The 56590-nt window shown below is 64.7% G+C and carries 56 protein-coding genes and 2 tRNA genes (2 of these 58 cut by a window edge); 37 read left to right on the forward strand and 21 right to left on the reverse strand.

What is annotated here, in order from left to right:
* Positions 1 to 1243 carry the final stretch of a proline dehydrogenase family protein gene (locus tag ACX3O0_RS13080; protein ID WP_459107989.1) on the forward strand. The gene continues 2255 nt to the left of window position 1, outside the view, so 1243 of the gene's 3498 nt are visible here — the last part of the coding sequence; its start codon lies off the left edge, out of view; it ends in the stop codon at positions 1241 to 1243.
* 4 nt (positions 1244 to 1247) lie between these two features.
* Here the strand turns inward: ACX3O0_RS13080 and ACX3O0_RS13085 are convergent, their stop codons facing one another.
* From ACX3O0_RS13085 to ACX3O0_RS13095, 3 genes are all read right to left on the reverse strand, one after another.
* Entirely contained in the window at positions 1248 to 2261 is a 1014-nt protein-coding gene (locus ACX3O0_RS13085) for an isopenicillin N synthase family dioxygenase (RefSeq protein ID WP_459107990.1), read from the reverse strand.
* A gap of 211 nt (positions 2262 to 2472) precedes the next feature.
* A complete protein-coding gene (locus tag ACX3O0_RS13090) occupies positions 2473 to 2985 on the reverse strand; it encodes a hypothetical protein (protein ID WP_459107991.1) in 513 nt (170 codons plus the stop codon).
* Positions 2982 to 3536, reverse strand: a complete 555-nt coding sequence (locus ACX3O0_RS13095) for an RNA polymerase sigma factor (RefSeq protein WP_459107992.1) — start codon at positions 3534 to 3536, stop codon at positions 2982 to 2984. Before ACX3O0_RS13095 ends, ACX3O0_RS13090 begins: the two co-directional genes overlap by 4 nt.
* Positions 3537 to 4218: 682 nt before the next feature.
* Here ACX3O0_RS13095 and ACX3O0_RS13100 point away from each other — a divergent pair.
* The 3 genes from ACX3O0_RS13100 to ACX3O0_RS13110 all read left to right on the forward strand — a co-directional run bounded on the left by ACX3O0_RS13100 (position 4219) and on the right by ACX3O0_RS13110 (position 5045).
* Positions 4219 to 4479, forward strand: coding sequence for a hypothetical protein (locus ACX3O0_RS13100; RefSeq protein WP_459107993.1), 261 nt, complete (start codon positions 4219 to 4221; stop codon positions 4477 to 4479).
* 35 nt (positions 4480 to 4514) lie between these two features.
* Positions 4515 to 4634 (forward strand): hypothetical protein, encoded by a 120-nt coding sequence (locus ACX3O0_RS13105; RefSeq protein ID WP_459107994.1) that lies wholly within the window; start codon positions 4515 to 4517, stop codon positions 4632 to 4634.
* 63 nt (positions 4635 to 4697) lie between these two features.
* Complete coding sequence (locus ACX3O0_RS13110) at positions 4698 to 5045, forward strand: cupin domain-containing protein (protein WP_459107995.1); 348 nt, start codon at positions 4698 to 4700, stop codon at positions 5043 to 5045.
* A 21-nt stretch (positions 5046 to 5066) separates the two neighbouring features.
* Here the strand turns inward: ACX3O0_RS13110 and ACX3O0_RS13115 are convergent, their stop codons facing one another.
* Positions 5067 to 5774 carry a GTP pyrophosphokinase gene (locus ACX3O0_RS13115; protein ID WP_459108482.1) on the reverse strand — a complete coding sequence of 236 codons (708 nt, stop codon included), beginning with the start codon at positions 5772 to 5774 and terminating at the stop codon, positions 5067 to 5069.
* Between the two features lie 108 nt (positions 5775 to 5882).
* Here ACX3O0_RS13115 and ACX3O0_RS13120 point away from each other — a divergent pair, with 108 nt between their 5' ends.
* On the forward strand, positions 5883 to 6716 hold the full coding sequence (locus tag ACX3O0_RS13120; RefSeq protein WP_459107996.1) for an alpha/beta fold hydrolase: 834 nt from the start codon (positions 5883 to 5885) through the stop codon (positions 6714 to 6716).
* A gap of 105 nt (positions 6717 to 6821) precedes the next feature.
* Here ACX3O0_RS13120 and ACX3O0_RS13125 read toward each other — a convergent pair whose 3' ends face one another.
* Positions 6822 to 8291: a helix-turn-helix domain-containing protein gene (locus tag ACX3O0_RS13125; protein WP_459107997.1), complete on the reverse strand. Its 1470-nt coding sequence runs from the start codon at positions 8289 to 8291 to the stop codon at positions 6822 to 6824.
* 130 nt (positions 8292 to 8421) lie between these two features.
* On the opposite strand from ACX3O0_RS13125, the gene aceA reads away from it, so the two are divergent.
* Together aceA and aceB are read left to right on the forward strand one after the other, a co-directional pair.
* Complete coding sequence (gene aceA / locus ACX3O0_RS13130) at positions 8422 to 9741, forward strand: isocitrate lyase (RefSeq protein ID WP_459107998.1); 1320 nt, start codon at positions 8422 to 8424, stop codon at positions 9739 to 9741.
* A 119-nt stretch (positions 9742 to 9860) separates the two neighbouring features.
* A complete protein-coding gene (aceB, locus tag ACX3O0_RS13135) occupies positions 9861 to 11471 on the forward strand; it encodes a malate synthase A (RefSeq protein WP_459107999.1) in 1611 nt (536 codons plus the stop codon).
* Positions 11472 to 11589: 118 nt separating this feature from the next.
* On the opposite strand, the gene ACX3O0_RS13140 is transcribed toward aceB, so the two are convergent.
* From ACX3O0_RS13140 to ACX3O0_RS13155, 4 genes are all read right to left on the reverse strand, one after another.
* Positions 11590 to 11943 carry a GntR family transcriptional regulator gene (locus ACX3O0_RS13140; RefSeq protein WP_459089567.1) on the reverse strand — a complete coding sequence of 118 codons (354 nt, stop codon included), beginning with the start codon at positions 11941 to 11943 and terminating at the stop codon, positions 11590 to 11592.
* Complete coding sequence (locus ACX3O0_RS13145) at positions 11943 to 12863, reverse strand: hypothetical protein (protein WP_459108000.1); 921 nt, start codon at positions 12861 to 12863, stop codon at positions 11943 to 11945. Before ACX3O0_RS13145 ends, ACX3O0_RS13140 begins: the two co-directional genes overlap by 1 nt.
* Positions 12860 to 13768 carry a hypothetical protein gene (locus ACX3O0_RS13150; protein WP_459089571.1) on the reverse strand — a complete coding sequence of 303 codons (909 nt, stop codon included), beginning with the start codon at positions 13766 to 13768 and terminating at the stop codon, positions 12860 to 12862. Before ACX3O0_RS13150 ends, ACX3O0_RS13145 begins: the two co-directional genes overlap by 4 nt.
* A gap of 189 nt (positions 13769 to 13957) precedes the next feature.
* On the reverse strand, positions 13958 to 14395 hold the full coding sequence (locus tag ACX3O0_RS13155) for an Lrp/AsnC family transcriptional regulator (protein WP_459089573.1): 438 nt from the start codon (positions 14393 to 14395) through the stop codon (positions 13958 to 13960).
* Between the two features lie 103 nt (positions 14396 to 14498).
* Here ACX3O0_RS13155 and ddaH point away from each other — a divergent pair, with 103 nt between their 5' ends.
* The 5 genes from ddaH (at position 14499) to ACX3O0_RS13180 (ending at position 18562) form a co-directional block, all read left to right on the forward strand.
* The gene (gene ddaH / locus ACX3O0_RS13160) at positions 14499 to 15335 is read left to right on the forward strand and encodes a dimethylargininase (RefSeq protein WP_459089575.1); all 837 of its coding nucleotides are present in this window, start codon (positions 14499 to 14501) and stop codon (positions 15333 to 15335) included.
* Complete coding sequence (gene rocD / locus ACX3O0_RS13165; protein ID WP_459108001.1) at positions 15308 to 16537, forward strand: ornithine--oxo-acid transaminase; 1230 nt, start codon at positions 15308 to 15310, stop codon at positions 16535 to 16537. Before ddaH ends, rocD begins: the two co-directional genes overlap by 28 nt.
* Positions 16538 to 16670: 133 nt before the next feature.
* Positions 16671 to 16943, forward strand: coding sequence for a ribbon-helix-helix domain-containing protein (locus ACX3O0_RS13170; protein WP_459108002.1), 273 nt, complete (start codon positions 16671 to 16673; stop codon positions 16941 to 16943).
* Positions 16944 to 17354 (forward strand): type II toxin-antitoxin system VapC family toxin, encoded by a 411-nt coding sequence (locus ACX3O0_RS13175; protein WP_459108003.1) that lies wholly within the window; start codon positions 16944 to 16946, stop codon positions 17352 to 17354.
* A gap of 92 nt (positions 17355 to 17446) precedes the next feature.
* A complete protein-coding gene (locus ACX3O0_RS13180) occupies positions 17447 to 18562 on the forward strand; it encodes a carboxylate-amine ligase (RefSeq protein ID WP_459108004.1) in 1116 nt (371 codons plus the stop codon).
* On the opposite strand, the gene ACX3O0_RS13185 is transcribed toward ACX3O0_RS13180, so the two are convergent.
* Complete coding sequence (locus ACX3O0_RS13185) at positions 18527 to 19768, reverse strand: alpha-hydroxy acid oxidase (protein WP_459108005.1); 1242 nt, start codon at positions 19766 to 19768, stop codon at positions 18527 to 18529. The two genes, ACX3O0_RS13180 and ACX3O0_RS13185, sit on opposite strands and share 36 nt — an antisense overlap.
* Before the next feature lie 108 nt (positions 19769 to 19876).
* Here ACX3O0_RS13185 and ACX3O0_RS13190 point away from each other — a divergent pair, with 108 nt between their 5' ends.
* The gene (locus ACX3O0_RS13190) at positions 19877 to 20749 is read left to right on the forward strand and encodes an alpha/beta hydrolase (RefSeq protein ID WP_459108006.1); all 873 of its coding nucleotides are present in this window, start codon (positions 19877 to 19879) and stop codon (positions 20747 to 20749) included.
* A gap of 4 nt (positions 20750 to 20753) precedes the next feature.
* Here ACX3O0_RS13190 and ACX3O0_RS13195 read toward each other — a convergent pair whose 3' ends face one another.
* Positions 20754 to 22073, reverse strand: coding sequence for an MFS transporter (locus ACX3O0_RS13195; protein WP_459108007.1), 1320 nt, complete (start codon positions 22071 to 22073; stop codon positions 20754 to 20756).
* Entirely contained in the window at positions 22070 to 22483 is a 414-nt protein-coding gene (locus tag ACX3O0_RS13200) for a MarR family winged helix-turn-helix transcriptional regulator (RefSeq protein WP_459089591.1), read from the reverse strand. The genes ACX3O0_RS13195 and ACX3O0_RS13200 overlap by 4 nt, the downstream gene beginning before the upstream one ends.
* Positions 22484 to 22554: 71 nt before the next feature.
* On the opposite strand from ACX3O0_RS13200, the gene ACX3O0_RS13205 reads away from it, so the two are divergent.
* Genes ACX3O0_RS13205 through ACX3O0_RS13225 form a run of 5 tightly spaced genes read left to right on the forward strand, consistent with a single transcriptional unit; the run spans position 22555 to position 27053 of the window.
* Positions 22555 to 23232 (forward strand): trimeric intracellular cation channel family protein, encoded by a 678-nt coding sequence (locus tag ACX3O0_RS13205; protein ID WP_459089593.1) that lies wholly within the window; start codon positions 22555 to 22557, stop codon positions 23230 to 23232.
* Positions 23233 to 23265: 33 nt separating this feature from the next.
* A complete protein-coding gene (locus ACX3O0_RS13210; protein ID WP_459108008.1) occupies positions 23266 to 24315 on the forward strand; it encodes a lipoate--protein ligase family protein in 1050 nt (349 codons plus the stop codon).
* The gene (locus ACX3O0_RS13215) at positions 24294 to 25379 is read left to right on the forward strand and encodes a FecCD family ABC transporter permease (protein WP_459108009.1); all 1086 of its coding nucleotides are present in this window, start codon (positions 24294 to 24296) and stop codon (positions 25377 to 25379) included. The genes ACX3O0_RS13210 and ACX3O0_RS13215 overlap by 22 nt, the downstream gene beginning before the upstream one ends.
* On the forward strand, positions 25376 to 26170 hold the full coding sequence (locus tag ACX3O0_RS13220) for a heme ABC transporter ATP-binding protein (protein ID WP_459108483.1): 795 nt from the start codon (positions 25376 to 25378) through the stop codon (positions 26168 to 26170). The genes ACX3O0_RS13215 and ACX3O0_RS13220 overlap by 4 nt, the downstream gene beginning before the upstream one ends.
* Positions 26171 to 26186: 16 nt before the next feature.
* Positions 26187 to 27053: a DNA-methyltransferase gene (locus tag ACX3O0_RS13225; protein ID WP_459108010.1), complete on the forward strand. Its 867-nt coding sequence runs from the start codon at positions 26187 to 26189 to the stop codon at positions 27051 to 27053.
* A gap of 2 nt (positions 27054 to 27055) precedes the next feature.
* On the opposite strand, the gene ACX3O0_RS13230 is transcribed toward ACX3O0_RS13225, so the two are convergent.
* From ACX3O0_RS13230 to ACX3O0_RS13250, 5 genes are all read right to left on the reverse strand, one after another.
* Positions 27056 to 28081: a LacI family DNA-binding transcriptional regulator gene (locus tag ACX3O0_RS13230; RefSeq protein WP_459108011.1), complete on the reverse strand. Its 1026-nt coding sequence runs from the start codon at positions 28079 to 28081 to the stop codon at positions 27056 to 27058.
* A 29-nt stretch (positions 28082 to 28110) separates the two neighbouring features.
* Entirely contained in the window at positions 28111 to 29511 is a 1401-nt protein-coding gene (locus tag ACX3O0_RS13235) for a GH1 family beta-glucosidase (protein ID WP_459108012.1), read from the reverse strand.
* Entirely contained in the window at positions 29508 to 30380 is an 873-nt protein-coding gene (locus tag ACX3O0_RS13240) for a carbohydrate ABC transporter permease (RefSeq protein WP_459108013.1), read from the reverse strand. The genes ACX3O0_RS13235 and ACX3O0_RS13240 overlap by 4 nt, the downstream gene beginning before the upstream one ends.
* Positions 30377 to 31333, reverse strand: a complete 957-nt coding sequence (locus tag ACX3O0_RS13245; protein ID WP_459108014.1) for a carbohydrate ABC transporter permease — start codon at positions 31331 to 31333, stop codon at positions 30377 to 30379. Before ACX3O0_RS13245 ends, ACX3O0_RS13240 begins: the two co-directional genes overlap by 4 nt.
* A 129-nt stretch (positions 31334 to 31462) precedes the next feature.
* Complete coding sequence (locus tag ACX3O0_RS13250; RefSeq protein WP_459108015.1) at positions 31463 to 32731, reverse strand: ABC transporter substrate-binding protein; 1269 nt, start codon at positions 32729 to 32731, stop codon at positions 31463 to 31465.
* A gap of 223 nt (positions 32732 to 32954) precedes the next feature.
* Here ACX3O0_RS13250 and ACX3O0_RS13255 point away from each other — a divergent pair, with 223 nt between their 5' ends.
* Positions 32955 to 33788: a M15 family metallopeptidase gene (locus tag ACX3O0_RS13255; RefSeq protein ID WP_459108016.1), complete on the forward strand. Its 834-nt coding sequence runs from the start codon at positions 32955 to 32957 to the stop codon at positions 33786 to 33788.
* A gap of 63 nt (positions 33789 to 33851) precedes the next feature.
* On the opposite strand, the gene pgm is transcribed toward ACX3O0_RS13255, so the two are convergent.
* Positions 33852 to 35537, reverse strand: a complete 1686-nt coding sequence (pgm, locus tag ACX3O0_RS13260; RefSeq protein ID WP_459108017.1) for a phosphoglucomutase (alpha-D-glucose-1,6-bisphosphate-dependent) — start codon at positions 35535 to 35537, stop codon at positions 33852 to 33854.
* Positions 35538 to 35571: 34 nt separating this feature from the next.
* Here pgm and pheA point away from each other — a divergent pair, with 34 nt between their 5' ends.
* Positions 35572 to 36522, forward strand: a complete 951-nt coding sequence (pheA, locus tag ACX3O0_RS13265; protein WP_459108018.1) for a prephenate dehydratase — start codon at positions 35572 to 35574, stop codon at positions 36520 to 36522.
* Positions 36523 to 36527: 5 nt separating this feature from the next.
* Here pheA and ACX3O0_RS13270 read toward each other — a convergent pair whose 3' ends face one another.
* A complete protein-coding gene (locus tag ACX3O0_RS13270) occupies positions 36528 to 37502 on the reverse strand; it encodes a diacylglycerol/lipid kinase family protein (RefSeq protein ID WP_459089617.1) in 975 nt (324 codons plus the stop codon).
* Between the two features lie 71 nt (positions 37503 to 37573).
* On the opposite strand from ACX3O0_RS13270, the gene serS reads away from it, so the two are divergent.
* Together serS and ACX3O0_RS13280 are read left to right on the forward strand one after the other, a co-directional pair.
* Complete coding sequence (gene serS, locus ACX3O0_RS13275; protein ID WP_459108019.1) at positions 37574 to 38842, forward strand: serine--tRNA ligase; 1269 nt, start codon at positions 37574 to 37576, stop codon at positions 38840 to 38842.
* A gap of 8 nt (positions 38843 to 38850) precedes the next feature.
* The gene (locus tag ACX3O0_RS13280) at positions 38851 to 39684 is read left to right on the forward strand and encodes an HAD hydrolase family protein (RefSeq protein WP_459108020.1); all 834 of its coding nucleotides are present in this window, start codon (positions 38851 to 38853) and stop codon (positions 39682 to 39684) included.
* A gap of 17 nt (positions 39685 to 39701) precedes the next feature.
* Here ACX3O0_RS13280 and ACX3O0_RS13285 read toward each other — a convergent pair whose 3' ends face one another.
* Positions 39702 to 40526 (reverse strand): 3-keto-disaccharide hydrolase, encoded by an 825-nt coding sequence (locus ACX3O0_RS13285; protein ID WP_459108021.1) that lies wholly within the window; start codon positions 40524 to 40526, stop codon positions 39702 to 39704.
* Positions 40527 to 40784: 258 nt separating this feature from the next.
* Between ACX3O0_RS13285 and ACX3O0_RS13290 the strand changes: the two genes are divergently transcribed.
* Complete coding sequence (locus tag ACX3O0_RS13290) at positions 40785 to 41648, forward strand: TolB family protein (protein ID WP_459108022.1); 864 nt, start codon at positions 40785 to 40787, stop codon at positions 41646 to 41648.
* A 27-nt stretch (positions 41649 to 41675) separates the two neighbouring features.
* On the opposite strand, the gene ACX3O0_RS13295 is transcribed toward ACX3O0_RS13290, so the two are convergent.
* Positions 41676 to 42875: an ROK family protein gene (locus tag ACX3O0_RS13295; protein WP_459108023.1), complete on the reverse strand. Its 1200-nt coding sequence runs from the start codon at positions 42873 to 42875 to the stop codon at positions 41676 to 41678.
* A 183-nt stretch (positions 42876 to 43058) separates the two neighbouring features.
* Here ACX3O0_RS13295 and ACX3O0_RS13300 point away from each other — a divergent pair, with 183 nt between their 5' ends.
* From ACX3O0_RS13300 to ACX3O0_RS13365, 14 genes are all read left to right on the forward strand, one after another.
* The gene (locus ACX3O0_RS13300; RefSeq protein ID WP_459108024.1) at positions 43059 to 44402 is read left to right on the forward strand and encodes an ABC transporter substrate-binding protein; all 1344 of its coding nucleotides are present in this window, start codon (positions 43059 to 43061) and stop codon (positions 44400 to 44402) included.
* Positions 44403 to 44450: 48 nt separating this feature from the next.
* Complete coding sequence (locus ACX3O0_RS13305; RefSeq protein WP_459108025.1) at positions 44451 to 45404, forward strand: carbohydrate ABC transporter permease; 954 nt, start codon at positions 44451 to 44453, stop codon at positions 45402 to 45404.
* Positions 45404 to 46192, forward strand: a complete 789-nt coding sequence (locus tag ACX3O0_RS13310) for a carbohydrate ABC transporter permease (protein WP_459108026.1) — start codon at positions 45404 to 45406, stop codon at positions 46190 to 46192. The genes ACX3O0_RS13305 and ACX3O0_RS13310 overlap by 1 nt, the downstream gene beginning before the upstream one ends.
* 174 nt (positions 46193 to 46366) lie before the next feature.
* The gene (locus ACX3O0_RS13315) at positions 46367 to 47356 is read left to right on the forward strand and encodes a Gfo/Idh/MocA family protein (protein ID WP_459108027.1); all 990 of its coding nucleotides are present in this window, start codon (positions 46367 to 46369) and stop codon (positions 47354 to 47356) included.
* Positions 47353 to 47817 carry a heme-degrading domain-containing protein gene (locus ACX3O0_RS13320; RefSeq protein WP_459108028.1) on the forward strand — a complete coding sequence of 155 codons (465 nt, stop codon included), beginning with the start codon at positions 47353 to 47355 and terminating at the stop codon, positions 47815 to 47817. The genes ACX3O0_RS13315 and ACX3O0_RS13320 overlap by 4 nt, the downstream gene beginning before the upstream one ends.
* A 41-nt stretch (positions 47818 to 47858) precedes the next feature.
* Positions 47859 to 48968 carry a Gfo/Idh/MocA family protein gene (locus tag ACX3O0_RS13325; RefSeq protein ID WP_459108029.1) on the forward strand — a complete coding sequence of 370 codons (1110 nt, stop codon included), beginning with the start codon at positions 47859 to 47861 and terminating at the stop codon, positions 48966 to 48968.
* A gap of 131 nt (positions 48969 to 49099) precedes the next feature.
* A tRNA-Ser gene (locus ACX3O0_RS13330) sits at positions 49100 to 49184 on the forward strand.
* Positions 49185 to 49242: 58 nt separating this feature from the next.
* On the forward strand, positions 49243 to 50481 hold the full coding sequence (locus ACX3O0_RS13335) for an LCP family protein (protein ID WP_459108030.1): 1239 nt from the start codon (positions 49243 to 49245) through the stop codon (positions 50479 to 50481).
* 132 nt (positions 50482 to 50613) lie between these two features.
* Positions 50614 to 51870, forward strand: coding sequence for an LCP family protein (locus ACX3O0_RS13340; protein ID WP_459108031.1), 1257 nt, complete (start codon positions 50614 to 50616; stop codon positions 51868 to 51870).
* 60 nt (positions 51871 to 51930) lie between these two features.
* A tRNA-Ser gene (locus ACX3O0_RS13345) sits at positions 51931 to 52019 on the forward strand.
* Positions 52020 to 52508: 489 nt separating this feature from the next.
* Positions 52509 to 53819 carry an ABC transporter substrate-binding protein gene (locus ACX3O0_RS13350; RefSeq protein WP_459089628.1) on the forward strand — a complete coding sequence of 437 codons (1311 nt, stop codon included), beginning with the start codon at positions 52509 to 52511 and terminating at the stop codon, positions 53817 to 53819.
* Between the two features lie 72 nt (positions 53820 to 53891).
* Complete coding sequence (locus tag ACX3O0_RS13355) at positions 53892 to 54779, forward strand: carbohydrate ABC transporter permease (protein WP_459089630.1); 888 nt, start codon at positions 53892 to 53894, stop codon at positions 54777 to 54779.
* Complete coding sequence (locus ACX3O0_RS13360) at positions 54776 to 55615, forward strand: carbohydrate ABC transporter permease (RefSeq protein ID WP_459089632.1); 840 nt, start codon at positions 54776 to 54778, stop codon at positions 55613 to 55615. The genes ACX3O0_RS13355 and ACX3O0_RS13360 overlap by 4 nt, the downstream gene beginning before the upstream one ends.
* A 40-nt stretch (positions 55616 to 55655) precedes the next feature.
* Positions 55656 to 56590 carry the 5' portion of a LacI family DNA-binding transcriptional regulator gene (locus tag ACX3O0_RS13365; RefSeq protein ID WP_459089634.1) on the forward strand. Its footprint extends 112 nt past the window's final position, so only the first 935 of its 1047 coding nucleotides appear in the window; it begins with the start codon at positions 55656 to 55658; its stop codon lies beyond the right edge, outside the window.

The raw sequence follows: 56590 nt of genomic DNA on the forward strand, positions 1-56590 counted from the left end.
CGGGCAGGCGCCGCTGGCGAGCAAGCTGGTCATCCTGGCCGGGTCGGTGTTGAAGTCGGAACAGTTCCGGCGCCAGTTGACGGATGCCGTGACCTCCATCAAGGCCGGCCAGCCTCAGGACCCGACAACCTCCGTCGGGCCACTCCTCGAGCCGCCGACCGGTACCACGCTGGAAGCCTTGACCACACTCGCCGAGGGTGAGAGTTGGCTGATCGAACCGAAGCCGCTGGATGACAGCCTGCTCTGGTCGCCCGGCGTGAAGGACGGTATCGCCAGGGGATCGGCTTTCCACCTCACCCCGCCGGCCGCCCCCGTCCTCGGGATCATGCACGCCGACACGCTGGACGAAGCCATCGAACTGCAGAACGACACCGACTTCGGGCTTGCCGCGGGCATCCACTCTCTCGACCCGGCGGAGATCGCCACCTGGGTCGATGCCGTGCAGGCCGGCAACCTGTTCGTCAACCGTCCGACCACGGGTGCGCTGGTTCAGCGGCAGCCGGTGGGCGGCTGGCAGGCGTCCCAGGCGGGCCCCGGAGCGAAGGCAGGCGGCCCGAACTACCTGCTGGCGCTCGGCGAATGGGAGCCCATCTTCGCGGACCCGAAACCGTCCGTGAAGATCACCGGAGTCGACGACAACGTGCTCGCGGTGGTTGAAGCCGCGCAGCCGAGCCTCGAGTACCTCGAGTTCGACCGGATCCGTGCCGGAGCGGTCAGCGACCAGCGCGCCTGGGACGCCATTTACTCGCAGAGCACCGACCCGGCCGGTCTGGGGTTCGAGCGCAACGTGCTGCGCTACGTGCCGGTTCCGGTCACGATTCGCCTCGCCGAGGGGGAGCCGCTCGCCCAGCTGATCCGGCTGATCGCGGCCGCGACCAGGGCGGGTGCGCCGGTGGCTGTCAGCTCGGCCGTGCCGTTGCCTGCCGGCCTGATCGCCCTGTTCGGGCGGGAGTTCTCGCCGGCCACAGTCGGCAGCGTTGTGGTGGAGTCGGATGTTCGGTGGCAGGCGCGAGCGCTGCAGGGGGACCTGGCGACCGATCGCATCCGCCTGATCGGTTCAGCGGATGCCCACCACGCCCTGGCCGTGGAGCTGGACGCCTACCCCGACGTTGCCATCTACGGCGGCCCGGTCACCACCTCGGGCAGGCTCGAGCTGCTGCCGTTCCTGCGGGAGCAGGTGATCAGCATGACGGCGCACCGCTACGGCAACCCCGACCCGCAGATCGCCTCGATCGACCTGTAGCGGGTTACTTCACCAGTTCCGGGTGGTGGATGGCTGCGACATCCGGATGCGCGCGCAGCCTGCTCTTCAAGGCGTTCTTCCCGTAGGTGTCGAAGAGCGGCTGGCCCGCAGCGTCCAGCGTCACGCCGTTCGCCTGCGCCTGCAGTTCAGGCGGAAGGGTCAGCGTCGGAATCATCTCGTCGAGCGCCGGCGCATAGAAGAAGGGCACGGAGATGCGGTCGTCGCCGGCCTTCGGTGACACCACGCGGTGGTTGGTCGCCTTCAGGTAGCCACCCGTAGCCACCTCGAGCAGCTCGCCGATGTTGACCACGAATGCGCCGTTCAGCGGGGGAGCGTCGATCCACTCGCCGTCCTTCTCCACCTGAAGGCCAGCCTTGCCGTCTTCCACGTAGAGCAGGGTCAATACGCCGAAGTCCTTGTGGGCGCCGACCCCCTGCTGCGGTTCGGGGTCGTCCTTGCCGGGGTACCGGACGATCTTGATCAGGGTGGACGGGCGCTCCTTGAAGGCCTCGTCGAAGAAGGTCGGCTCGGCACCGAGCGACTGCGCCCAGGCCTGCATCAGCTTGAGGCTGACCGCGTTCAGCTGGTCCTGCCAGCGGGTGACGACATCGCGGAGGTGAGGGAGCGCATCCGGCCACTGGTTGGGGCCCTCGAGCACCCAGTAATCGGGGGTGTCCGGCTCCTTGGGGATGGCCTCGCGCTCCGGGCCGATGTCGATCTGCTCGCGCCAGTCGGTCTTGCCGAGGGTGAGCTCGCCGCCGATGCGGGTGTAGCCGCGGAAGTGCGGGCTCTTCAGGTTCTCGATGCTCATCTTCTCCTCCACGGGAAGGTTGAAGAAGTCCCGCGCCGTGGTGATCGCGTCGTCGAGCAGTTCCTGCGGAACGCCGTGCCCGGTCAGGTAGAAGAAGCCGTACTCGTGGGTCGCTTCGCGCAGCTCGGTGCGGAAGGCATCCGCTTCCATCGCCCCCTCGTCCAGTCGTGACAGGTCGAGAACGGGGAGGCGCATTTCGGAGGGCATGCTCTAGGTGTATCAGCCCAGATTGTGTGTTCTGCGAATGTTACGGCGTGGAAATATTGATGCTCAACTCACGGCAATGTGGCTACTTCCACCAATGCATGGCAATCTGAGCACCAACCGCCGACGACTGATTGCCGTCGCGACGGTAGGTGCCCGCCGCCTGTGTTCCCAAGCACTCTCGGCGGCGGGCACCGTCTTAATCGCAGAACGGCTATTGCGGCACTGCGAGGCCGAGTGACAGACACTGCTCCTTGGCGGGCCTCTTCGATGGAAAGACTGCGATGCGACTGTCACGAAGTTCGCATGCGACCAATTCCGGTATCGAGAAGGTCTGCCCAGGTTGTCTCTCTGCGGGTTCTGCTTCAAAGGTTCCTATGCGCCAGCCGGCGGCGCACATGTCGATGGCGAGGGCCGTTCGATCGTCCACTGGTGTGACGACTTCTGCAGCTTCGTTGGCGGGCAAGTAGACGGACGAAAAGTACTCCGAGTTCAAGTCGGGGCTTCGGTAGCAGTCCACCATATTCATCTGCGCCGGCGTTGCCTGGCTGACCACTATTGCACCTGCAGTAGTTCCGAGTGCAAGAATCCCGATGGTCCCGAAAGCTGCAATTCGATGCAATCGCGTCTTTCGCTGCCTCCTGCCGTCGATGGTTAGAAGAACGTCGCTCAGCATGAGGCGTAGCTCCTCGGCGGCGGGAAGGCTGGTAACTCCCTGGCCTTTCATTGTGTCCCTCTCAATACTTTGAGTTCATTTCGCAGGCGGAGCCGGAGGCGGGAAAGTCTGTTCCGAACAACTCCCGTAGTTGCGCCGAGTGCACGAGCCGCTTCGTCGTATGTAAAGCCGTCGAGGATGCAAAGCTCGTACACGAGTCGGTCGATCTCGGAGAGCTTCTCAACGGCAGAGGCAAGCAGGCTCATGAGTTCAGTAGTTTCGATCTGATCCGTAACGGATGGCGCCCTGGACTTAGCCCATTCATCGACAAGCGGTCTTTCGTGCCGTTGCCGACGGTTCGAACTCCGACCTCGATTGAAAGCCTTGAATCGGCAGGTGACAAGTAACCAGGGCAGGGTGGAGCTGCCGACAAGAGGTATGTCAGGCAACTTCTCCCAAGCAGCAACGAATGTTTCCTGTACCGAGTCCTCAACTTCCTCGCGGGACTGCAGCAATCGGGCTGCATATGCGTAGATCGCCGCAACATGGCGTTCGTACAACTGCGCGAAAGCCCTAGTGTCACCGAGCCTGATTAGGGCGAGGAGGTCACCGTCGTCGACCAAGTCAGGCGGGTCTCCTGACCCAGGAATAGAACTGCCCGAGATTTGTCGCTCCATAACCAATTAATGTCACAGCACGGCAAATCGTCTCAGGTTCAGCGGAAAGTCCTTGACGAAAGGTCAAGGCAGGTTCAAGACGAGGCAAGTTCGGCGACCGCCGAAGCATTAATGCCAAGCAGCGTCGACGTAAACGGGCACTCCATGGCGGAATCCTCGTTTGGCGTCCAAGCCACGTATGTTCTGACGCAGATATTCTCCTATCCGAATTTTGGCGGGAGAATGTTGCAGTTCACGTCAACGACATTCTGTACTGGAGCCACTTACGCGGTATCGGATCTAGGCACACACGGATGGAATGACGACATCGACTCGTTTAAGAGCTACGGACCGTGTGCCACGGCCCTGTATGAGGACGTTTGGTTTGGCGGCTCCGTCTATGGCTATTACGTGTCCAGCTCGAACGTCGGAATAATGCAGAATGAGGCATCTTCGCTACGGATCAACTAGGCGCGGATGGCCCCTTGCCATATAGGCGGTGCTGACCAAGAGTGCTACTCGAGCCGTGGGTCGCGATATGCACTCTTGGTCGACCCCGTCGCTGGTCTGCGGAAAGTGCTTTCACGATGGTTCATATGACAGCCGTTAGGTCGTATATGGAGTCGGATACGTTTCGTAGACTTACACAATGGCCGTGACGACGATCAGAGTGGAGACAACACTTCGAGATCGCCTCAACACGATCGCCCGACAGCAGGGCGTTTCGGTTTCCCGAGCGATCGAGGGCATGGTCGCTGACCGCGAGAAGGCAGAGCGGTTCCGACGGTTGCGCGAAGACATGGCCAACCTGAGCGAGAGTGAGCGTGACGACTACCAGGCGGAAATCGCCGCGTGGGATTCAGCGTTGCCGGATTGCCTGGGCTCCGACGAGTCAATCACGTGCAATTGACCGGTCGGCCGGGACTGCCGTCCACGAGCTGGGCGATGACGGAACAACCGCGAACCATCGCACGGGAGCGGATCGCACGCGTGGTCGGGGTGGTCGACGATTCCTGTCTCGCCGAGGTTCGCCTCTATCTGCGGGACTACATGGGGACCGGATGATGAGTGCGTGCCATCGGCATCCGCGTCGTTGACGCCGCCGCCGCTGGGGTGTGGAATCGAATCATGGCAGACATCCGAACGATCGACATCGCCGAAGTCATCGCCGCGAGTCGCGGCGCCGGCCGCTTCGAGGGCAAGCGCCACGGCTCACCCGTGTCGTTCTTCTACGTCACCAGCGAACCGGGCAAAGGCGCGAGCAAGCACCGGCATCCCTACATCGAGACGTTCGTCATCATCGACGGCGACATCGACGTCACGGTGGACGGAACGACCGAGCGGATGCACGGCGGCACCATCGCGATCATCCCGGCGAACGCCTGGCACGAGTTCACTAACATGGGGGAGCGCCGGGCGCTGATGGTGAACATCCACCCGGTAGATGAGATGGTTCAGGAGAACTGGGGCGATTAGAAGCTGGGTCGAGTAGATCGGCTACGCGAGTTTCGGCATCCCGAGGAAGGCGCGAAGCACGCTTTCGGAGACTCCTTGCACGTCCGAGTGTGGCGTCAGGGATGGGTCCCCGTCGAGGGTGCGTACCTCGTCGTGGAGGCGCTCCATCTCGACATCCAGCCGGTTCGCCACCTCGGCGGCCTGCCGCAGGTCATCGAGTAGACGTTCGGGCACCTCGCGGTCGTACTTGTAGTAGATCTTGTGCTCGAGGCTCGCCCAGAAATCCATGGCGATGGTGCGGATCTGCACCTCCACCCGCACCTGCTCCACGCGGTCTGACATGAAAACTGGAACCTCGACGACGAGGTGCAGGCTCTTGTAGCCGTTCGGCTTGGGGTTTGCGATGTAGTCGACCTCGCGGATCACCGTGAGGTCCTGCTGCTGCGCCAGCATGTCGCGAATCCGGTAGGTGTCGGAGATGAAACTGCAGGTGACGCGGATGCCGGCAATGTCCATCACATCGTCACGGATGCCCTCGAGGTCGAGGGTCGCACCCTTGCGCACGGCCTTCTTCAGGATGCTCTCCGGCGATTTCAGCCTCGAGTTGACGTGCTCGATCGGGCTGTAGTCGTGGATGCGGGTGAACTCCTCCTTGAGGATGTTGATCTTGGTCGTCACCTCGTCGAGACCGAACTTGTAGGACATCATGAACCGCGTCAGCCGGCTTCTCAGCTCGGTCAGGTCGTCCATCTCGCTCACTCTCGGATTCTGTCAGACGAGTCTGGAGGAAGACCGTTCACAGCCCACAATGAGGCGTCGGGTCGAAGATGGTCGAGAAATCCACAAGGAGGGAACACGATGGCATTCATCACCGTCGGCCAGGAGAACTCGACCGACATCGAATTGTTCTACGAGGATCACGGCTCCGGCCAGCCGGTGGTGCTCATCCACGGGTATCCGCTGAACGGTCGGTCCTGGGAGAAACAGGAGGCAGTGCTGCTGGATGCCGGATTCCGCGTCATCGCCTACGACCGACGGGGCTTTGGGCAGTCGAGCCAGCCGACAATCGGGTACGACTACGACACTTTCGCCGCTGACCTGAAGGTCATCATGGACACCCTCGACCTGCAGGGCGCCGTGCTGATCGGGTTCTCGATGGGCACGGGTGAGGTGGCGCGTTACCTGAGCAGCTACGGGTCTGAACGGGTAGCCAAGGCTGCGTTCCTCGGCTCGCTCGAGCCGTACCTGCTGCAGGCGGACGACAACCCCGCTGGCGTCCCGCAGGCCGTGTTCGATGAGATCAGCCAGTCGGCGATCGCCGATCGCTACGACTGGTTCGACAACTTCTTCATCAACTTCTACAACACGGATGAGACGCTCGACTCGCGACTCAGCGATGCCGCCCTGCGTGGCAGCTGGACGGTGGCGGCCGGCGCATCCTGGTACGCCTCGTCGGCCGTGGTGCCGACCTGGCTGACCGACTTCCGCGAGGATATTCCGAAGATCGACGTGCCGACGCTGATCATGCACGGAACGGCTGACCGCATCCTGCCGATCGACTCGACCGGGCGGCCGTTCTCCAAGCTGATGCCGACCGCCGACTACGTCGAACTCGAGGGCGCGCCGCACGGCATGCTGTGGACGCACGCCCACGAGGTGAACGCCGCGCTGCTGCGCTTCCTCGCGAAGTAGGACTTCTGTGGGTTGAGTAGGTCGCTCAGCGACCGTATGGAAACCAGCGGCGAGGTTTCGATACGCGTGCTCCTGCGTCGCGCGCTACTCAACCCACAGCGATTCTCAGCGAGCGGATGCCGGCGCGTGGCGCTCCAGGAACTGGTAGACCTCGGTCTGGTCGACACCGGTGAACGTGCCGGCCGGGGCCGCCGCCAACAGTGACGACTGCAGGCGCGGGCTCGGGAACGACTGCGCCGCCCACTTGTCTTCCAGTTCCTGCGGGGCCCGCCGGCAGCATCCGGGGTCTGGGCAACTCGACACCCTGCGGTTGGCGGTGTCCCTCCCACGGAACCACTTGGCGTGCACGAACGGCGTGCCGAGGCTCACCGAGAACGCGCCCTGGGCGGTCGACTGGATGCTCGAGGTGCACCAATAGGTTCCGGCCGGCTTGTCGGTGTACTGGTGGTACGGGCTGAACCGGTCGTGGGCATCGAACACCTGCCTGGCACTCCACTGGCGGCAGACGAGTTGGCCTTCGATAGCGCCCAAGGCATCCGTCGGGAATGCCGCATTGTCGTTCTCGTAGGCCTTGGAGATCGCGCCCGATTCGTGCACCTTGAGAAAGTGGACCGGGAGTCCCAGGTGCTGCGTGGCCAGGTTGGTAAAGCGGTGGGCGGCCGTCTCGTAGCTGACGGCGAACGCGTCGCGCAGATCCTCGACCGACAGTTCCTTCTTCTCCTTCGCCTTCACGAGGAACTCCACCGCGCCCTTCTCCGGGATCATCAGCGCGGCGGCCAGGTAGTTGGTCTCCACCCGCTGGCGCAGGAAACTGGCGTAGTCGGTAGGCTCCTTGGTGCCGAGCACATGGCTGGCCAGCGCCTGCAGCAGCGCCGTTCGGGGGTCGCCGCCGGCATCCATCTTCAGGTAGATGCGCCCGTGGGCGAAGTCGCTCACCGAGCGGGTCGATCCGGGCAGGTCGCTGACGTAGTGCAACGAGAAGCCGAGGTGGGTGGCGAGGTCGGATGCCACGCGCTGCGACAACGGACCTCCCGTGTGCCCGACCGCCGCCAGCAACTGGCGGGCGTGCGCCTCAAGCTCCGGGAAGTAGTTGCCCTGCCTGCGCATCTCGTGGCGAAGCTCGGTGTTGACGCGCCTGGCCTCCTCCGGGGTGGCCGCGCGCTCGCGGTAGAGGCGCTCGAGTTCACGGTGCAGGCCGAGGATCGTCTCGATCGCCTCATCGCTGAGCGACTTCCTGACCGGGAGGGTGGGGAGCCCCAGCGAGCTGAACAAGGGGCCGCGCTGGGCGCGCTCGAGGGCGATCTCCAACGCGGAGCGCCGACTCGGCGGCTCGTTGGTCAGCAGGTCGTCGAGAGTGACCCCGAGCGCCTTCGACAGGGTCTGCAGGTCGCTGATGCGCGGTTCGCGCTTGCCGTTCTCGAGCACGCTCACCTGCGAGGCGGCGCGGCCGATGGCGGCACCCAGGTCGTCGAGGGTCATTCCCCGACTGGTGCGCAGGTCGCGGATACGTCGGCCGATGGTGAGGGAGTCGAGCATCTCTTCATCGTGGCCGCGGGGGAGTGGTGAGTGGGGCATCCGCTCAGCCTCGCATGAATGGTTCTTCCGCGGAATAGAAGAATGCCGAAAATTCTGCCGAACTTTCTCGCGAAGGAGCCGCTTTCTTGCAACAGGCTGGCTGAACCACCACGAACAAGGAGACACCCTCATGAGCACCTCCCACCGCCCAGGCGACCAACTGCAGACCGCGTCAGAACTCGAAACCGAGTGGAAGACGGATGCCCGCTGGAGCGGCATCACCCGCGACTACGCCGCCGAAGACGTCATCGCCCTCCGCGGTCGTGTCCGTGAGGAACGCACCCTCGCCCGCCGCGGCGCAGAGAAACTGTGGGAGCTCATCAACGGCCCGGAAGACCAGTGGGTGCACGCGCTCGGCGCGCTGACCGGAAACCAGGCCGTGCAGCAGGTGCGCGCCGGACTGAAAGCCATCTACCTCTCCGGCTGGCAGGTTGCCGCCGACGCGAACCTGAGCGGGCAGACCTACCCGGACCAGAGCCTGTACCCGGCCAACTCGGTTCCCGCGGTCGTGCGCCGGATCAACAACGCGCTGCTGCGCGCCGACCAGATTGCCTTCGAAGAAGGTGGGGTCTCGACAGGCTCGACCAGCGAAATCGACTGGCTCGCCCCCATCGTCGCCGACGCGGAGGCCGGCTTCGGTGGTCCGCTCAACGCCTACGAGCTCATGCTCTCCATGATCGAGGCGGGGGCGGCCGGCGTGCACTGGGAGGACCAGCTGGCATCCGAGAAGAAGTGTGGCCACATGGGAGGCAAGGTGCTCGTGCCGACCGGCCAGCACATCCGCACCCTGAACGCGGCGAGGCTGGCGGCGGATGTTGCCGGCGTCCCGTCGATCATCATCGCGCGCACCGACTCGCTCGCCGCCACCCTGCTCACCAGCGACATCGACGAGCGCGACCAGCCGTTCATCACCGGGGAGCGCACGGCGGAAGGCTTCTACAACACGCGGCCCGGCATCGAGACGGTGCTCGCCCGTGGGCACGCCTACGCGCCATACGCCGACCTGCTGTGGGTCGAGTCGTCTGAGCCCGACCTGGAGCTGGCGCGCACCTTCGCCGAGAGCATCCACCGGGAGTTCCCCGGCAAGAAGCTGGCGTACAACTGCTCGCCGTCGTTCAACTGGAAGAGCCACCTCGATGACGCCCAGATCGCGTCGTTCCAGCGTGAGCTCGCCTCGATGGGCTACTCGTTCCAGTTCATCACCCTGGCCGGGTTCCACTCGCTGAACCACTCGATGTTCGAGCTGGCGAGGGACTACAGCCAGCGCCAGATGAGCGCGTACGTCGAGCTGCAGGAGGCCGAATTCGCCTCCGAGGCCGACGGCTACACGGCTACGCGCCACCAGCGCGAGGTCGGCACCGGCTACTTCGACCGGATCGCCACCGCCCTCAACCCCGGCAGCCAGACCCTGGCCCTCGTCGGCTCCACCGAGTCGCAGCAGTTCCACTAAACACACTTCACCCCTGCGGGTTGAGTAGCGCGCGAGCGCAGCGAGCACGCGTATCGAAACCTCACTGACAGCAGCCGGTCTCGGCGCACTCAACCCACGGATATTCAAGGAGAACGACCATGAACACCAGAATCGAGATCGCGGGCCCCATGCGCGATCGGTACGACGAAATCCTGACCGACGAGGCACTGAACTTCCTTGCCGAGCTACACGCCCGCTTCAGTGGCCGCCGTCACGACCAGCTGGCCGCCCGGATGCAGCGCCGCTTCGACCTCGGGAACGGGCGCGACCTGCGTTTCCTGCCCGAGACATCCGCCATCCGTGAGGATGCCACCTGGCAGGTCGCCGGAGCCGGCCCGGGCCTCGAAGACCGCCGGGTCGAGATCACCGGACCGACCGACCCGAAGATGGCGATCAACGCCCTCAACTCGGGCGCGAATGTCTGGCTCGCCGACCAGGAGGACGCCACCAGCCCGACCTGGGGCAACGTCATCGGCGGGCAGTTGAGCCTGTTCGACGCGGTGCGCGGCCAGCTCTCCTTCACCAGCCTGGAGGGCAAGCGCTACGAGGTGAAGGACGAGACGCCCACCATCGTGATGCGGCCGCGCGGCTGGCACCTGGTCGAGAAGCACCTGCGCTTCACCGACCGCACCGGGACCACGATGGCGGCGTCCGGAAGCCTGGTCGACTTCGGCCTCTACTTCTTCCACAACGCGAAGCAGCTCATCGCGGCCGGGCGCGGGCCCTACTTCTACCTGCCCAAGCTGGAGTCGCATCGCGAGGCGCGCCTGTGGGACGACGTGTTCACGCTCTCCGAGGAGTACCTCGGTATCGACCACGGCACCATCCGTGCCACCGTTCTGATTGAGACGATCTCCGCAGCGTTCGAGATGGACGAGATCCTCTACGAGCTGCGGGACCACTGCGCCGGGCTGAACGCCGGCCGCTGGGACTACATCTTCTCTATCATCAAGAATTACCGCGGCCGTGGCCAGTGGTACGTGATGCCCGACCGCAAGCAGATCACGATGACGGTTCCGTTCATGCGGGCGTACACCGAACTGCTGGTCAGCACCTGCCACAAGCGTGGCGCCCACGCCATCGGCGGGATGAGCGCATTCATCCCCAACCGTCGCGACCCGGAGGTCACTGCGCGCGCCCTCGAGCAGGTCTCCGCAGACAAGCGCCGGGAGGCGACCGACGGATTCGACGGCACCTGGGTCGCGCACCCCGACCTGATCCCGACTGCCCGGGCCGAGTTCGACGCGGTGCTCGGTGACAAGCCGAACCAGGTCGACCGGCTGCGCGACGACGTGCACGTCACCCGGGACCAGTTGGTCGACATCCGCTCGATTGGCGGGACAGTGACGGATGCCGGCGTGCGCGACAACGTCTCCATCGGCATCCGCTACATCGAGTCGTGGCTGCGTGGTGTCGGTGCTGCCGCGATCGACAACCTCATGGAGGACGCCGCGACCGCCGAGATCAGCCGTTCACAGATCTGGCAGTGGATCCACCAGGACACCGTCACCGAGGAGGGCACCACCATCTCGCGCGAGTTCGTCGAGGGGATCATCGCATCACTCGACCTGCCGCGTGGCGACGGCGATCGGTTCGACGATGCGATCGAGGTGTTCCGTACAGTCGCACTGCAGGAGGAGTACCCGACCTTCCTCACCCTGTGCGCCTACACGCAGTACCTGGTGGAGGAGCCCGTCCCTGCCGGTTGAGTAGGCGCGCAGCGCCGTATCGAAACCAGGGAGACCAACCCCACGAGCCGGTTTCGGCGCGAGGAGTCAGCCGTTACAGGCTCTCCCCCGCCGAAATCCGCTCGCCCGCGCACGCGTCTCAGTCGCGCAGGGCCGCCCGCACGTACACGATCGCGGCATCCGCCCCCACACCCAGTTGGCGGATGCGATCGGCGTACGCCCGGGCGGCCTCCTGTGCACCGCGCTGGGCGGCGTCCCCCTGCGCAGCGACGAACGAGCCATTGCGGCCCCTCGTCTCGATGAGGCCAACCGCCTCCAGCTCGCGATAGGTGCGGGCAACCGTGTTGGCGGCGAGCCCGAGGTCCTCGGCAAGGCGCCGAACCGTCGGCAGTTTCGCCCCGGCTGCGAGGGTGCCGTCCCCAATCTGCTCGACCAGCTGCACGCGCAACTGTTCGAAGGGTGGCACTGCCGATTTCGGGTCGATGACCAGCATCAGGCATCTGCCCCCACCGGGTTGTCCGCCTCGGCCGCCAGCTCCGGCCACAGTCGACGCAGGAAGTGGCGCTGGGTCTTCGCCGCGCGGGCGGCCCATAGCGCGATGAAGGTGCAAATCAGAAGCGTGGCGAAGACGCCGAAAGAGATGCTGTTGGGTTCCTCGACTCCCGCTGACATGATCCCCAGCGCCGAGCCGGTAAGTCCCAGCGCGTATGCGCTCAGGACCAGCGGCGCGTAGCGCAGATCCCGCAGGACCTGAAAACGAAAAGCGTCATCCCAGACGAGCTCATCGAGCGACCCGATCGGGCGCCCCTTCGCGACTATTCTCCTGGCGGCCACCTCGAAGACGACAAGTGAGGTCACGGCCATCGCGGCGAGGATCACCCCACAGATGAACATCGACTGGCTGGACACCGATGTCCAGCGGAGTTCATTTCCGACGAGTGAAAGTGGGATGGCAGCAACGGCGAACACGACGGGCAGTCGCGCCGTCCATCGGTCGAGCGGTGCCAGGTAGTCGTCGAGAGCGACTGCCGTCGCCCTCGCAAGCCGCTCGTGATCGCCGACTCGAGGGCGTGCGGAAAACAGTGCCGCGATGGCCGTGGCAATGGCCGCACCAGTGAACATCCCCCCAAACAATGTCCAGAGGATCAGGTGCTCCGGCAGGGACTGAAGTGCGGGGGTGACTGCGGTCGCCGAAGCTGCGATACCGACCACTCCGCCCAGCAGATAGCTCCGCCGTTGGTTCACCATCCGCCGGCGAAGGGCTTCGCCCAGTTGAGCGGGAAGGGTGAGGCCGAGGGAATTCTCGAATCGCAATACCGCCCGCTCCTGCGCATGGGGCAGTGAGTTCCCAAGGAGGAGTGCCGCGGTAACAGCGGCGTAGGCTCCGACGATCCACCAGAGGGTGTCGGTCACAGCCCGGCCCCGGTTGCCAGCTCGGGCCAGAGGCGCCGCAGGAAGCGTCGCTTCACGGCCAATGCGCTCACCAGCATGCCAACGGCGATCACGAGCGTGACGATGGCGAGGCAGAGAGAAGCGATCGCAAATCCGACGCGGGCGCTGTCGTCCGGTGAGACGAGCAGCGGGTTGAGGGCCATGAGCAGGACGTAATAGCCGAGGAAGGTCGGAGCGCTCACGAGCTCTCGGATGGTGATGGCGCGAACCGCGTCTTCCCAGACGAGGTCTTCTGGCGACGTCACATGATTGCCCATCGCGACCACCCGGCGTCCCACCAGCTCGCAGGCAATGAGTGTGCCGACAGTCACCAGCGCGAGCACGATCGAGCCGACGAGGGCAGCTGTGCCGTCGTAGCGCACCCAACCGACCTGTGCGAGCGTCGTGATTGTCACCGTCGCGACGACGGCCAATCCCACGGGCACTCGTGCCAGCCACAGTTCAGCGGGCGAAACGTAGTCGCCCAGTTCGACGGCATGTGCTCGCGCGTATCGCGGCCGGTCGGAGGAGACGTCACCCGCAGAGCTTCGGAAGGCAGAAACGGATGTGCCGATCGCCCACCCGGCGAGTGTCCCTGCCACGACGACCAGCGGGTTGAGTCCATCAGCGGGCGTCGAGGCCGGCGAAAGGAGAAAGGCGATTGCGCTCGTGATGGCACCGATCATCGCGCCGATGGTGCTGCTTCGCCTGCGGTTCAGCATCCGCCGTCGTATCGGCTCCGCGAGTTGCTCAGGCAGGGGTAAGCCCACCTGGAGCGCGAACTTCGACACCACACGCTCCTGCGCGTGTGGACGCGCGTTCGCGATGAGCGCTCCGGCGCCGAGCGCGAGGTAGAGGCCGACTGCGATCCAACCCAGTGTTCCCATGCGCGTCCCTTGGTTCGCCACTCATTGTGCGAGTTCTGTAGCAATGTAGCAATACAAAAGGTGAGTCGTCAACGGGTGATCCTTCAACGGCAAGGCGGTTTGTTGACAAGCAGGCGAATCAGCCCACCTCGACGTCAACAAACCGTCTCGTGGTTGGAGCAGTGACCGGGACAGCGAAGCGGGCAGGCGCTAGTCGCGCGAACGGTGGATGAGCTTCGACAGCACGATGGAGCTGCGGGTGTGGTCGACGTTGGGGGCAAGCCGCACGCGCTCCAGGGCCTGCTCGAGGCTGGCGATGTCACGGGAGCGCATGTGCACCATGGCGTCGGCACTGCCGCTGACGGTTCCGGCATCCACAACCTCCGGCACCGCCGACAGGATGCGCTTCAACTCTTCTGGGGCGACGGTGCCCCGGCAGAACAGCTCCACATAGGCCTCGGTGGCGAGGCCATCGACGACCGGGTCGACCTGGATGGTGAACCCGCGGATGACTTTGTCGGCGACCAGCTTGTCGACGCGGCGTTTAACTGCGGATGCCGACAGACCGATCACTTCGCCGATGTCGCCATAACCTGCGCGGGCATTCTGCCTCAGCAGATCGATGATTCCGTAGTCAAGGTTGTCCATCCGCATACTCTATGGCGTTTCGTTGTGTATACACTAGGGAATACGTTGATTTGGTGCGCGAAAAGTTACCAAACTTGCATTGTGTGCGTGTGAGACTAGAAATATGACTTTGACCGACACCTCTGCGTCCACGCCAACCAGGCAGGCCACCGAGCGCTCCATCCTCATGTGCCGCCCGGAATACTTCACCGTGAACTACCGCATCAACCCGTGGATGCACCCGGAGCAGCCAACCGACACCTCGCTCGCTGTCTCCCAGTGGGAGGTTCTGTACCAGACCTACCTCGACCTCGGCTTCGATGTACACCTGATCGACCCGATCGACGGACTGCCCGACATGGTCTACGCCGCGAACGGCGGATTCGTGATCGACGGCAAGGCATACGGTGCCAGCTTTACGCATCCGCAGCGCCAGGCCGAGGGTCCTGCGTACATGGACTGGTTCCGCACGAACGGATTCGATGTGCACGAGCCGAAGTTCGTGAACGAGGGGGAGGGCGACTTCCTGCTGGTCGGCGACGTCATCCTGGCCGGCACCGGTTTCCGGAGCTCGACTGACAGCCACCGTGAGCTGGCAGAGCTCTCCGGCCGCGAGGTCGTCTCGCTGGAGCTGTCGAACCCGAGCTTCTACCACGTTGACACGGCCATCGCGAAGCTCGACGACACGAACATCGCGTACCTCGAGTCGGCGTTCAGCGCGGCCAGCCTGGCAGAGCTGCGCACGCGGTTCCCGGATGCGATCATCGCGACCGAAGAGGATGCGGCCGTTCTCGGTCTCAACTCCTACAGCGACGGCTACAACGTGGTCATCGCATCACGCGCGAAGAATTTCGAGCGTCAGCTGCGTGAACGCGGCTACAACCCCATTGGTGTCGACCTGTCCGAGTTGCTGCTCGGCGGAGGAGGAGTGAAATGCTGCACGCTGGAACTGCGCCGCTGACCGCGGACGCGATCGCGCTCGAAGAGGAGCACGCTGCGCACAACTACCACCCGCTGCCCGTCGTGGTCTCCCACGGTGAGGGTGCCTGGGTGACGGATGTCGAGGGTCGCCGCTACCTGGACTGCCTGGCCGCGTACTCCGCCGTCAACTTCGGCCACAGCCATGCGGGCCTGATCGCGGTGGCCAAGGAGCAGCTCGACCGGGTCACCCTGACCAGCCGCGCGTTCCACAACGACCAGCTCGGCCCGTTCGTGACCGCGCTCGCCGAACTGGCGGGCAAGGACATGGTGCTGCCGATGAACACCGGTGCCGAAGCGGTCGAGTCCGGCATCAAGGTGGCCCGCGCCTGGGGTTACCGGGTGAAGGGCGTTGCCGCCGACCAGGCCAACATCATCGTGGCCGACGGCAACTTCCACGGTCGCACCACCACCATCATCAGCTTCTCGAACGATGAGGAGGCGCGCGCTGACTTCGGCCCGTACACCCCCGGTTTCCGTTCGGTCCCGTATGGTGACGCCGCCGCCCTCGAGGCTGCCATCGACGAGAACACCGTTGCGGTACTGATCGAGCCGATCCAGGGCGAGGCCGGTGTGCTGGTTCCCCCAGCAGACTACCTGCCTGCCGTGCGGGAGATCACGTCCCGTCTGAACGTTCTCTTCATCGCCGACGAGATCCAGTCAGGGCTCGGCAGAACCGGCGCAACGTTCCAGTGCGACAACGTCGGAGTCGTCCCCGACCTGTACCTGCTCGGCAAGGCGCTCGGCGCCGGTATCGTGCCGGTCAGCGCCGTTGTCGGCAACCGCGACGTGCTCGGGGTGCTCCGGCCGGGCGAGCACGGCTCAACCTTCGGCGGAAATCCGCTCGCGGCGGCTGTCGGCCACGCAGTCGTCGACCTGCTCGCGACCGGCGAGTACCAGGAGCGAGCCCGTGTGCTGGGCGAGCGCCTGCGTGTCGACCTCGAACGCTTGATCGGCAACGGCGTGATCGCCGTGCGCACCGCCGGGCTCTGGGCCGGTATCGACATCGACCCCGAACTGGCTCCCGGCCGCGTGGTGTGCGAGCGACTGATGGAGCGTGGAGTCCTGGCGAAGGACACCCACGGTTCGACCATCCGCCTGGCCCCGCCGATCGTTGTCGAGGCCGAAGACCTCGACTTCGCCGTCGCCCAGCTCGAGGCAGTGCTCGAAGAATTGAAGGCCTAGCAGCCGAACCCCGGGTACCCGCCCGCGAGAAGGCAGAAAGTCACCGAAACCCGACCACTATCGGTGACTTTCTGCCTTTTCACCTTGGGGGCGACGGTACCGACCTGGTACCAGGAGCGGTACCATATTTCCCATGGCCACCAACCTTCGGCTCCGCCCCGAGGCAGAAACCGCACTCCGCGAAGCCGCCGAACGCTCCGGGCGCTCGCAACAGGAACTGATCCGGGAGGCCATCGATCGGTATCTCGGAATCGGAGTCATACCCCGATCGCGTTCGATGGATGATCTCATCGCAGACGGCACCGTGATCCCGCCACGGGTTCCCTATCGGCGACCCCACCGGCTTCTGGAACTTCCCGAGGGCGTCACGTCTCTCGATCTTCTCGATCGCGAAGACCGAATCTGAGTGCGAATTTACGTCGACAGCAGCGCCCTCATCAAGCGAGCAATCCGCGAGCATGAGTCCGCAGCGCTGATCGACGCCATCGATCAGTGGGTGGCGGAACAATCCGTGCTGTACTCGTCGACGCTGGCATGGATAGAAGTAACGCGAACCGTGCGGTCGCGGCTGGATCAGGAGCCGCCCGCAGAGGTCGTGCTGTCGATAGAGAACGCTGTGGCAGGCATCACCGAGTGCCGCATCACCGAGCCGGTGGCAGAAATCGCCCGCCGGATCGGTCCTTCAACGCTTCGCAGCCTGGATGCGATCCACCTGGCCACCGCGACGCTGATGGGTGCGGATGTCGTCTGCGCATATGACACGCGGTTGTTGATCTCAGCGGCCGAACTCGGATTCCGCACGATCTCGCCCGCGTAGTGACCAGCGGATGTTCGGCATCCGTTCTGGTCAAGCACTGACGTTCACCAGCCACGCTGCTTAAGCTGCGGATACCGACCTGAGGAGAACGCGTGGCAACCTTCGGCATTGAAGAGGAGTACGTGTTCCTCGATCCGCTGACGCTGGAGCCGCGATCCGCTGCCAATGAGGTCTACCGCACCCTGGGGATCAGCCGGGCCGAGAGCCCGCAGGTTCAACGCGAGTACCTGGTGTGCCAGTTGGAGCGCACCACCCCGGTCTGCACGACCCTTGATGAGGGCCTGCGCGACCTGGGTGACTTCCGTCGCAGACTGCGAGGGGCCGCAGAGTCCCACGGAGTGCTGGTGGCCGGCACCGGCGCCCCGCCGAGAATGGCGGGTGCGGGACTGGTCACCAACAAGCAGCGCTACCACGCGGTAAGCAACAACTATCGCGCGCTGGTTCGCCAGCATTTCCTCAACGGCCTGCACGTCCACATCGGGATTCCGAACCGGGAGGTTGGCGTGCAGGTGATGAACCGCATGCGGCGGTGGATGCCCGTGATTGTCGCGCTGGGAGGCAATTCGCCGTTCTGGGAGAACATCGACACCGGGTTCAGCAGTTGGCGCACCATCAACCTGCAACGCTGGACCACCCACGGATGCCCGCCGGTCTTCGCCGATGCGGCGGACTATGAGCGGCGTACCACAAGCCTGCTCGGCGTCGGTGGCCACATGGACAGAGCATTGCTGGCCTGGAACATCCGTCTCTCCGAGAAGCACCCGACCATCGAGGTTCGCGGCCCTGACTCGCAGCTGGAAGCGTGGCAGTCTGTGCTGCTCGCCGCCATCATCCGCGGCCTGGTCGCGACCGCGATGGTGCGCGAGTTCCCGGGGCCGGGCCCGGAGCCCGAGCTGCTGAACGCCGCACTGTGGCACGCGGCGCGGGACGGCATCAGCGCGAACCTCGTGCACCCTGACACGGGCGAGATGCTGAGCGCAAAGCAGGTGACTGGTGACCTGCTCGACCTCATTGGCGGCGCACTCGATGAGCACGGCGACCGCGACAAGGTGAGCGGATGGCTGGATCGCCTCTTCGCGGAGGGCGCCGGTGCCGACCGCCAACGTGCGGCCTTCAACTCGGGCGGGCTGCCGGCGGTCGCCGCACTGCTGCACAACACGGTGGCCGCAGAATCAGTCGCTCCGATGGCGGGGAACCAGGCGCTGTAGCTGCGTGACGTGGCGTGGCTCGAGCTCTTCGAGTGATGCGACCCCGAGCAGGCGCATCGTGCGTTCCACCTGGTCGCCGAGGATCTCGATGGAGCGGTCGACTCCTTCGCGCCCGCCCGCCATCAGCCCATAGAGGTAGGCGCGGCCGATCATCGTGAAGCGGGCACCGAGCGCGACGGATGCGACGACATCGGCCCCGGACATGATGCCGGTGTCAAGGTGGACCTCGAGGTCCCTGCCAACCTCACGAACGACATCCGGCAACAAATGGAACGGGATCGGGGCGCGATCGAGCTGGCGACCCCCGTGGTTGGACAGCGTCACGGCGTCGACGCCCATGGTCGCCAGCTTCTTCGCGTCGTCCAGGTTCTGCACGCCCTTGACGATGAGCTTGCCCTTCCATTGCTCCTTGATCCAGGCAAGGTCTTCGAACGTGACCGTCGGGTCGAACATGGTGTTGATCAACTCGCTGACGGTGCCGGGCCAACGATCGATCGAGGCGAAGGCGAGCGGCTCAGTGGTGAGGAAGTTGATCCACCACTCCGGTCGGGGGATAGCGCCCAGGACCGTCCTCGGTGTGAGTGACGGGGGAATGGACATCCCGTTGCGGGTATCGCGCAGGCGGGCACCGGCGACCGGCACGTCCACCGTCACCAGCAACGTGTCGTACCCCGCCTGCGCCGCCCGGTCGACCAGGGCCATCGAGCGTTCGCGGTCCTTCCACATGTACAGCTGGAACCAGTTGCGGCCGTGCGGGTTCGCGTCCCGCACATCCTCGATCGACGAGGTCCCCATCGTCGAGAGGCTGAAGGGGATACCCGCGGCTCCGGCCGCGCCGGCACCGGCGATCTCCCCCTCGGTCTGCATCATCCGGGTGAAACCGGTCGGTGCGATTCCGAACGGCAGGGCGACGGGTGCGCCCAGGACATCCCATCCGGTCGACACGGTGGACACATCGCGGAGGATGCTCGGTGAGAACTCCACGTCTTCGAACGCCTGGCGGGCCCGCGCCAGTGAAACCTCCGCCTCGGCAGCCCCGTCGGTGTAGTCGAATGCTGCTTTCGGGGTGCGCCGCTGGGCGATCGTCCGCAGGTCGTAGATGGTGAGCGCGCTCGCCAGGCGACGTCGTCTCGCATTCAACTCTGGCGTCTTGAACTTCATCAGCGGGGCGAGCTCGCGGGGGCGTGGGAGTCGGCGCTTGACCATGGGGTGTCCTGTTCTTCCTACTTACACACTACGGACCTCGCCCCAAGTTCCCACGGCGACCCCCCGCCAAATACACTGTCAGTCACGACAACGATGAGTGGAGGTACGGTGATCCGATTCACTGCGGCGCGGCAGGATCGCACCTTCACGGACGCGTACGGCGTGACCATCCACTTCTCCGTCTGGAAGGCGGGAAAGCCGAAGGCGGTCGTGCAGCTCGCCCACGGACTCGGCGATCACCTGGGTCGTTACGAAGCGCTGGCGCAGCGCCTGGTGACCGCCGGCTACACGGTCTACGCCGACGACCATCGTGGCCACGGCCGCACCGGCATGCAGCAATGGGACTCGGACGCCACCAAGCTGGGAAAGCTCGGGCGAGGCGGAATGCGCGCGACCGTGCAGGCCGTCGAACAGTTGACCGGCATCATCCACTCGGAGAATGAGGGACTGCAGCTGGTGCTGCTCGGCCACAGTTGGGGCTCGATCATCGTTCAGAAGATCATCAATACGGCATCCGAGAACTATGACGCCGTCATCCTGACTGGTACCGCGTACCGCACACTGCGGCGGATGAACGGCGGCAAGCTGAACGCCAGGCACAAGAACCTGGGATCCACCGGCCACGAGTGGCTGAGCCGCGACCCGCAGGTCGCCGAGGCGTTCGTGGAGGACCCGCTGGCTTTCACGGCGGAAGCGCTGAAGGCCTTCGGACTGGCCGACAGCATCCGCCTGCTGGGGCGTCCGTCCCGCAACATCGCGCACGACATTCCGGTGCTGATCCAGATCGGCAGCGATGACGTGTTCGGTGGTACTCGCAGCGCCGAGCTGCTGGCCGAAAGCTACCTGAAGCGCTCCGGGCTGAGCGACGTCGAACTGATCATCTACACGGATGCCCGGCACGAGATCTTCAACGAGACGAACGCCGACGAGGTGATCGACGACACCATTGAGTGGATGGACGACCGCATCGCGAAGCGGTAGCGGGTCAGGAGCGCTGGGCCTCCGCCTCGACGATGGCGATCTCCTGAGTGGCCAGTGCACGGTTCGTATGGTGACCGTACGAGACGCGCAGCGGGCGCCGGCCCTTGTGAACGCGAACCCGCAGGTTCTGGTACCTGACCATCCAGAACAGGCACACCGCCGCAGCCAGCAGGCCGGCGGCAACCGCCACACCCAGCCCCCAGCGCGGCCCGAACTGGTTGACCACCCAGCCGGCCAGCGGAGCTCCGATGGGCGTACCGCCGACGAAGATCGCCAGGTAGAGGGCCATCACTCTCCCGCGCATTGCCGGTTTCACCGTCGTCTGCACGAAGGCGTTCGCGGTCGTCATGAACGACAGGGAGGTCAGCCCGACCAGCATCAGTGCCACCGCGAACAACTCAAGTGTCGGCATGACCGCAGCGATCAGGCAGGCGGCCGCGAAGAAGAATGCGGACGAGAAGATGACGCGCAGCCGTGGCCGTTCCCGCCGGGCGGACATCAGGGCACCGGCAACCGAGCCGATCGCCATCACCGAGGAGAGGAAACCGAACTCTCCGGCGCCGCGGTGGAACTCGATGGTCGCCATAGTGGAGATGTAGATCGAGAAGTTGAGGCCGAAGGTCCCGATCAGGCTCACCATGATCATGATCACGATGATCGGCGGTCTGCCCAACACATACCGGAACCCCGCCCGGATCTGCCCCTTCGCCCGGGATGCCCTGGGCTGCAGCCCCAGGTCACGCACCCGGATCATCAGCAGCGCGACCAGGGTGGCGATGAACGTCAGCGCGTTGATGAGGAACACAGGGCCCGCGCCAACCAAGACTGTGAGGCCACCGGCGACGGCCGGGCCGATCATCCTGGCGGTGTGGAAGGAGACGGAGTTCAGCGAGACAGCATTGGTCAGGTACTTCTTCGACACCAGCTCTGCCACGAAGGTCTGGCGGATGGGGGCGTCGATCGCCGCCGTGATTCCGAGCAGCAGGGCGAAGAGGTAGACGTGCCACAACTGGGCGACACCAAGCACGACGATCAGCCCCAGCCCCACGGCGAGCGCACCCATCGTCGACTGGGTGACCATGAGCATCCGCCGCACGTTGACCCTGTCCGCGATGAGGCCGGAGACCGGCATCAGGAAGAGCTGCGGCCCCATCTGCAGTGCCATGGTGATACCGACCGCCGCCGCGTCGTGTTCGGTGAGCTCGGTGAGGACGATCCAGTCCTGGGCGGTGCGCTGCATCCAGGTGCCGATGTTCGACATCAGGGCGCCGATGAACCAGACCCGGTAGTTGAAGACGCCGAGGGAGCGGAACATGGCCGTCACTTGTTCGCCAGCTCTTTCAGGATGGGCGTGACCTGCTCGAGCAGTTTGCGCTGGTCGGGGGGCAGGGCGGCTAGCTGGGTGGTGAACCAGGCGTCGCGGCGTCGCTTGGTCTCGCGGATGAACTCGCGGCCGGCATCGGACAGGTCGACTTTCACCTTGCGGGCGTCGTCCTCCGCCGTGATACGGGTGACCAGGCCGGCGGCGACGAGCGCGTTGACGGTGCGGTTCATGCTGGGCGGTGTGACACCTTCATGGGCGCTGAGCGAGCCCAGCGTTTGTGGACCCTCGCCGTGCAGGGTGAACATCACTGTGCGCTGACTTTCGGTGACATCGGTTGCCTGCATGGCGCGGATGCGCCTGGCCAGCCTCTGGATCGCGAACCGGAGTTCCTGGATGTCTTCTTGTCGCATAAATCGTTAGCCTAGCAAATTAGTTAGGCTAACTAAACTCGAGTCGGTCGATCCAGAGGGATAATTGCCGGATGGACCCTGCCGTCGAGAACGTAGGCGACCTCATCCGAATCGTCGACCTCGCCGGAGTTCTCGGCAACGCCATCCTCGGCGGGATCGCCGCCCGCAGCGCCCGCCTCGACCTGGTCGGTTTCGGCATCCTGGCGGTGCTGTCCGGGCTTGGCGGCGGGATCATCCGCGACACCCTCCTGCAGAACGGCGTACCGGTGGCGTTCACCGATCCGTACTACCTGATCCTGGCCATCGTTGGTGCAGTGATCGCGTTCCTGGTGCCGCTGCAGGGCAAGTGGACCCAGAGACCGCTCGTGCTGGTCGACGCGCTCGCGGTCGGATGCTGGTCGGCCGTCGGCGTGGAGAAGGCCCTGGACGCCGGGCTCGGCTGGCTGCCGGCGATCATCCTGGGCATGGTCACCGCGGTCGGCGGCGGCATGGTCCGGGACGTGCTGCTGATGAGGGTCCCGTCGATCTTCGGGGGCAACACGCTCTACGCGACCAGTTCATTGGCTGCCTGCGTGGTCACCCTGGTGCTCAGCGAGCTGGGGCAGCCTGAGATCGGTGCCGCCGCAGCGATCCTCACCGGGGCCGGACTCTCGCTACTGGCCCGCCGCTTCGGATGGGTGCTGCCGACCCGGGTGCGCCTCCCGAGACCGCGCTGGCGCCCGCGTCGGCGGTCCCGGAAGGGCCGTTAGGCTAACCCAAGAACCGATTCTGAGGAGTAACGGATGCACGGCGAGTACAAGGTCCCCGGCGGAAAGCTCGTCGTCGTCGATCTCGAGGTCGCCGACGGAAAGCTCGCGGGCTTCCGCCTCGCCGGTGACTTCTTCCTCGAGCCCGACTACGCGCTCGACCGCATCAACAGCGCCGTGAACGGCCTGCCCGAGAGCAGTGACGCGTCGAGCATCGCCGCTGCCATCCATGAGGCACTACCGGACGGCGCACTGCTCCTCGGATTCTCGCCGGAAGCCATCGCGGTGGCCATCCGGCGGTCGCTGGCCCGAGCAACCGAGTGGACCGACTACGACTGGCAGCTGGTGCACGGCGCCTCCTACCCTCCCGCATTGCAGTTGGCGCTCGACCAGGTTCTGGCCGAGGAGGTCGGTGCCGGACGCCGCAAGCCGACGTTGCGCATCTGGGAGTGGGAGGAGCCGGCTGTTGTCATCGGCAGCTTCCAGTCGGTGAAGAACGAGGTCGACCGCGAGAACGCCGAGAAGTACGGCATCGAGGTGGTGCGGCGGATCAGCGGTGGTGGCGCCATGTTCATGGAGGCCGGGTCGGTCATCACCTACTCGATCTACGCGCCGGCAGAGCTGGTGCAGGGGATGACCTTCGCCGACTCCTATGCCTACCTCGACGAGTGGGTCATCACCGCCCTGAAGTCCCTCGGCATAGACGCGTTCTACCAGCCGCTCAACGACATCACCAGTACGAAGGGCAAGATCGGCGGTGCCGCCCAGAAGCGTCTCGGCAGTGGTGCTGTGCTGCACCACGTGACCATGAGCTACGACCTGGACGCCGACAAAATGGTCGAGGTCCTCCGCATCGGCCGCGAGAAGATGAGCGACAAGGGAACCAAGAGCGCCAACAAGCGAGTCGACCCGCTTCGCAGCCAGACCGGCCTCAGCCGCGCCGAGATCATCGAGCGGATGATCGAAACCTTCCGTGGTCTCTACGGGCTCACCGCCGCCGATGTGACCGAGGACGAGCTGCACCAGGCGGAGCTTCTGGTCGCCGAGAAGTTCGGCACCGAGGCATGGCTGCAACGGGTTCCGTGACGGAGGTTCCCTCTCGGGCGCGCCGCGCTCAGCTGGCGCGCGGTGCCGTCCTCGGGCTGGTGTTGACGGTGGCCCTGGTTCTCGGCGTTGTGCTGTCGGCCATCGCCGGACAGTTGCCGATCACCCCGGCGGAGGTCCTCGGGTCCATCCTGCAGGCCGTTGGCGTGCCGAACGAGTGGGCGCCGGATGATCCGATCATCGAGTCCACGCTCTGGGTGGTGCGCTTCCCGCGACTGGTCATGGGGATCATGGTCGGGGCGGCCCTCGCCGTCGCCGGTGCCGTCATGCAGGCGATCTTCGGCAACCCGCTGGCTGAACCCGGGGTGGTGGGCGTTTCTTCGGGAGCCGCGCTCGGCGCATCCGTCAGTATCGTCCTCGGTTTGACCGTTCTCGGCAGCTGGAGCACCGCCGCCTTCGCGTTTGCGGGGGGACTGCTGGCGGTGCTGCTGGTCTACTTCGTCTCCCGGGCGAGCGGCCGCACCGAGGTGGTCACCCTGCTGCTCACCGGCATTGCCATCAACGCGTTCGGCGGGGCGGGCCTCGCGCTGCTGCTGTTCTTCGGGGACACCGCGAGTCGCGAGCAGATCATCTTCTGGCAGCTCGGGTCGCTGAACGGCTCCGGCTGGTCGGAGGTGCTGATCGTCGCCGTGATCGCCGTCGCCGGGCTCGCTGTCGCGCTGCTGTTCGCCCGCAAGTTCGACCTGTTCTCGCTGGGCGAGCGTGCCGCCCGCCACCTCGGCGTGAACGTGGAGCTGCTGAGGGTGCTGTCGATCCTGCTGGTTGCCCTGCTCACCGGTGCGGCGGTCGCCTTCTGCGGCATCATCGCCTTCGTCGGACTGGTCGTGCCGCACATCATGCGGATGGCGATCGGACCCAAGCACCGCCCGCTGATCCTGGCCAGCGCCGTGGGCGGTGGGGTGCTGATGGTGTTCGCCGACCTGATCGCACGCACCATGATCCCCGGCGCGGACCTGCCGATCGGCATGCTGACCTCTCTCATCGGCGGCCCATTCTTCTTCTTCCTGCTCTACCGGGCCCGCAAGCAGAGTGGCGGGTGGGCATGATGACGGATGCCGCAGCACCCCGCATTCAGGCAACCAATGTCGGCGTCACCATCGAGGGCGCGACCATCCTCGACGGGGTCGACCTGGACATCCGCTCGGGCGAGGTTCTGGCACTGGTGGGACCGAACGGTGCCGGCAAGTCGACCCTGCTGGGCGTGCTCTCCGGTGACACCAGGCCGACGACCGGAACGGTCTCGTTCGAGGGCGTCGACGTCTATTCGATGAAACACCTCGAGCTGGCGCAGCGCCGGGCGGTGCTTACACAGGAGAACGCGGTCAGCTTCCCGTTCCGCGTGCACGAGGTCGTGGAGATGGGGCGCAGCCCCTGGGGGCGCACTCCCGACTACGAGAACGACAAGTCCGCCGTGGTCGACGCGATGAAGACGACGGATGTGCTGCACCTGGCCGGGCGTCGCTTCACGTCGCTCTCCGGCGGGGAGAAGGCGCGGGTGTCGCTGGCGCGGACGCTCGCGCAGCACACAGACACGATTTTCCTGGACGAGCCGACCGCCGCCCTCGACCTGCGGCACCAGGAGGACGTCATGCACACGGCGCGCGCCCTCACCCAGGAGGGCAAGGCGGTCATCGTCGTGCTGCACGACCTGTCGTTGGCCGGCGCGTACGCCGACCGGATCGCGCTGCTCGCCGGCGGTCGGCTCATGACGGTCGGCACCCCGGCCGAGGTGCTGACGGCGGAACTCGTCGAGCAGGCCTACGGCCTCGGCGTGCAGATCATGTCGCAGCCGGAGACCGGCCGTCCCATCGTGCTGCCCCTCCGCACCCCCCGCTGAATGGGAAGATAGCCCCATGCCGTCATCCTGGACCCCGACCTCCGCGAACCGGGTGATCCAGGGCGACAACCTCGAGGTGACCGCAGCCTTGCCGGATGGCGCGTTCACCCTGGTCTACCTCGACCCGCCGTTCAACACCGGGCGCAGCCAGCGGCGGCAGTCCACCACTAGCGTGCGCAGCCCGTCTCCAAGGGGCACGGTCGGATCCATCACCGGGTTCAAGGGCCTCCAGTACGAGCGGATCCGCGGCGACCTGATGAGCTACGACGACCACTTCGAGGACTACTGGTCGTTCCTCGAACCGCGCCTCGCCGAGGCGTGGCGACTGCTGGCGGATGACGGCACCCTGTACCTGCACCTCGACTATCGCGAGGCCCACTACGCCAAGGTGCTGCTCGACGCGCTGTTCGGCCGGGAGTGCTTCCTCAACGAGATCATCTGGGCCTACGATTACGGCGCCAAGTCGAAGAGCCGCTGGCCGACCAAGCACGACACGATCCTCGTCTACGTGAAGAACCCGGCCGGCTACCACTTCAATTCCGAGGCGGTCGATCGCGAACCATACATGGCGCCCGGGCTGGTCACGCCGGAGAAGGCGGCCAGGGGCAAGCTGCCGACGGATGTCTGGTGGCACACGATCGTGTCGCCCACCGGCAAGGAGAAGACCGGGTACCCGACGCAGAAGCCGGAGGGCGTGCTGCGCCGCATCGTGCAGGCGTCCAGCCGGGAGGGTGACTGGGTGCTCGACTTCTTCGCCGGCAGTGGCACCACCGGCGCCGTCGCCGGCGCGCTCGGGCGCAGGTTCCTGCTCATCGATGAGGGCGACGAGTCGATCACGATCATCCGCCGCCGCCTGGAGAAGGCCGGCATCGCCTTCGAGTGAGGCTATGCGGAGTCGCGCACCACCATGTGCGTTGGCAGGATGTGCTCGCGCCCCGGGTTCTCCCCGCGCAGGATGGCCAGCATGGTCTCCGCCATCCTGATCCCCATGGCGACGGATGGCTGGTGAACGGTGGTGAGCTGGATGGGGCCGGTCGCCGCCGCGGGGGAGTCGTCGAACCCGACGATCGCCACCTGCTGCGGGATGGTGATTCCGCGTTCCCGCAGCACCGAGATGGCGCCGACCGCCATCAGGTCGCTGGCCACGAAGACGGCGTCGAGGTCCGGATGCGTGTCGAGCAGTGCCCGCATCGCCTGGGCGCCTCCGGCCATGGTGAAGTCCCCGTGTACCAGCCGGTCGGCGGGAAGGCCGCTCGCCTCGAGGGCCGCCTTCCACCCTTCGGTGCGGTCGATTCCGGCCGGCATGTCCGGCGGTCCGGCGATGGTGGCGATGCGATGCCTGCCCTGCTCGATGAGGTATCGCGTGCCCATGGCCGCTGCCGCCGTGTTGTCGACGTCGACGAAGTAGTTCGGGTGTTCATCGGTGCTGAGCGGCCGGCCGCCGAACACCACCGGAAGCGTGGAGCCGAGGCTCGCCAGGAAGTGGTCCCCGGAGTGGTGGGACACGACGAAGGCGCCGTCGACGTTGCCGCCGCTGAGGTAACGAATGGTTTTCGCTGACGGCACTGACTGGCTCGCCAACTGCAGGGTCAGCACGTAGTCACTGTCTTCCAGCCCGCGAGCGATGCCTTGCACGATGGCGGCGAAGTAGGGGTCGCCGAAGAAGCGGATGGTGTCTTCCGGCACCACCAGGGCGAGGGCCATGGTCTGGCTGTTCACCAGGGAGCGGGCGGCCCGGTTGGGAACGTAGTCGAGGCGGGCGACCGCCCTCTCGACGCTCGCGACAGCATCCGGGCTCACCTTGTTCGACCCGTTGAGCACCCGCGACGCGGTGGAACGCGACACACCGGCGGCCGCGGCGACCGCTTCGAGGGTCGGTGCGGCGCGACGGGCCGGTTTGAGGGTTGTCATATCGTGCGAAAGTCTAGCTACTTGCTTCCTCAGACGGCTCGGTCACCGATGATGCGGCGGTACTCGATGGCGCTGTCCTTCAGGGTCCGCTCCTGCGTTTCGTAGTCGACACGAACCAGCCCAAACCTCTTGTCGTAGCCCCAGGCCCACTCGAAGTTGTCCATCAGCGACCAGTAGAAGTAGCCGCCGACCGGTGTGCCCTGCTCGATGGCATCCCGGATCGCGGCCAGGTGGCTGCGCAGGAACTCGGTGCGGTCGGTATCGTGCACGGAACCGTCAGCCTCGACCGTGTCGTCGTAGGCCGCACCGTTCTCGGTGACGTACAGCGCGACCTCCGCTGGGCCTGAATACTCCTCGTGCACGCGGTTCAGCAGCCTGGTCAGCCCTTCCGGCTGCACCTCCCAGCCCATGGCCGTGACCGGCAGGCCACGCGGATGCCAGTACACACCGTCGGCGGCGGGGAACGGCGAACGCTTCGGGCGTTCGGAGGGGGCGGCGGTGCTCAGCTCCGGCTCGGCCGGCGGCTCGGAGCTCAGCGCCTCCCCGTGGTAATAGTTGACGCCCAGCGCGTCGATCGGCGTGCTGATCGTGTCGAGGTCGCCGGGGCGGATGTTCTCGGTCAGGCCGAGGCCGTCGAGGTCGGCCAGGAGGTCGGCCGGGTACTCGCCCCGGAAGATCGGGTCGAGGAAGAACCGGTTGAACTGTCCGTCGATGCGCCGGGCCGCATCGACATCGCCCGGTTTGGTCGGGTCGACCGGGTCTGGAACGGTGAGGTTCAGCGTGATGCCGAGCTGGAGCTTCTCGTCGCGTGCCCGGAGCTCCTTGATCGCGAGGCCGTGCGCGAGCAGCAGGTGGTGGCCGGCGGCGAGCCCGTCGGCGACGGATTGGCGGCCGGGCGCGTGCTCTCCTCCGGTGTAGCTGAGGAATGAGGAGCACCACGGTTCGTTGAGGGTCGTCCAGGCATCCACCCGGTCGCCGAGTGCGTCGTGCACGTCGCCCGCGTACTCGGCGAAGCGGTGGGCGGTGTCGCGGTTGGCCCAGCCGCCCTTCTCCTCGAGTGCCTGAGGCAGGTCCCAGTGGTAGAGGGTGAGCCAGGGTTTGATCCCGTTCTCGAGCAGCTCGTCGACCAGGCGCGAGTAGAAGTCCAGGCCGAGCGGGTTGACCGGGCCGCCGTCCGGGCGGATGCGCGCCCAGGATGTCGAGAACCGGTAGGTCTGGATGCCCAGGTCGGCCATCATCCGGACATCCTGGGCATACCGGTGGTAGTGGTCGCAGGCCACGTCCCCGTTGTCGGCGTTCACCACCGCACCGGGCACCCGGCAGAAGGCATCCCAGATGGAGTCGCGGCGGCCGTCTTCGTGCGCAGCCCCTTCGATCTGGTACGCCGCGGTGGCGACCCCGAACAGGAAGTCTTGAGGGAACTCGTTCAACCTTTTACCGCTCCTTGCATGATGCCTGTGACGAGGTGCTTGCCCGTGAATGCGAACAGGATGATCAGTGGAAGTGTGGCCAACAGTACGCCGGCAAGCACCACCGAGTAGTCCACGAAGTAGCCTCCCTGAAGAAGCTGGAGGGCGACCGGGAGCGTCGGATTGCTGCGGTCGAGCACGATGAACGGCCAGAAGAAGTTCGTCCAGGTGGTGATGAAGGTGAACAGGGCGAGCATTGCTGCCGCCGGTCGGGCGGACGGCAGCCCGATGTACCAGAAGGTCTGGAACATGTTGGCGCCGTCGATGCGGCCGGCCTCGACGAGTTCGTCCGGCAGCGATTGGCTGATGTACTGCGCCATCCAGAACACTCCGAACGCCGAGACCAGTGCCGGCACGATGACGGCGCCGATCGATCCGGCCCAGCCGAGCTGCGACATGACGATGAACAGCGGGACGACTCCCAGCTGGGTGGGGACCGCCATGGTGGCCACCACGAACACGAGCATCCAGCGCCGGCCCTTGAACCGCAGCTTGGCGAATGAGTAGCCGGCCAGAGTTGAGAAGAAGACGACGGATGCCGACACCACTGTCGAGACGATGATGCTGTTTCCGAGCGCCTTCCAGAAGTGCACGCTCTGGTTCTCCATGACCGTGGCGGCGTTGGCCAGGAAGTTGCCCCCGGGTAACCAGCTCATGTTCGGGTCGTTGATCGTGTAGGCGTCGCCGCTGCCGATCAGGATCGACCAGTAGAGGGGGAAGGCGGCACCGAGCAGGACGGCCGAGAGCAGGCCGTACACCAGGAAGCCCGGCCGTTGGTTGATGACGGAACGGGCCCTCCGCAACCGTGCGCGTTCGGTGACGGTGCTCATCCGGCTCTCCCCTCGCTGGTGGCGATTCGTTTGGTGATGAAGAAGTTGACCAGGCCGATGAGCACGATGACCAGGAAGAGCAGCCAGGCGACGGCGGCTGCGCGGCCGAAGTTCAGCTGGCCCCAGCCGAGGTTGTAAAGGTAGATGGTCAGGGTCATCCATTGGCCATCGGCACCGCCCTGGCCGAACTGGTCGTACAGCCGCGGTTCGTCGAAGATCTGCAGGCCGCCGATGGTCGACATGATGACGACGAAGATGATGGTCGGCCGAAGCTGCGGCACCGTGATGGCGAAGAACTGGCGGATGCGCCCGGCGCCGTCGATGGTCGCCGCCTCGTAATAGTCGCGGGGGATCGCCTGCATGCCGGCGAGGAGGATGAGTGCGTTGTAGCCGGTCCAGCGGAAGTTGACCATGGTGGCGATCGCGATGTGACTGGAGAATGCGTCGGAGTGGAAGCCGACCGGTCCGAGCCCGATCTGGCCCAGCAGTGTGTTCACCAGGCCGTACTTGTCGGCGAACATGTTGCTGAAGATGAGGGTGACAGCGACCGGCATGACGACGTAGGGAAGGAGCACTCCCATCCGCCACAGGGTTTTCGCCCGCAGGTTGGTGTCGAGCATCGCCGCGATGACGATGGCGACGACGAGCTGCGGGATTGTGGAGAGCAGGAAGATGCTGAACGTGTTGCCGAGGGCCAGCCAGAAGTGGCGTTGCCCGAACAGGAAGACGAAGTTGTCGACGCCGACGAAGTCGCCCTGGCCGCCGATCAAGTGCCATTCGTGCAGTGAGACCCAGCCGGTGTAGATCAGCGGGAAGAGGCCGACGATGGCGAACAGGATGAAGAAGGGCGAGACGTAGAGGTACGGGGAGAACTTGAGATCCCAGCGTCCGAGCGTTTGGCTGAACGCGATTCGGCGGGGGACGCGTTCCGGGCGGATGCGCGTGGACGGCATGGTGGCTCCTGGCGTCAGTGAGGCGGGGAAAGGCGTGACTCCGCCGCGAGTGAGCACTTGTTGCCCCAAAGTCGGGTGCCTAAGGGCAACTAGTGCCCACTCGCGGATGAAGCGGGATGGAGTTGGTGGCTAGCTCAGCGACTTGACGTCGGCCAGGAACTGCTCCCACGACTGGTCGATGCTCTGGGTGCCGTCTTCGACCCTGGTCAGCGACTTCTGCATGGCGTCATTGATGGGGAAGTACTTCACTCCCTTGAACGGAGCCACGGTGATGGCCTCCGAACGGTCGGTGAGGATGCTGCCGACCGGGGCATTGTTGAAGTACTCGTTGGTTGCCTCTTCCAGGGCGGTGTCACCGTAGGTGGCCTGCTGGCTGGGGAAGGTGCCGGCATTGGCGAACGCCTTGAGCTGCTGCTCCGGGGCGGTCAGCCAGGCGGCGAGGGCGGATGCCTCCTCCGGGTGGGCGCTCTGCTTCGGAACGGTCAGGTACGACCCGCCCCAGTTTCCGCCGCCGTTCGGGAAGACGTTGGCCACGTCCCAGCCCGTGGTGTCTGGCGCGTTTCCGGAGATCACGCCCAGCATCCAGCCGGGGCAGAGCATGGTCGCGTAGGCACCGTTGGCGAGTCCGGCGAACCAGTCGTCGCCCCACTGGCCGAGGTGCGCCGAGAGGGTGGAGCTGGCCTCGAGCACTGAGTAGAAGGCTTCCTCGACCTCGGGGTTCTCGCCCGCGATGATGGTGCCGTCGCCCTCCTCGTACGCGTTCTCGACCTGGTTGATCACGCCCTGGTAGGTGGCCCCGGCCGAATCGAACCAGGCGCCTTCGCCGCCGCCGGCGAGGTACTGCTCACCGACTTCGTAATAGTGGTCCCAGTCGCCTTCGAGCAGGGCGGCGACTTCTTCGCGGTCGGTCGGGAGTCCGGCCGCCTCGAACAGGTCGGCGCGGTAGCAGACCCCCTCGGGGCCGATATCGGTGCCGTACCCGATCAGGCTGCCGTCGGCATCCGTCGCCGCAGCGGCCTTCCAATCGACCCAGCGGTCCTTGGTGTCCTCGTCGGTCACCGGGACGAACTTGTCGGAGTACTGCATGAGCTCGGCGAGCCAGTCGACTTCGATGGCCTCGATGTCGGACAGGCCGGAGCCGGCACCGAGTTTGGTGAACATGTTCTCGCGGGCGTCGTTCGAGGTGGCTGCCTTGTTGTGGACGATGGTCACGTTGTCGTGTGCCGCTTCGTATTCTGCGAGCAACTCGTCCGTGTAGCCGAAGTCGTTGAAGGTGGCGATGGTGAGGGTGATTTCTTCGTCGCCGCCGGCCGGGGTGCTCGCGCATCCGGTGGCGATCATGGCAAACGCAGCGATGCCTGCGACGGCGGCTGCGGTGGTGCGTCGTGAGGTGCTCACGGTCACTCCTTTGTGTGCGTGGATGGGGTAGTCCTTGTGGGAGCGCTCCCAAACGTGAACATGGGAGCGCTCCCACAAGATCGACGCCACCCTATTCACCTTCCGGGTGGACTGTCAACGCGTGCAAACGCTTACGACACGGAAATGCCTGATCAGATCGGTGGAAATACTTTGGGAGCGCTCCCATGAAACGGTGTTGCGGAGATGCACCTAGGCTGGCGTGGTGACCGACCTGCGCCCCCGCCGAACTTCACGACGAGTGCGACGCAGGCGGCTCGTGGTTGCCATCGTCGCGGGGGTTGTCGCAGTGGGGCTGATGACCATAACCGTCGTGTGGGCCACCAGCCCGGCGCCGGCCCCGACCGTGACACCATCGACTGTTGCGACGGCTCCGACCAGGACCCCGACGCCCACACCTACCGCAACGCCGACTCCGACGCCGCCGCCATTCGACAAAACCGCCTTGTCGATCGATGATCCGATGAGTATCTGGGTGGTCGCAGACAAGTTGCGTCCGCTGAATCCGCTGGACTTCAGAGCGCCCGACCTGGTTACGGCGAACGTCCCATACGCGGCGAATGCGACGATGCGAGCGGAAGCTGCTGCGGCGTTGGAGCAGATGTTCGCCACCGCGGCCGCGGAGGGTGCAGGCGGCATGATGGTGCAGAACGCCTTCCGTTCCTACGAGACGCAGGTGAACGTCTATGCCGGCCACGTGGGCAGGCTCGGCCAGGAGCGCGCCGATGTCGGCAGTGCGCGCCCCGGGCACAGTGAACACCAGACCGGGCTGTCCGCCGATATCGCCCCTGACAATGGGCAGTGCTCCGTCCAGGAGTGTTTCGCGGAGACCTCCCAGGGTGCCTGGCTCGCGGAGAATGCCTGGCGCTTCGGGTTTCACCTGCGGTATCCGGACGGCAAGACACCGATCACCGGGTACTTGTTCGAGCCGTGGCACTACCGCTACATCGGGGTCCCGCTGGCGACCGAGATGCGCGAGCAGGGTGTGACAACACTCGAGGAGTTCTTCGGGCTGCCCGCCGCCCCCGCCTACCCCTGATTGATAGTGCCCGTTCCGGTTGAAAGTGCCCCGCGGAACGGGCGCAATCCGCCGGAACGGGAACTACTGCGTTGTGCTGTCGAGCGCGGCGTCGACGATGTCGCGGGCCTCCGATTGCACCTGGCGCAGGTGTTCCGGGCCGTCGAACGACTCTGCGTAGATCTTGTACACGTCTTCCGTGCCGCTCGGACGCGCGGCGAACCAGGCGCGTTCCGTCACGACCTTCACCCCTCCGAGCGCGGCGCCGTTACCGGGCGCCTCACTCAGCTTGGCGGTGATCGGATGCCCGGCCAGGGCATCCGCTGTGATGGCGTCACCCGTCAACTTGCCGAGCGCTGACTTCTGCGCCTTGGTGGCGGCGGCGTCCACACGCTCGTAGCTGGGGGCGCCGAACTTGGCGGTGAGCTCCGCGTACAACTGCGACGGGGTCTTCCCGGTCACGGCAAGGATCTCGCTGGCGAGCAGCGCGAGGAGGATGCCGTCTTTGTCGGTGGTCCAGGTGGTCCCGTTCATTGCCAGGAAGCTGGCGCCGGCGCTCTCCTCGCCGCCGAACGCGACACTTCCGTCGAGCAGGCCGGGCACGAACCACTTGAACCCGACCGGTACCTCCACCAACCGCCGGCCGAGCGCTGCAGCCACCCGGTCGATCATGGTCGACGAGACCAGCGTCTTACCGACCGCCGCATCGCTGCGCCAACCCGGGCGGTGCGTGAAGAGGTACTGGATGGCGACGGCCAGGAAGTGGTTCGGGTTCATCAGCCCGCCATCCGGGGTCACAATCCCGTGGCGGTCGGCGTCGGCATCGTTGCCGGTGAGGATGTCGAAGTCGGCGCGTCGGGCCAGGACGGATGCCATGGCTGACGGCGACGACGGATCCATCCGGATCTTGCCGTCCCAGTCGAGCGTCATGAACGCCCACTGCGGGTCGACCAAGGGGTTGACGACGGTGAGCGTGCTCGAACCGTCACCTCCGTCGAGTCCGTACCGTTCGGCGATCGTCTTCCAATAGCCGACACTGGCGCCACCGAGGGGGTCGGCGCCGATACGGATGCCCGCCCGCCGGATCGCCTCCATGTCGATGGCGTTCTCCAGGTCGTCGACGTAGTTCCCACGGAAGTCGTAGGTTCCGACCGCGCTCGGTTCGGCCACCAGGACATCGCGGTTGCCGCCGGCGATCAGCTCGTTGGCGCGGCCCGCGATCCAGCTGGTGGCGTCGGAGTCGGCTGGCCCACCGTGCGGCGGATTGTACTTGAAGCCTCCGTCGCGCGGCGGGTTGTGGCTCGGAGTGATGACGATGCCGTCGGCAAGTCCCGGCCCGGACGGCTTGGACCGGCCGTTGCTGCGGCCGGCCGGGCCGTTGCGGTTGTACTTCAGGATCGCGTGGCTGAGCGCCGGGGTCGGCACGAAGTCGCTGAACTCGTCGACGCGCACGTCGACCTTGTTGGCGATCAGCACCTGAAGCGCGGTGGTCTCAGCCGGGTGCGACAGGGCGTGCGTGTCGCGGCCGATGAAGAGCGGCCCGGTGACGCCCTGACCGCGCCGGTACTCGACGATCGCCTGGGTGATCGCCGCGATGTGCGTTTCGTTGAACGCAGTGTCGAGCGATGAGCCCCGGTGGCCGGAGGTTCCGAAGACAACGCGTTGCTCCGGGACGGAGACGTCCGGTTTGCGGTGGTGGTAGGCGTCGATCAGCTCATGGACGTCGATGAGGTCTGATTCTTGCGCTGGCTGTCCGGCTCGCTCGTTCATGTCTTAACCATTGCGCACAAATAGACTCGCTACCATGCCCGAGTCGAACGCCCACGAGACCTACAGCTACCTGGGCCCCGCCGGCACGTTTACGGAGGCGGCGCTCGCGCAGGTCCCGGAGGCTGCGGGCAAGCCCTGGCGCCCGGTGAACAATGTGGGCGAGGCGCTCGATGACGTGGTGTCCGGCCGCAGCGTCGCCGCGATGATCGCCATCGAGAACTCGATTGAGGGCGGGGTGAGTGCGACCCAGGACGCCCTCGCCAACATCCCGAACCTGCGCATCATCGGCGAGTACGTGGTGCGGGTCAACTTCGTGCTGGTGGCCAGGCCCGGCACGACGCTGGCCGACGTGCGGGTCGTCAACGCGCATCCGGTTGCCTATGCGCAGTGCCACGGATGGCTGGACCGCACCATCCCCAGCCACGGCCACCTTCCCGCGACCTCCAATGTCGCTGCCGCCGCGGCCCTGTTCGAGTCCGAGGTGGCGGATGCTGCGGTCGCCCCGCCGGGGATCACCGCCCACCACAAGCTGGACGTGCTGGCCGAGAACATCGGCGACAACCCGAACGCGGCGACGCGTTTCCTGCTGGTTGGCAGGGCCGGCCCAGCGCCGGAGGCGACCGGCGCCGACAAGACCAGCATCATCGTGGAGCTTCCGGATGACCGTGCCGGCCGACTGCTCGACATGCTCGAGCAGTTCGCGACCCGCGGGGTCAACATGAGCCTGATCGAGTCGCGCCCGGTGGGTGACGCGATCGGTCGGTACCGTTTCGTCATCGACCTGCACGGTCACATCCGCGATGAGAGGGTGGCGGATGCCCTGCTCGGGTTGAAGAGGTTCAGCCCCAACGTGATCTTCCTCGGTTCGTACCCGCGCGCCGACGGCCAGCCCGTCGAGGTGAGCACGCAATACCAGGACACGGCGTTCATCGAGGCGCGTGACTGGTTGCGTGGCCTGATCGCCGGCGAGCCGACGGTCGACTGACTCGGCTACTCGTCGGCAGGCACCTTCACCACGAGCCCGAGGTGCTCGACCGTTGCGCGGAGGGCAACCGCCTTGCCGAACGGGTCGCCATCGAGCTCGTACTCCTCCGGCCGGCTCAGCCGTGCAGTGAAGCTCTTACCCTTGAGGTAGCGCAGGGTGCGCACCTCCTTGGTGAAGCTCATCAGCTTGCGCCCGACAGCGCTGCGCCGCAGCACGCCGTTCTCCCAGACGATCTTCACCCAGATCTGCACCCAGCCGACGACCCCCTTCGGGCGCAGCGCGACGACGTCGAACACTCCGTCGTCGACCGCAGCATCCGGGAGCAGCAGGATGTTGCCTGGCAGTGAGCCGCAATTGCCGACCAATACCGTGTGGGCGGACATCGTGCGGATGGGGGAACCGTCGACGGTGAAGCGCATCCGCACCCGGTTGTTGCCCCTCAGCGAGCGGGCGATGGCGTCGACGTAGGCGAGCCACCCCACCTTCTTCTTGAGTTCGGCGTTGGTGTTGGCGATCATCTGCGCGTCGAGGCCGACGCCGGCCATCACCAGGAAGGTGTTCATCTCCCTGGTGCCGTCCGGCAACTCCGCCTCGACGGTGCCGACGTCGATCGAGCGATTCTTCCCCATGAACGCCGTGGTGACGGCGTGCTCGAGGTCGTCCAGGGTGAGGTCGAGGTTGCGGGCCAGCAGGTTGCCGGTGCCGGATGGCAGCAGTCCGAGGGGCACACCGGTTTCGCGAAGCGCGGCGGCCACGGCGCGCACCGTGCCGTCCCCACCCGCGGCCATCACGACATCCGCACCCTTATCCAGCGCAGTCTTCGCCTGCCCGACGCCAGGGTCTTCCTCGGTGGTTTCGTACCAGAGGGACTTCTTCCACCCCGCCTTGATCTCGGCTGCGGCGACAACGGCTTCGAGGGCGGCCAGATCCACCTTGGTCGGGTTGTAGACGACGGCGGCCTGCTTCTTGGGGGGCGTCACAAGTCCAAAGGTACGACATCGTGGCCCCCGACGGAGGGTGGCTGTTCAGACCCGGCCAATAGACTGGGCGGGTGATTGACCCGCAGTTGCTCCGCGAGCACCCCGAAACCGTCAAGTCGTCCCAGCGCGCCCGTGGCGACGCACCCGAGCTGGTCGATGCTGCCCTCGAGGCTGACGTTCGCCGTCGCGCCGCGATCTCTCAGTCGGAGTCGCTCCGTGCAACCCAGAAGGCGCTCGGCAAGCAGGTCGCGCAGGCGCAGGGCGACGAGAAGAAGGCCCTGCTCGAGCAGGCGCAGCAGCTGGCCGGCGAGGTGAAGCAGCTGGCCCAGGCGGCAGCGGATGCTGAGGCGGAGTTCGCGTCGATCGTCGGCAACATCGCCAACCCGATCATCGACGGCGTGCCCTCCGGCGGCGAGGAGAACTTCGTCACCCTGCGTGAGGTGGGGGAGAAGGCGTCGTTCGATTTCGAGCCGCGCGACCACGCTGAACTCGGGGAACTGCTCGACGCGATCGATATTGCCCGCGGTGTGAAGGTGTCCGGCAGCCGGTTCTACTTCCTGAAGGGGATCGGCGCCCGGCTCGAGATCGCCCTGATGAACCTGGCGCTCGAGAAGGCGCTCGCCGAGGGGTTCACCCCGCTCATCACCCCGACGCTGGTGCGCCCGGAAATCATGCGGGGAACCGGTTTTCTCGGTGAGCACGCCGATGAGATCTACTACCTGCCGGCCGACGACCTCTATTTGACCGGCACGAGTGAGGTCGCGCTCGCCGGGTTCCATGCCGACGAGATCCTGGACCTGAGCAACGGACCGCTGCGTTACGCCGGATGGTCGACCTGCTACCGTCGTGAGGCCGGCTCCGCGGGCAAGGACAACCGGGGGATCCTGCGCGTTCACCAGTTCAACAAGCTGGAGATGTTCAGCTACGTGCTTCCCGAGAACGCTGAAGCCGAGCACGACCGGCTGGTCGCCTGGCAGGAGGACATGCTGCGGGCCTGCGAGCTCAGCTACCGCGTCATCGATGTCGCAGCCGGCGACCTGGGTTCGAGCGCCGCCCGCAAGTTCGACATCGAGGCGTGGGTGCCGACGCAGGGGACCTACCGCGAGCTCACCAGCACGAGTAACTGCACCACCTACCAGGCGCGACGGCTGGACATCCGCTCACGCACCGAGACCGGCAAGACGGCGCCGGTGGCCACCCTGAACGGCACCCTCGCGACGACCCGCTGGCTGGTGGCCATCCTCGAAACGCACCAGCAGGCGGATGGCTCGGTGCGGGTACCGAAGGCATTGCAGCCCTATCTCGGCGGCCTGACCGTCATCGAACCGGTGGCACGTTGACCGAGCCCGTGTCGCCCCTCGAGTCGCAAGAGCTCGTCGAAACCGGCGACCGCTGGTTCGTCGCCCTCGACATCGACGGCACTGTCATTCACGAGGACGGCACCCTCACCGAGCCAGTCATGGAGGCGGTGCAGCGCGCGGTGGACGCCGGCCATGACGTGACGCTGGCGACCGGGCGATCCTGGGAGATGACGCATCCGATCCTGTCTTCGCTGGCGCTCACCCCCGAGTATGTGGTCTGCGCGAACGGTGCGATCACCATGAAGCGCGACCCCCAGGGCGAGCACGGCTATCGGCGGGAGTTGGTGGAGACCTTCGACCCGGGGCCCGTGCTCGACCGGATCAAGGGTGGGCTTCCGACCGGGCGGTTCCTGGTCGAGGATGCCACCGGTTTCCGGCTGTACACCGAGGGCATGCAGGACTGGAACCTCGACAACGCACGGATGGTCGAGTTCGATGAGCTGGCGGCCACGCCGGTCACCCGTGTCGTGGTGGTCTCCCCGGATCACGAGCCGGCCGAGTTCCTTGAACTCATCGACTCTCTCGGGCTTCACCACGTGAGCTATGCGATCGGCTGGACGGCCTGGCTAGACATTGCGCCGGAAGGTGTCAACAAGGGCACGGCGCTCGAGCGGGTGCGCGATCTGCTCGATGTTCCGCTGGACCGGGTGCTGGTCATCGGCGACGGCCGCAACGACATCGAGATGTTCGAGTGGGCCGGGGCTCACGGCCGCGCGGTCGCGATGGGGCAGGCGCCGGACGAGCTGAAAGCGGTGTCGACGGATGTGACAGCGGATGTCTGGACCGACGGCCTGGTCGCCGTGCTCGACGCCCTCCCGTAGGGCTGATCAGGCGTGGATTAGAGCTCCAGGACGCGGATATTCCGCCACCGGCACTTCGCACCCTTTCCCCACCGCTTTTCGCCCATGGAGGGGTCGTTCTCGTGAACTTCCAGCGCGATCGGTCCGGAGCGCCCTAGCATCCCCAGCATGCTGTCCTTGTCATAGTGGGGGTGCTCGAGGTGCTCGAGGTCGATCTCGGAGATCTTCGTGCCGTTGATCCAGACGGTGATCGTCGGATAGGTGCCGACGGTCCGAATCTTGAACTCATTCCACTCACCCCAGCGCCACGCGTCGAGGAATTCCTGCTCGGAGGCCGCGTAACTGAGCATCTTCCGCTGCTCCTCCGAGACCGGCATAAGGCTCTCCGCTGGGTCTTCAATGGCGATTCCGGTGTATTCCCCGTCGGTTTCGATGGCGCGAAGGGTGAAGGGCAACGCATGGAATCCTCCGATTCCGTTCCCGTAGAAACCCCCGATTCCGCCGGACTGCCGGTGGTCCAGGAGGATTTGGATTCCAGCCCAGTTGGTTTCCGCCTTGCGCAGGGAGATGCCGGTGTCGGCCGGCCAGTCGGGCTTTGCCTCCAGCGTCAGCTCAAAGTCGGAATACGACTTGTCCGATAACAAGAATCCGCCATAACCGGATCCGGCTGGCCACTGTTCCCCGACGATGGCGCCGTCCTGAACAGACCATCGTGACTCCTGGAGAACGGCCTGCTCACGGTATTCGGGCGTATCGAGCGACAACGACGGGCCGCCAGGCCAAATCGGGCTGTAGAGACGCGGAGTGGAATGCCATCCGGCTAGGGTCTCTCCGTCAAAAATGCTGGTGGCCTCATTTGTCATCGTTGATCGATTGCTTCCTCTTCAGCGCCCGGAGAGCGGTAACAACTTATGAACAAACTAGGCTAAAGATTAGCACGTTCGCGCCAGTTGCGGTTCATGAGGAAAGGACTTATGTTGACAACTGACGTAAGCCAGCATCCGCGCACAGCGGGAAAGGCAAGGTTGTCACGCGATAACCGGGAAGAAGCGGCAGTGGAAGAGACCAGGGCTTTGGAATACAACCGCAGTCCAGCCAGGAGCGGACTGCAGCCAGGGCAAGTGTCCCAACTGATCGTGAAAGAGGTCGGCTCCGATGATGAGCATGTCTTGCTCGAAACCGATTTCCTGATCGAGTCTCCCAACTGGACGCCCGACGGAGCATGGATCATCGTCAATGGTGGAGGAAAGTTGTACCGTCTCGCCGCTGACGGGACCACCGGGCTGACCGTCATCCCCACTGGTGATGTCGCCAACATCAACAACGACCACATTCTCTCTCCGGATGGAACGACTGTGTACTTCAGCGCCGCCGGTCATCTCTTCAGCGTCCCGATTGACGGGGGCACTCCGGTCAAGATCTCGAATGATCACCCTGCCGACAGGAACTACAGCTATTGGCTCCACGGTGTTTCTCCGGACAACCAGACTCTTGCCTATGTGTCGGTTGAACCGGAGGGATCGGACCCTCGCGGGCGCAGAAACCTGGTCACCATTCCCGTCGCGGGCGGCCCCGACAAGCCGCTTTCCCGCGGTGTCGTACCATTCGACGGGCCGGAATTCTCTCCTGATGGCACCTGGATCTATTACAACTCGGAGGAGGCGGCAGAGCGGCCGGGACATTCACAGTTGTTCAGAATGAGGCCTGACGGTTCTGGGCGTGAGCAGCTGACGTTTGACGAGCGAGTGAACTGGTTCCCACATCTATCACCTGATGGGTCGCTGGTCGTGTATCTCAGTTATGAGGCGGGCACTATCAGCCACCCGGCTGACGTTGATCTCGAGATCCGCGTGATGTCGGCGAGCGGAGGGCCGGTTACCACGATCTCCACACTTTTCGGCGGGCAGGGCACCCTCAACACGAACAGTTGGGCACCGGATAGCAAGAGGTTCGCGTACGTCGCCTATCCAGCGGCAATCCGGTAGCCGCGTCGGCAGCCTCAGGACCGCGCCTTATGCGGTTGCGAGGGTTGCCGTTGGGCTGGTGAGCATGTCCTCGATTCCCTTGGGGGAGAGGACATGCTCGATCACCATCCGGCTTGCTCCGACCACCGCAGTGGTATCTGGTGTGCTGGCGCGCACAATCGTCAGCGACTCTGTCACCATCGGGGAGGCTTGATCGTGGACGGTTTTGCGTGTTTCGGCCAGGAGATGCTCGCCAGCCATAGCCAGCGGCCCGCCGACGGCGATCAGCGACGGGTTCAGAACGCTGGCGTAGACGGCGAGGACCGACCCCAGGTCTCGGCCCGCCTGCCGAAGCGCCTGCACCGCATCAGCGTTCTCCTGCTCCACCAGGCGCACAATGTCGGCGGCATCCGTGACGTCATGACCTTTGTCACGGAGCGTCTTGACCAGTGCGGTGACCGAGGCAACCGCCTCCAGGCAACCGGCGTTGCCGCAGCGACAGATGATGTCATGGCCACGCGGCACCCGGGCGTGGCCCACTCCGCCCGCCATGCCCGCGCAGCCTTTCTGAAGGGATCCGCCGGCGATAATCCCGGCGCCGATACCGGTGGTGAGTTTGACGAACATGAGGTCGTCGACACCGGAGTACATCAGCTGCTCACCGAGCGCCATGACGTTGACGTCGTTATCGACAAGCACCGGAACGGCGAACGACCGTTGGATTTGCTCCTGAATCACCGAGCTGGTCCACTTGGCGAGCGTGGGCAGGGTCGCTTGCCGTCCTGTGGTGATTTCAACGTATCCGGCCAGCCCGACTCCGACACCGATCACCAGGTCGGTCGACATGTCGAGATCCTGGAGGAGCTGTTCGCCCATATCCATGGCGCCGGTGAGGACAGCTGAAGGACCATCGGAGAGCTTCAGGGGACGCTGGTCGTGTTGTAGCACTGTTGCTTGAAGGTCAGTCACCGCAACCGACACATGGTCGCTGCTGACATCAACGGCAAGGACGACTCTCGCCGCAGGGTCGAACGAGAACTGTGATGACGGCCGGCCGCCCGTAGAAGGTGCATCGTTGGCGGCGGTAACCAAGCCGAGCTGCATCAATTCGTCCACGCGCGAGCTGACCGTGGTGCGGGCGAGCCCGGATATCTGCGCGAGCTCGGTGCGGGTTTTCTCCTTGCCGTCCCGGAGGAGCTGAAACAGTTCACTCGCCCGCGAGTACCCATGGACTTCCGCTACACCCATATGCTTTACCCTTTCCTGCGGCCATGCTAGCGGACGCTAGGTGAACTTAACCCGTCTTTACTCAAAAGATGCTGGAAGATGCGCGTTCTAACCGTCGCCGTCGATTAACTTTCTTTGACTTTCATCAAAACTCGCCTTAGGGTCGTCATTACTCAACCCGTGTGACCGTCAAAGGAGACCAGTTTGTTCCCACTCACGAAGAGCCGCAGCGGCTTCAAAGCGTTCGTGGCAGTAACCGCCGCAGCCGCTCTGGCCTTGACCGGCTGTGCATCGTCACCTGCTGCCCAGAATGAATCAGCTGACTCCGGCACCCTGGACTGGTGGGGATACTCGCCCAACAAGACGGTTGCCGAGAGCCTGATCCAGGAATTCAACAAGGAATACCCTGACATCACTGTCAACTACAAGTTCTACCCGAACAACTCCGAATATCCTGCGGCGCTCCGGGCCGGCCTTGCTTCCAACAGTGGACCGGACCTCTTCAACCTGTCCACGAACTCGGCAGCCCCGGTGAGCCAGTTCGGCTCCTTCGCCGTCGACCTGGCGTCTGCGATTGGTTCGGACGAGGTCTCCTCGCTCGCCGAGCAGTCGTTCACGCTCGAAGATGGAACGCTCGCAGGTGCAGCCCTCGGTTCCGTCTCGGCAGGTCTGCTCTATATCAACAAGGACCTCTTCGACGCCCACAACCTGACTCCGCCGACCACCCTCGACGAATGGGTTGACGGCTGCGAGACCTTCGAAGCCAACGACATCCAGTGCTTTGCCATCGGCGCCGGAACCGGCCCCGGCTTCAACGCGGACACGCTCCACTCCATCGCGAACACCATTCACCCGGGCAAGTGGCAGGAGACCGCCACCGGCGAGGGATCGTGGGAGGACCAGTGGTTCGTCGACACCCTCGACGCCTGGAAGAAACTCCAGACCGTCGGAATCATCCCCGAGGGGGCCATCGGCCTTCAGCAGTACCCGGATGCCAACAACACCTTCCTGCAGCAGAAGGCAGCCATGGTTCAGATGGGAACCTGGTACAACGGCAACCTCATCGTCGAGAACATGACGAAGGCCATTGAGGGTGCCGGAGTGGCGGACGCCACCCCGTTCACCATGATCCCGGTTCCGTTCCCGGACATGAGCAACAAGGGCAAGCCTGGACTGCTGTTCTCGGATGTCGACGCCGCGATTGCCATCAACAAGAAGTCTGACTCCATCAACGCAGCAACGACGTTCGTCACCTGGCTCACGACATCGCAGCAGGGCCAGGAGCAGATTGCCAACCGACTCGAGTTGACGCCGGACTCGGGAACGCTGCCCGACTTCTCGAAGGTCAACCTGGTCAACAAGGACGTTCAGGAGCCTGTGATCAAGGAGTTCGCCGCATCAGCCGAGGAGAACACCGCGGAAGGCCGGTACCGCTTCCTCCCGCCGTCCCTTATCCAGGCGATTGTTCACGCGTCCACCAGCGTGCTCGAGGGAACCGCAACGTCCGAGGAAGCTGCGGCCGCGGTCCAGGCTGAGGCATCCAAGTAATAGATCCGCCTGAAGCACGACTAGCACGCGGAACAAGTGAGGAATCTGTTGGAAACGCTAGACCAGCGCGTTACTTCCCCCGGCAAGGTGGGGGAAGTAACGCGCGCCACACAGCCGCCACGCCGCCGAACCCGGTTGCAGCCTTCCGGGTTCTTCTGGCTGATCCCGGCGATGATCGTCTCGTTCGTACTGATCTACTTTTCAGTCGGCTACACGATCTTCATCTCCACCCTCGACTGGGACGGGATCTCCCCGAACCAGGAGTCAGTGGGGCTGGACAACTACCTGCGCGCCCTGGGTGAGCCTATTTTCTGGGGAGCGCTTCGCCACACAACCGTGTACCTGGTGTTCTCCTTCGTCGGGCAGGCGTTCTTCGGATTCCTGTTTGCGGTAATCCTGCACTCGGCGGTGCGACTTCGCGGCCTCTATAAGGTCCTCGTTTTCGTGCCGGTGATCATCGCCCCGGCGATTATGGCGCCAGTCTTCCGGCAGATCTTCGCAAACGAGGGCCAGTTCAATGGCGTGCTCAGCAGTATCGGACTCGACTTCCTGACCCAGCCCTGGCTGGCGCAGTCGAGCACAGCATTACCGGTCATTATCGCCATCGCGATCTGGCAGCACACCGGACTGTACTTCGTGCTCTACTACGCAGCCCTCGGGCAGGTGGATCCCGAAGTCTTAGAGGCAGCGCGACTCGACGGCGCCGGCAACGCTCGGATGATGTGGAGCATTATCTGGCCGCAGGTGCGCGGCACCACGATCGCACTGCTGATGCTCTGCACCATCAACTCACTGAAGCTCTTCGACATCCCACAATTGGTCACGCACGGCGGGCCGAACTATTCCACGGAATTCCTCGGGACCTATATCTACCGCGAGAGCATCCCGCTATACGACGTGGGCTACGGTGCGGCACTTTCGATCTTCCTGCTGATCCTCGCCATCGGCACGGCGGTGCTCTTCAGCCTCCGCGGCCGCAAGTCGACCCCGAAGGACGTCTGATGCTTGAAACGAGAACCCGGCGCTCCCGGATCCTGCTGCAATTCCTGTTGACGATCATGATCGTGCCCTTCGTCTTCCCCTTGGTCGCGATGGTGCAAGGATCATTCGCCGGGCTGGGTTGGGGCAACTACGAGGCAGTGCTTTCGATACCTTCGCTTCCGCGCTACTTCCTGAACAGTTTGATTATTGCGGTCGCGACCATCGCCATCGTGTTCTTCTGTACTCTGCTGGCAGCTTTCGGGTTCTCAAAATTGCGCATTCCGGCGAAGGAGCTCTTTTACTGGCTTCTCCTGGTCGGACTCACCCTGCCCGAGATCGTGCTCATTACTCCGCTGTTCGCCACCGCCGCGGCCACCGGGCTATACGACACGCTCCTTGCCGTGATCCTGCCGACAGCAGCGTTACAGATCCCGTTCACGGTCTTGATCGTCCGCAACTTCTTCGACGGCATCCCGGATGAGCTCTTCGAGGCGGCGCGGGTGGACGGAGCCAGCACCTTCCGCACATTCCTGTCGATCGTCGTTCCACTGTCGCGGCCGATTGCGGCAACAGTCGTCATCCTCACCCTGATTACCAGCTGGAACGCATATCTTCTGCCCCTCGTCTTCCTCCAGAGCGCCGACAATCAAACCGTGACCCTGCTGGGGCAGTTCTTTGTGGGCGAGTTCACCAACGATCAAACCAAGATCTTGGCCGGGTCGGTCATCACCGCTCTCCCCACTGTGCTGGCCTACATCTTCCTGCAGCGCTATTTCGAGCGAGGGCTCGCCGCCGGAGCGCTGAAGTAGGGCAAAACCGGAATCTCTTGGCTTGCCGTGCCTTGCCGCGGCTGCCTTGGACGCGGTCGCGTTGCGGGCACGCCCTCCACTAATACTTGAAAGGACGCTACACATGACCTCACTCGCCAGCTCAACCCGGCACAGCATCACCGCAGCTTTCTATTTCGAAACAGGCGGTGCCTGGTGAGCCGCCACGTCGTCGGCATTCTCGGGGCGGGCTTCATCGCGCCCACGGCCGTCATTCAACCCTCCCGCCGACGTGACGACGTCACTGTCCACGCGGTTGGATCTCGCGATCTGGACAAGGCGAACGCCTATGCCCTTGCAAACCGGATCCCCATTGCCTACTCCAGCTACGAGCAGGTCATCGCCGACCCGGACATCACGATCATCTACAACGCGCTGCCCCCATCCGAACACGCCAAATGGTCCATCGCCGCCCTCGAAGCAGGCAAGCATGTTCTGTGCGAAAAGCCCATCGCCCTCGACGCCCACGAGGCCAAGCTCATCGCCGAAACAGGCTTAGCTGCGGGACTGCAAGTGACCGAGGCATTTCACGACCGCTACCATCCGCTCTTTCTTTACCTGCTCGAGCTGACACAGTCCGGACGGCTTGGAACGATCACTGAAGTCACGGCCGAAGTTTCTATCCAGACCGTATTCAACCCCGACTCCTTCCGCCATAATCCCCGCACCGGAGGTGGTGCCCTGATGGAGTTCGGTTGCTACCCGGTTCGCTGGCTCCGCAACGTGATCGGAGAGGAACCCGTCGTCATCTCAGCGAACGCCGAGCTGAACCCCCTGGGCGCGGACAGTCGAATGGAGGCCACGCTGGAGTTCCCCAGTGGTGCCAAGGGGATGCTGCTGGCCGACGGTCTCTCGACCACACCCGGTGTACAGAGCCGGATTACGGTCACCGGCGACCACGGGAAGGTAGAAATCCTTGACCCGATCGTTCCGCATAGCGGTCATAGCATCCAGGAGTGGATCGGCGACACCTACGAAGTGCGTACCGTCGGCGGTGTCGCGAGTTATGACTACCAGCTCGCGGCGGTCCTCTCGGCTATCGAGACCGGAGTCCCTTCTCCGACTAGTGCTGCCGATTTTGTGCCAAACATGAAACTTATCGACGACATCTTCGCATCCGCCGGCATGGTACGGACGACCCTGTGAGCGCGGCGTTAACCGTGGAGGATCTTCTGGAGGATGAACTCCGGTTCCATTTCCGCGGATTCACCAAGGACACCGCCTGGAGCCTGGGGACAGCAATCCGGAACAAGCTCGTAGAGGCGGAGGCTCCCGCAGCGGTCGAGGTGACCCACGGCGGCCAGGTGGCGTTTTATTCTTCCCTGACCGGAGCAGGACCCGACAACGACGACTGGATCCGACGCAAGCGCAACGTTGTCAGCAGGTTCGGCCACAGTTCGCTGTGGATGAAGCTCAGCGCTCAGCCTGGATTCCACGAACGCTACCGCTTACCCGCTGCCGATTTCGCGGCCGTCGGCGGAAGCTTCCCGATCCTCGTGACTGGCGTTGGACAAGTCGGCATCGCGTCGATCAGCGGAATGGCCTCCGATGAAGCAGAACATCGGCTGATCACGGCGTGCATTCAGGAGATACAGGGCGCTAGGTGAGAGCACGCGAATTCGAGGCCCGGCGGAATCTGGGTGTAGCCATGATTGGGTACGCCTTCATGGGCAAGGCCCACTCGAACGCTTGGCGCAACGTGGGAAGCTTCTTCGATGTGCCCGTCGTTGAGCAGACGGTCCTGGTCGGTCGCGATGCCGGTCAGGTCGCGGATGCGGCCGCTAGATACGGTTGGGCGGAGTCTGCGACCGACTGGCGCACCGTGATCGAACGGGCAGATGTCGACATTGTCGACATTTGTGCACCCGGCGGGATGCACGCCGAGATCGCCATTGCTGCACTCCAGGCCGGCAAGCACGTGCTGGTGGAGAAGCCGTTGGCGAACAGCCTGATGGAGGCTGAGGCAATGACGCGGGCCGCCCAGGCAGCCCGCGAACGTGGGGTCCAATCCATGGTTGGCTTCAACTACCGGCGCGTTCCCGCCTTGGCACTCGCCAAGGAACTGATCGCCGAATCTCGCATTGGAACCATCCGACAGGTGCGGGCGAGCTACCTGCAGGATTGGCTCAGTGATGAAGAAGCGCCGATGAGCTGGCGGCTGCGTGCTGAAACTGCAGGGACGGGAGCGCTGGGTGACATCGCGTCTCATGCCATCGACCAGATTCAGTACCTCACCGGAGAAATCGTCACCGAAGTTGCCGGTCGGCTGCGGACCTTCGTTGGCTGGCGGCCGGGTCCGAGCGGGTTGGAAGAGGTCACGGTCGATGACGCCGTCTGGGCAACACTCGGCCTGAGCGGCGGAATCGATGCTTCGGTTGAGGCATCTCGCGTGGCCACGGGCCGGAAGAACAGCTTGCAGATCGAAATCTATGGCACCGGTGGCGCCCTGACGTTCGATCTGGAAAACGTCAACGAGCTCCGGTTCCTTGATGCCACCGCCCCGGCGAGGGAGCAGGGGTTCCGCAGGATCCTGGCCACGGAGCCGGAGCACCCCTATCTTGAGGCGTGGTGGCCGCAAGGGCACATGATCGGCTGGGAGCACACCTTTACGCATCAGGTCCGTGACTTCCTGGCCGCGATCACAACTGAGCGTCCGCCGTCGCCGTCCTTCGAGGAGGGGCTGCAGATCCAGCGCGTGCTCGCCGCTGTGGAAGAGTCCGCAAGAAACAAGAGCACTGTCACGGCCGTCCAGCCCTAAAAGGCCAGCGGGCCGAGCTCGTCGTCTCAAGCGGGTCGAGCTCGTCGAGCGTTGCGCTGAGCCTGTCGAAGTGACCAACCGAGCCCGTCGAGGCAGCGCATCCGTTAGAATCGGCGCTTGGGTCATACCCTGGAGGGCTGTCCGAGCGGCCGATGGAGCCAGTCTTGAAAACTGGTGGGCAGAAATGTCTCGTGGGTTCGAATCCCACGCCCTCCGCGCATGACCGCTTACCCGAGGCGGTGCATGGTTTCAGGTCGACATTGAGGGGGCTCCAATGAGCGAGGGACGTTCAGGCAAGGGCAAGCCGGTGCGCCCTATTGCGCGCCACGGCCGACAGCGCAGGCGGAACCCGATCGGTGCGATTTTCAAGCTGCTGGCCGGCGCACTCTCGGTGCTCCTGATCAGTGGTGTCGCGGTGGGCGCCGTCGCCCTCTCGCAGATCGAGTCCAGCATCGACACTGTCGACCTCGTCGGCCAGGAGGAGGGCGCCGCGCCGCTGGACATCGGGTCGTTCGAGGGTGGCTTCAACGTGCTGGTGGTCGGCAGCGACCGGTGCGAGGACGATTCCGGTTGTGACGGGCGCGGCAGCGCGAACCTCAACGACGTCACCATCCTGCTGCACGTCTCCGCAGACCAGACGAATGCGGTCGCGGTGAGCTTCCCCCGCGACCTGGTCGTGCCGATCCCCTCCTGCCCGCGCGAGGACGGCAAGGGCAATAACCGCTCCATGTCGGGCCAACCGATCAACGTCACGCTGTTCTACGGCGGGCTGCCCTGCACCGTCCTCACCGTCGAGGCCCTCACCAAGCTCGATATCCCGTTCGCAGGCCTCATAACCTTCAACGGCGTCGTCAACATGTCAACGGCGATCGGCGGCGTGACGGTGTGCACCACTGGGCCCGTCGTCGACCGCTACTCCGGCATCAACCTGCCGACCGCCGGTGAATGGGAACTCGAGGGCCACAGCGCGCTCGCGTTCCTCCGCAGCCGGCACGGTGTCGGTGACGGCAGCGACCTCGGCCGGATCAGTTCCCAGCAGGTGTTCATGTCGGCGATGGCACGTCAGCTCACCTCCGACGGCGTGCTCCAGGACCCGACCAAACTGTTCAACCTCGCGACGACCGCGACCCGGTCGATGCAGTTGTCTTCGAGCATGAAGAACGTCACCACGCTGGCGTCGATGGCTCGCGTGTTCGCGAACATGGATTTGAAGAACGTGAAGTTCGTGCAGTACCCGAGCACGACGGGTGTCGGGGGCATCTACCTGGGCAAGGTGGCGCCGATCGAGCGGAAGGCGGACGAACTTTTCGACCTGATCCGCAATGACCAGCCGTTCAGCCTGGTGGAGGGCAACACCGGCCGCGGCTCGGTGCTCGACCAGAATGCTCCCACCACGCCGGACACTCCGGAAGAGCCGCCTGTCGAGGGCGGTGGGGTGCCCGAGGATGCCGCCGTCATCACCGGGGTGCAGGGGCAGTCGGCTGCCGACCACACCTGCTCCAAGGCGAACTAGCCAGGTTCGTCCGGCGGCGATGCGGATGCTGCTGCCGCACCCCGCTCCCCAGCACTCGTTCAGGTTCTTGCCTCACAGTTGCTGGTGCCCGCCGTGGTGAGGCGTGCATCCACAACCTAAGGGAGCTGCGATTTGAGTGAGCGCCGGGCGCGCCGCGTCGACGAGTCGACCCCGGTGATCGCGCGCCACGGTCGCTTGAGGAGGCAGACCGTTCTGGTAGGCCTGCTCAAGCTGTTCGGGGCGTCCCTCGCGGTGCTGGTGATCAGCACTCTCACCGTCGCGGGCGTGACTGCAGCCCAGCTCGAGGCGAACATCGACTCCGTCGCCCTGGTGGGTGAGGAGGCCGGACCGCCACCGGACCTCGGCGCGTTCGAGGGCGGTTTCAACGTATTACTGGTCGGCAGCGACGAGTGCGAATACGAGCGCTGCCCCGGCCGCGAGGGCGTTCGCAACGACGTGACCATCCTGCTTCATGTGTCCCAGGATCAGCAGAACATTGTGGCGGTCAGCTTTCCTCGAGACCTGATCGTGCCAATTCCGTCCTGCCCCCGTCCGAACGGCGAAGGCAACTATTCGGCCATGTCGGGTGTGCCGCTCAACTCCTCGATGGGCTACGGTGGCCTTCCGTGCACGGTTCTGACCATTGAGGAACTGACCGGCCTCGACATTCCGTTCGCCGGAGTGATCACGTTCAACGGCGTGGTGCAGATGTCGAACGCGATCGGCGGGGTGACCGTGTGCACCAATGGCCCGGTGGTCGACCGCCTGGCTGACAACATCAACCTTCCCAAAGCCGGAACCTACACCTTGCAGGGGGTGGAGGCTCTCGGGTTCCTCCGCACCCGGCACGGGGTCGGCGATGGGAGCGACCTGGGCCGGATCAGCAACCAGCAGGTCTTCATGTCGTCGCTGGTGCGCAAGATCCAGGATGACGGCACCCTCGGCGACCCGGCAGCGCTCTACCGGATTGCGACCGTTGCCACCCAGTCGATGACCCTGTCGAACAGCCTGAAGAACCCGACCACCATGATCGCGATGGCGCAGGTGCTGAAGGGGCTCGACCTCTCTCGTGTGCTGTTCGTGCAGTATCCGACGTTCTACGGCTCTGGTTCCTTCGCGAACAAGGTGGTTCCCGACCAGACGAACGCTGACAAGCTCTTCGAGAAGATTCAGGCGGATGTGCCGTTCACCCTCGCTGAGGACAGCGTCGGTGTCGGCGCGGTGAAGGATCCGAACGCTCCGGCGCCCACCACGGAGCCGGTTCCCGAGCCGGAGACGGATGCCACGGCAGCGCCAACCGAGACGGCTCCCGCTGCACCCGCCCCCGAGGTGTTGACCGGAATCGAAGGTCAGTCCGCGGGCGACCACACCTGCTCGAATGCCAACTGATCGGCGCGAGTCGTTCGAATCGGAGAACCGCGATCGTGCGGCTATGATTGTCGAGTTACTGGAGACGTCGCATAGTCCGGCCTAGTGCACCACCCTGCTAAGGTGGAGTTCCCGTAAGGGAACCAGGGGTTCAAATCCCCTCGTCTCCGCAAAAATCCCTGGTCAGGGAGCAGGTAGCTTTAGCCCGGGGAACTGAAACAGCAGCTGCCTATCGGATTCGACTCGCTCGCAACCTTCGTGGCTGAGAATGTCACGAGCCCCGTGACCGAGCGGCGCAGCAGCGGCGCAGCGAAGCCGCCCGGCGCGTCGACGTTTGGCCGCTCGCACGATGACGATGCGCCAGTCGTTTGCGCTCGTAGCTGGAGAGTCGCTCGTGAATGTGGTCAGCCGGCGCGAGCGCACGGCCGTGTATCCGGTGGCGGCCCATGAACGCCGCGGTCGGTCTGGCCCGACTTGGCAACGAGGCCGCGGCCTACGCCTCGGAGCCAGAAGCATTTTGGCTCAATTTGGCATTGGACAAAGGAGTTTTCTTCGCGCACAATCGTGCCAAGACGTTTTGCCAAAACGTTTGATCACCATAAAGTGGTCTCAATCACAGTGTGCGTAGCGATGCCGCTACCAAGAACGGAGTCGAAGTGATGAAGCTTCGCAAGATGCGCGGTGCCCGTGCCGCGCTGCTAGGAACGGCTGCCCTATCCGTTACCGCCCTAGCCCTCTCAGGGTGTGGTGTAGGCGGCAGCCCCAGCGGATCCGATGCCAGCGAACTGACGGTGCTCGTGGAAGGCGGTGGGCTTGCCGAACTCCAGCCCATCGCCGACCTCTACAAGGACGAGACCGGCACGACCATCAAGCTCGTCGAGCTTCCTTATGACGGTCTGTACGACCGGATCCAGACGGAACTCGGGTCCGGCAGCGTTTCGTTTGACATCGCGGCCCTCGACGCCATCTGGCTGAGCGCATTCGCAGACGGAGTCGCGCCGCTCGACGACCTCTTTACCGACGAGGTCAAGAGCGACCTATTCCCGGGGCTCGTCTCCGAAGCGCAGATCGACGGCACATACGTGGGAATGCCGATCTTCACGAACTCAGAGATTCTCTACTACCGCACCGACCTGTTCAACGATCCCGCCAACCAGGCGGAGTTCGAGGCGAAGTACGGCTACCCGTTGGCCCCGCCCGCCACATGGGAAGAGTACGCCGACATCGCCGAGTTCTTCACTCGTGACACCGACGGCGATGGTCAGATCGATCTCTACGGTACCGACGTCAAGGGTGCCGTTGAGACCGAGTGGCTCGCGACCGTGTCCCAGGCAGGCGAGACCCAGATGGTTCTCGATCCGGCCACAGGCGAGGTCACGATCGATGACGCCGATCACCTGGCTGCGCTCGACTTCTACACCAGCCTGCTGCCGTACGCTCCCGCGGGAGCCTCGCAGCTCGACTGGGCTGGTGCGCAGAACCTGTTCTACCAGGGGCAGCTTGCCATGATGCGGTTCTGGGGTCACGCCTACACGCAGACTCCGGATGACGCTCCCATCAAAGACAGCATCGGCGCTGCTCCGATGATTGCCGGCCCGGGCGGCATCGCGGGTGTTCCCGGCGCCTGGTACCTGTCCGTTCCGACGGCGGGCACCAAGCAGGAGGCCGCCAAAGACTTCATCGCCTTCGCATACGAGCACAACGACCTGTCTATCGACACCTCGCTCGGGTTGGTCGCGCGCATCTCGGCGTTCGAGTCACAGGACGGCGTCGCTGGCAAGGAGAACTACCCGGCGATCCTCGAGACGCTCAACTCTGACGCAACCAAGGCGCGCCCCGCGACGCCGCAGTGGCAGGAGATCGTCAACACGGTACTCACGCCCATGCTGCAGAAGGCGGTGGAGCCGGGCGCGGATAACGCGGCCCTCCTCGCCGAAGCGAAGGCGCAGATCGAGGCGATCATAAAGTAAGTCCGGCAACTTCGGGGTGGCCGGCGTTCGCGCCGGCCACCCATCACCCCAAAACAAAGGAACCACACAGTCGTGCGTATCACCGATCGCCGGTTCGCCCTTCTCCTCATGGCGCCGGCAGCGCTTTTCCTCGCGGCGTTCGTACTTTGGCCCCTCATCCGGTTCGTGTCGAACGGCTTCTTCGACATCTCCCCGATCGCGGGAGGTCCCCGTGACTTCGTCGGATTCGACAACTTCGTCGATGCGTTCACCTCGACGGCGTTCCAGGGCGCGGCGTTCAGGACCTTGCTCTACACGCTCATCGTCGTGACCCTTGAGTTCACCATCGGCCTCGGCGTCGCACTCATCTTCGCCTCGCTCGGCTCACGCTCATCCGTGTTCCGCACGATCTTCATGTACCCACTCATGATCGCGCCGGTGGTCGCCGGGCTGCTCTGGCGGTTTCTGCTCATCGACAACTTCGGCATCATCAACGAGCTGTTTCGACAGGTCGGGATCCTGCAGAGCACAAGCCAGATCGGCTGGCTCAGCGACCCCAATATCGCTCTCTTCTCCGTGGCCCTGCCTGATGTCTGGCTGACTACCTCATTCATTACCCTCGTGCTGTTCGCCGGACTGCAGAACGTGCCGGGAGACATCATCGAAGCGGCCAAGCTCGACGGCGCTCGATTCCCCACGCTCTTGTTCCGTATCATCATTCCCCTTCTGAGGCCGGTCATCGCCGTCGCCCTCATCGTGCGCGGTATCGATGCCGCCCGGGCGTTCGACATCATCCTCATCCAGACCAACGGCGGACCCCAAGAGAGTACGACGACTTTGAGCCTGCTCATCTACCGCACTATGACCCGTTACGGCGATCCCGGCTTAGCGAGCGCGATGGGAACGATCTACCTCATCGCCATGCTCGCCGTCGCATCTGTCGCGATCTTCGCGATCTGGCGTCCGGGGGCCGACCGATGATCGGCATCGAGACCAATCGTCGGTCGTCTCGTGTTCTGCTCTGGATCACCCTTGCCGTCGTTCTGGTGATCTACGGGTTCCCCTTCATCTACCTCGCGCTCACGTCGTTCAAGACGCCGCTCGACGCGATCGCGGTTCCGCCTGCGGTCCTGCCAGCCGAGTGGACGCTCGAGAACTATGTGACGGCGTTGAGTAAAGACGGCGTGGTGCCGGCCCTCATCAATAGTTTCGTCACTGCGGTTCTCAGCACGATCTTCTCGCTCGTGCTGGCGGTGCCAGCGGCTTACGCGATCACGCGCTATCGAACGCCGAGCGGTCGTGTTTTCGTAGTGGCTGCGCTCGTGACGCGGATGGTGCCGACTATCGCCGTCGGTGTGCCACTCATCGAGACCATGCGGGCGCTCGGGTTGAGCGACACGTCGCTGGGCCTCGCGATCGCGCACACCACGATTTCATTGCCGCTTTCGATCTGGCTCATGGCGAGCTTCTTCGAGTCGGTGCCCGATGAGCTCGAGGAGGCGGCCAAGGTCGACGGCGCGTCACGGCTCGGTGCCCTGTGGCGCGTTGTTCTGCCCGTGGTTTCGGGCGGCCTGGCCGTCACCGCGATCTTCGCGTTCCTGGCATCGTGGAACGAGTTCCTCTTCGCCCTGCTGCTCACGTCGGTACGAGCGCAGACCACGCCGATCGTCATCGCCAACTTCCAGACGCAGTTCGGCCTGGACTGGGGAGGGATGACGGCGCTCGCCGCGATCTACTCCATTCCGGTCATCCTGCTCACTCTTGCGCTGCAGCGTCACATCGTCGCGGGCCTCACGCTGGGTGCAGTGAAAGGATGAGCGATCGCTCCATGGTAGAAACCAAACAGGAAGAAGGACGGTGGCGGTGAGAAACGTTGGGATCCGAGACGTGGCCGAACTTGCTGGTGTTTCAGTCACCACGGTGTCGCATGTCCTGAACGACACACCGCAAATGCGAGTCGCCGCAGAGACACGAGCACGTGTTCGCGAAGCGGCGAAAACACTCGGTTACGGCCCGAACCGTATGGCGCAGGGGCTGCGCACAAACCGGTCGGGGCTCATCGGTCTGCTGAGCGAAGAGATCGCAACCACTCCCCACGCGGGCCGGATAATCCTCGGCGCCCAGAATGCAGCGCGCGAACACGACCTGACCCTGGTCATCATCAACACTGAGCGCGAGTCCAGCGGCAATTCGCACAAGGACGACGTGCAGGCGCTGATCGACCGGCAAGTGGAAGCGGTTCTCTACGCGACGATGTATCACCGCCAGGTATCCCTCCCGCCAAACCTGCAGGGCGTGCCTGCCGTACTAATCGACTCGACCGACCGGGCCGGTCTCACTCCTTCGGTGGTCCCCGATGAGGTGGGTGGTGCGATCGCCGCGGTCACTCATCTCGTCGAGGCCGGGCACACACGCATCGGCTTCCTCAACAACAACGACGATGTGCCGGCCACGCACGAACGTCTCGTCGGGTTCAAACAGGTATTGCAGCAACACGACATTCCGATCGACGAAACACTGATCGTGAGCGCACCATCGGAAACACTTCCCGGGTACGCGCTTGCTCGAGAAGTGCTTGCCAGGCCCGACCGACCGACCGCTCTGTTCTGTTACAACGACCGGATGGCAATGGGCGCCTACCGGGCAGCGACCGAGTTGGGCCTGGACATCCCGCACGACCTCTCGATCGTGGGCTTCGATAACCAGGAACTCATTGCCGCGAACCTGTTCCCCGGCCTCACCACGGTGGCGCTCCCTCACTACGAGATGGGCGCCTGGGCCGTCGAAACTCT

This window comes from Homoserinimonas sp. A447 (assembly GCF_054489325.1).

Excerpts from the sequence above, each read along its gene's own strand:
- ACX3O0_RS13110 (WP_459107995.1), top strand. The coding sequence starts at position 4,698 with ATGGCAGACATCCGAACGATCGACATCGCCGAAGTCATCGCCGCGAGT.
- ACX3O0_RS13295 (WP_459108023.1), bottom strand. The coding sequence starts at position 42,875 with ATGGGTGTAGCGGAAGTCCATGGGTACTCGCGGGCGAGTGAACTGTTT.
- pgm (WP_459108017.1), bottom strand. The coding sequence starts at position 35,537 with ATGAACGAGCGAGCCGGACAGCCAGCGCAAGAATCAGACCTCATCGAC.
- ACX3O0_RS13335 (WP_459108030.1), top strand. The coding sequence starts at position 49,243 with ATGAGCGAGGGACGTTCAGGCAAGGGCAAGCCGGTGCGCCCTATTGCG.
- ACX3O0_RS13230 (WP_459108011.1), bottom strand. The coding sequence starts at position 28,081 with ATGACAACCCTCAAACCGGCCCGTCGCGCCGCACCGACCCTCGAAGCG.
- ACX3O0_RS13170 (WP_459108002.1), top strand. The coding sequence starts at position 16,671 with ATGGCCACCAACCTTCGGCTCCGCCCCGAGGCAGAAACCGCACTCCGC.
- ACX3O0_RS13360 (WP_459089632.1), top strand. The coding sequence starts at position 54,776 with ATGATCGGCATCGAGACCAATCGTCGGTCGTCTCGTGTTCTGCTCTGG.
- ACX3O0_RS13185 (WP_459108005.1), bottom strand. The coding sequence starts at position 19,768 with ATGGTCAAGCGCCGACTCCCACGCCCCCGCGAGCTCGCCCCGCTGATG.
- ACX3O0_RS13205 (WP_459089593.1), top strand. The coding sequence starts at position 22,555 with ATGGACCCTGCCGTCGAGAACGTAGGCGACCTCATCCGAATCGTCGAC.
- ACX3O0_RS13200 (WP_459089591.1), bottom strand. The coding sequence starts at position 22,483 with ATGCGACAAGAAGACATCCAGGAACTCCGGTTCGCGATCCAGAGGCTG.
- ACX3O0_RS13115 (WP_459108482.1), bottom strand. The coding sequence starts at position 5,774 with ATGGACGACCTGACCGAGCTGAGAAGCCGGCTGACGCGGTTCATGATG.
- ACX3O0_RS13100 (WP_459107993.1), top strand. The coding sequence starts at position 4,219 with ATGGCCGTGACGACGATCAGAGTGGAGACAACACTTCGAGATCGCCTC.
- ACX3O0_RS13150 (WP_459089571.1), bottom strand. The coding sequence starts at position 13,768 with ATGGGAACACTGGGTTGGATCGCAGTCGGCCTCTACCTCGCGCTCGGC.
- ACX3O0_RS13140 (WP_459089567.1), bottom strand. The coding sequence starts at position 11,943 with ATGCTGGTCATCGACCCGAAATCGGCAGTGCCACCCTTCGAACAGTTG.
- ACX3O0_RS13325 (WP_459108029.1), top strand. The coding sequence starts at position 47,859 with ATGATTGGGTACGCCTTCATGGGCAAGGCCCACTCGAACGCTTGGCGC.
- ACX3O0_RS13310 (WP_459108026.1), top strand. The coding sequence starts at position 45,404 with ATGCTTGAAACGAGAACCCGGCGCTCCCGGATCCTGCTGCAATTCCTG.
- aceB (WP_459107999.1), top strand. The coding sequence starts at position 9,861 with ATGAACACCAGAATCGAGATCGCGGGCCCCATGCGCGATCGGTACGAC.
- ddaH (WP_459089575.1), top strand. The coding sequence starts at position 14,499 with ATGACTTTGACCGACACCTCTGCGTCCACGCCAACCAGGCAGGCCACC.
- ACX3O0_RS13245 (WP_459108014.1), bottom strand. The coding sequence starts at position 31,333 with ATGCCGTCCACGCGCATCCGCCCGGAACGCGTCCCCCGCCGAATCGCG.
- rocD (WP_459108001.1), top strand. The coding sequence starts at position 15,308 with ATGCTGCACGCTGGAACTGCGCCGCTGACCGCGGACGCGATCGCGCTC.
- ACX3O0_RS13285 (WP_459108021.1), bottom strand. The coding sequence starts at position 40,526 with ATGACAAATGAGGCCACCAGCATTTTTGACGGAGAGACCCTAGCCGGA.
- pheA (WP_459108018.1), top strand. The coding sequence starts at position 35,572 with ATGCCCGAGTCGAACGCCCACGAGACCTACAGCTACCTGGGCCCCGCC.
- aceA (WP_459107998.1), top strand. The coding sequence starts at position 8,422 with ATGAGCACCTCCCACCGCCCAGGCGACCAACTGCAGACCGCGTCAGAA.
- ACX3O0_RS13090 (WP_459107991.1), bottom strand. The coding sequence starts at position 2,985 with ATGAAAGGCCAGGGAGTTACCAGCCTTCCCGCCGCCGAGGAGCTACGC.
- ACX3O0_RS13220 (WP_459108483.1), top strand. The coding sequence starts at position 25,376 with ATGATGACGGATGCCGCAGCACCCCGCATTCAGGCAACCAATGTCGGC.
- ACX3O0_RS13085 (WP_459107990.1), bottom strand. The coding sequence starts at position 2,261 with ATGCCCTCCGAAATGCGCCTCCCCGTTCTCGACCTGTCACGACTGGAC.
- ACX3O0_RS13105 (WP_459107994.1), top strand. The coding sequence starts at position 4,515 with ATGACGGAACAACCGCGAACCATCGCACGGGAGCGGATCGCACGCGTG.
- ACX3O0_RS13240 (WP_459108013.1), bottom strand. The coding sequence starts at position 30,380 with ATGAGCACCGTCACCGAACGCGCACGGTTGCGGAGGGCCCGTTCCGTC.
- ACX3O0_RS13125 (WP_459107997.1), bottom strand. The coding sequence starts at position 8,291 with ATGCCCCACTCACCACTCCCCCGCGGCCACGATGAAGAGATGCTCGAC.
- ACX3O0_RS13215 (WP_459108009.1), top strand. The coding sequence starts at position 24,294 with ATGGCTGCAACGGGTTCCGTGACGGAGGTTCCCTCTCGGGCGCGCCGC.
- ACX3O0_RS13350 (WP_459089628.1), top strand. The coding sequence starts at position 52,509 with ATGAAGCTTCGCAAGATGCGCGGTGCCCGTGCCGCGCTGCTAGGAACG.
- ACX3O0_RS13120 (WP_459107996.1), top strand. The coding sequence starts at position 5,883 with ATGGCATTCATCACCGTCGGCCAGGAGAACTCGACCGACATCGAATTG.
- ACX3O0_RS13225 (WP_459108010.1), top strand. The coding sequence starts at position 26,187 with ATGCCGTCATCCTGGACCCCGACCTCCGCGAACCGGGTGATCCAGGGC.
- ACX3O0_RS13210 (WP_459108008.1), top strand. The coding sequence starts at position 23,266 with ATGCACGGCGAGTACAAGGTCCCCGGCGGAAAGCTCGTCGTCGTCGAT.
- ACX3O0_RS13155 (WP_459089573.1), bottom strand. The coding sequence starts at position 14,395 with ATGGACAACCTTGACTACGGAATCATCGATCTGCTGAGGCAGAATGCC.